Origin of the sequence: Allobosea sp. Leaf344, from assembly GCF_001426225.1 — a bacterium.
Taxonomy (GTDB): Bacteria; Pseudomonadota; Alphaproteobacteria; order Rhizobiales; family Beijerinckiaceae; genus Allobosea.
The window spans coordinates 816,694-865,439 of sequence record NZ_LMRT01000001.1 but is presented as its reverse complement, the minus strand read 5'-3'; the positions used below and the strand labels follow the sequence as shown (position 1 = coordinate 865,439).

Genomic DNA, 48,746 nt, shown 5'->3' with positions numbered 1-48,746 from the left:
TTCTGGATTGCTTCGCTGCGCTCGCAAGGACGGGTGAGGTGGGTGGGGCGCTGTGGCTTTCGTGTCGCTGACATCGCTCTCCGTCATTGCGAACGTAAGCGACGCAACCCAGGGGACGTGGAGCGCGCGGCTCTGGATTGCTTCGCTTACGCTCGCAAGGACGAGGTGAGGTGGGTGGGGCGATGTGGCTTCCGTGTCGCTGACATCGCTCCCCGTCATTGCGAGCGTCAGCGAAGCAACCCAGGGGGACGCAGAGCGCGACGGCTCTGGATTGCTTCGCTCACGCTCGCAAGGACGAGGTGAGGCAACCCAGCGCCCCCCACCATTGGCGGGCCTGACCGCCTCTGCTAAAGCCGCAGCCGGCCGGGTCGCTGCTTGCGTAGCGCCCTCGGCCGAGGCTTCTGGAGATGATCGATGCGTCTTGTGATGGTTGGCTCGGGTTATGTCGGGCTCGTCTCCGGGGTGTGCTTCGCCGATTTCGGCCATGACGTGGTCTGTGTCGACAAGGATCCGGCCAAGATCGCCCGGCTGAAGGCCGGCGAGGTTCCGATCTTCGAGCCCGGTCTCGACGTGATGATGCAGGCCAATATGAAGGCCGGCCGGCTCTCCTTCACCAGCGATCTCGCCGAGGCCGCGGCCGCGGCCGACGCCATCTTCATCGCCGTCGGCACCCCGACGCGGCGCGGCGACGGCCATGCCGACCTCTCCTATGTCTATGACGCCGCCCGCGAGATCGCCACGGTCGCGCCTGAGGCTTGCGTCGTCATCACCAAATCCACCGTCCCGGTCGGCACCGGCGACGAGGTCGAGCGCATCATCGCGGAAACCCGCCCGGGCGCCGCGATCAGCGTCGTCTCCAACCCGGAATTCCTGCGCGAAGGCGCGGCGATCGAGGATTTCAAGCGGCCGGACCGCATCGTCGTCGGCACCGACAGCGAAGCCGCGCGCCGGGTGATGACCGAGATCTACCGCCCGCTCTTCATCAATCAGGGGCCGCTGCTCTTCGTCAGCCGGCGCACCTCCGAACTCATCAAATATGCCGGCAACGCCTTCCTGGCGATGAAGATCACCTTCATCAACGAGATCGCCGATCTCTGCGAACGAGTTGGGGCCGAGGTCCAGGACGTCGCCCGCGGCATCGGGCTCGACAACCGCATCGGCTCGAAATTCCTGCATGCCGGCCCCGGCTATGGCGGCTCCTGTTTTCCCAAGGACACGCTGGCGCTGGTCAAGACGGCGCAGGATGCGCAAAGCCCGATCCGCCTGATCGAGACGGTGGTCGAGGTGAACGACGCCCGCAAGACGCGCATGGCGGAGAAGGTGATCGCGGCCTGCGGCGGCTCGGTCGCCGGCAAGCGCCTCGCCGTGCTCGGGCTCGCCTTCAAGCCCAACACCGACGACATGCGCGATGCGCCCTCGCTCGCGATAATTCCGGCTTTGCAGAAGGCGGGGGCCACCATCATCGCCTATGATCCCGAAAGCATGGAGCAGGCGCGGCCGCTCTTGCCCGGCGTGACCTTCGCCGAGGGGCCCTATCCCTGCGTCGGCGGGGCCGATGCCCTGGTGATCATCACCGAATGGAACGCCTTCCGCGCGCTCGACATGAAGCGGGTGAAGGCCGCGCTGAAGACGCCGGTGGTGGTCGATCTCCGCAACATCTACCGCCCGCAGGAGATGCAGGCGCTGGGCTTCTCCTATCATGGCGTGGGGCGGAAGGGGATGGGCGCGGCATCATGAAGGTCCTGGTCACGGGGGTTGCGGGGTTCATAGGCTTCCATGTCGCGGCAGCCCTGCTGCAGCGCGGCGATACCGTCATCGGGATCGACAACCTCAACGACTATTACGACCCCGCGCTCAAACAGGCGCGCCTCGACCGGCTCGAGGGGCGGGCCGGCTTCACCTTCCAGCGCATCGACATCGCCGATCAGGCGGCGATGCGGTCGCTCTTTCAGAGAAGTGGCGTCGACCGGGTCGTGCATCTCGCCGCCCAGGCCGGCGTGCGCTATTCCATCACCCATCCGGAGGCCTATGCGGCCGCCAATCTCGTCGGCTTCCTGAACATCCTCGAGGGCTGCCGGCATGGCCGCGTAGAGCACCTCGTCTACGCCTCGTCCAGTTCGGTCTATGGGGCGGTGACGCAGCAGCCCTTCTCGACCGCGCAATCGGTGGATCATCCCGTCAGCCTCTATGCGGCCACGAAGAAATCCAACGAGCTGATGGCGCATTGCTACAGCCATCTCTACCGGCTGCCGACGACCGGCCTGCGCTTCTTCACCGTCTATGGCCCCTGGGGCCGGCCCGACATGGCGCCCTATATCTTCACCCGCAAGATCCTGGCGGGCGAGCCGATCGAGGTGTTCAACCAGGGCCGCCACGCCCGCGACTTCACCTATATCGACGATATCGTCGAGGGTGTCGTCCGGACGCTCGATCATGTCGCCGCGCCCGATCCGGCCTGGTCGGGCGACAACCCCGACCCCGCCAGCTCGAATGCGCCCTGGCGGGTCTATAATATCGGGAATTCGAACCCGGTCGGGCTGCTCGATTTCATCGGCGCGATCGAGAAGGCCTGCGGCCGCACCGCCGAGAAAATCCTCCTCCCGATGCAGCCGGGCGATGTCGAGACGACCAGCGCCGATGTCTCGGCGCTCGAAGCTGCGGTGGGATTCAAGCCGGACACGCCGATCCAGGAGGGGATCGATCGCTTCGTCGCCTGGTGCCGCTCCTATCACGGGGTGTGAGCGCCGGCCCTACCCCGCCGCCACCGCGATCGCCATTCCGTCCCGCTGCGGGTCGGCGCCGCCCGTGCACCGCCCGTCATCGATCCTGATCCCGTGCAGCGCGGCGAAGGGGTAGCTCTGCGGCGAGCGCTTCAGGTCATAGCCCATGCCCGTCAGCTCCTCCCCGACGCTGCGCCGGATCCGGTTCGAGATGTCGATGCTGTTGGAGACCGCAACGATGCGCGGCGCCGCGACCGCCTCCAGCATGCCCATGCCGAAATCGATGATGTTCATCACGCCCTGCGCCATCGCCGGCGCGATATAGCTGCCGCCGGGCGCGCCCATCACGGTGAAGGGCTTCTCGTCTTTGAACACGATGGTCGGGGCGGCCGAGGAGGAGCGGCGCTTGCCGGGCGCGATCGATGCCGCCCGTCCCGGACGCGGATCGAAGCGGCTCATCGTGCCGTTATAGATGAAGCCGAGGCCCGGCGTGATCGCGCCGGAGGGCGAGCCCAGCGTATGGGTCAGGGCGACGGCGTTGCCATGCCGGTCGACCACCGAAACATGGGTGGTCTCGCGCGAGGAGGAGCGCTCCAGCCGCTTCACATCGGCGCGCTCGCCGCGGCGGATGCTCTCGGCCTGGGCGGCGGCGTGCTCCTTCGAGATCAGCCGCGCGACCGGCACGTCGACATAGGCGGGGTCGCCCATGAAGGCGTCCTTGTCGATCGTCATGCGCTTCATCGCCTCGGCCAGCAGCCGCACATGTTCGGTGCCGCCATGGGCGAGCTCGCCGATGGCGAAGGGCTCGAGCATGTTCAGGATCTGCAGCATCGACAGGCCGCTCGCCGGCGGCGGGCTGGTCGAGATCGGGAAGCCGCGATAGGAGCCCCAGATCGGCGCGGCCACGGAAAGTGTGTAGCGGGCGAGGTCTTCGCGCGAGATCAGCCCGCCATGCGCCGCGAAATCGGCGGCGATCTCCTCGGCGAGCTCGCCCTGGTAGAACAGATCGGCGCCGCCGCGGGCCAGCCGCTCCAGCGTGGTCGCCATCTCCGGATTGACGACGAGGTCGCCCGGCCGCTTCACGCTGCCGTCGGGGCGGAAATAGAGCCGCCGCCCGGTCTCGCTGTAGCGCAGCTTGTCGGCGGTGTTGACCTGGCCCGTGCCTTTCTGGTCCTGGCTCCAGAACCAGTGCATATGCGGGCGCACCAGCACGCCCTCCCGCGCCTGCCTGATCGCGGGCGCGATCACATCGGCCCAGTCCATCGTGCCGTAGCGCGACAGCGCATGGTCATAGCCCTTGACGCTGCCCGGCGTGCAGACGGCGAGATGGCCGAATTCGCTGATGCCACCCTCGAGCAGGAAGGCGAAACCGTCGCGCGACTGGCCGAGCAGCTTGTCGGTCCACATCTCGGCCGTCGCCGACAGCGAGGCCCTGGCGTAGAACTCGATGATCTCGTGGACGCCGCGGCCCGGCATGTAGAGCTGCATCGAGCCGAAGCCGCCTATGCCCGACATCAGCGGGTCGACCACCCCCTGCATGAAGGCGCAGGCGATCGCCGCATCGACGGCGTTGCCGCCGCGTTCCAGCACGGCGGCCCCGGCCTCGGCGGCCTCCGGCTGCGGACAGACGATCATTCCGTTCTTCATGCTCGACCTCGGCTCAGGCGGGGCGCGGCTCGGCGCCGGAGTCTTGCTCCAGCGCGGGATCGCCCAGCCGCCAGAACAGCCGGACACCGCCATCGGCGGTGCTTTCCAGCGCCGGGACGGCCGAGAGCAGCTTGCGCGTATAGGGATGGGACGGCGCGTCGAAGATCTGGTCGCGCCGGCCTTCCTCGACGATGCGCCCCTCGCTCATCACGATGACCCGGTCGGCGACCTGCTCGACCACGCCGAGATCATGGCTGATGAACAGGCAGGAGAAGCCATGCCTGCGCTGCAGCTCGGCGAAGAGCGCGAGCACCTGCGCCCGCACCGTGACGTCCAGCGCCGAAACCGGCTCGTCGGCGATGACGAAGCTCGGCCGGCGCACCACGGCGCGGGCGATCGCGACGCGCTGGCGCTGCCCACCGGAGAGCTCGTGCGGATAGCGCTCTGCGAAACCCTGGCCCAGCCCGACCTCGGCCAGCACCTCCGCCAGCCGAGCCTGCCGCTCCGCCGGGCCGATGCCGGGGACGAGCCGCAGCGGTTCCGCGACCAGCTGGCCGATCGTCATGCGTGGGTCGAGCGAGGAATACGGGTCCTGGAACACCATCTGGCAGTTCAGCCGGTAGTCCCAATAGGCCCCGTCGCTCTTGAAGATCGGCTTGCCCTCGAACAGGATCTCGCCGCCGCTGGCCGGGACCAGCCCGGCGATCGCCTGGCCGAGCGTGGTCTTGCCGGAGCCCGAGCCGCCGACCACGGCGACGACCTCACCCGGCTGGACGGCGAGCGAAATCCCGTGCAGCGCCCGTTTCGGCGCGCTTTTCCGGAAGAAGCGCTGGCGGCCGGGATAGTCGACGACGAGATCGCGCACCGCGACGATCGGCGTGCCGACCGGCGGCAGATCGCGCGGCTCGCCACGTTTCGGCATCGCGGCCAGCAGCATGCGCGTATAGGGGTGCTGCGGCCGCGCCAGAATGTCGGCGCTCTCCCCCTGCTCGACGACCTCGCCCTGGCTCATCACCACGATGCGGCTGCAATAGCGGGCGACCATGCCGAGATCATGCGAGATCAGCAGCACCGCCGTGCCGTTCTCCCGGGTCAGCTCGACCATCAGCTCCATCACGTCGCGCTGCACCACCGCGTCCAGCGCCGTCGTCGGCTCGTCGGCCAGGAGCAGCGCCGGCTTCAGCAGCATCACCGAGGCCAGCATGATGCGCTGGCGCATGCCGCCGGAGAACTGGTGCGGGAAGGCGTCCAGCGCCCCCTCCGGATCGGACAGGCCGACACGGCGGAGCATGTCCAGGATCAGCGCGCGGCGCCCCTCCGCATCGAGCTCGCGATGCAGGGCGAGACCCTCTTCCAGCTGCCGCCCGATGGTCATGGACGGGTTCAGCGAGGTCATCGGCTCCTGGAAGACCATGCCGACCTTGGAGCCACGCACCGCCCGCAGGCGCCGCGGCGCCATGGTGGTGATCTCCTCGCCATCGAAGCGGATGGAGCCGGCGAGCCGCTTCACCGCCGGCGGCACGAAGCCCATCACCGCCCGTGCGGCGAGCGTCTTGCCCGAGCCGGATTCGCCGACGATGCCGACGATCTCGCCGCGCGAGACGGTGAAGCCCACGGATTTCACCACCTCGCGGCCGGAGGATTTGATGGCGAGGGTCAGGCCGTCGACCGAGAGCAGCGGCGCGCTCATCGCGAACCCCGCATGCGCGGGTCGAGCCGGTCGCGCACCGCATCGCCGAGCAGGTTGATGCCGAGCAGGGTCAGCGAGATGCACAGGCCGGGGAAGATGCCGAGCCACATCGCCTGGCCGATATAGGCGCGCGACCCGGCCAGCATATTGCCCCAGGTCGGCGCCGGGGGCGGCACGCCCAGCCCGAGGAAGGAGAGCGAGCTTTCCGCCAGCAGCACATAGCCGAACATCGAGGTCGCCAGCACGGTCAGCGGCGCGATGCAATTCGGCAGGATATGGCGCGCCATGGTGTAGCCCTCCGAATTGCCCATCACCCGCGAGGCCGCGATGAACTCCTTCTCGCGCAGGGAGAGCACCGTGCCGCGCACGATCCGCGCGACCGACGGGGCGTAGGCGATGCCGAGCGCCAGGATGATCCCGTATTTGTTGGCGCCGACCACGGCGAGCAGCCCGAGCGCCAGGAGAATGCCGGGGAAGGCGAGCAGCGCATCGTTGAAGGCCATCACGATGCGGTCGAACCAGCCGCGGATATAGCCGGAGAACAGCCCGATGAGCGTGCCGAGCAGCACGGCGAGCGTCACGGTCAGGATGCTGATCCAGACCGATGTCGCCGCGCCGGCCATCAGCCGCGACAGCACGTCCCGGCCGAATTCGTCGGTGCCGAGCCAGTGCAGCTGCGAGGGCGGCGCCAGCTTGTGCCGGAAGGAGAGGCGCAGCGGATCATAGGGGGTCCAGACCGCGCCGACGGCAGCGACCACGCAGAGCGTGCCGATCAGCCCGCCGCCGATCAGGGCGTTGAGAGGGGGCAGCCTCATTGCGCCGTCACCCTTGGATCGAAGATCGGATAGCAGAGGTCGATCACAAGATTGACCAGCACATAGGTGAAGGCGACGAGCAGCATGCAGCCCTGGATGACGGGGTAGTCGCGCGCGAAGATCGCATCGACCAGCAGCCGCCCCAGCCCCGGAATGGTGAAGACCGTCTCGACCACGGCGATGCCGCCGAGCAGATTGCCGAGCACCAGGCCGATCAGCGTCCAGGTCGGGCCGAAGGCGTTCTTGAAGGCGTGGCGCCACAGCACCGCCATCTCCGACAGCCCCTTGGCGCGGGCATGGGTGATGTAGTCGAGCCGCAGCACCTCGAGCGTCGAGGCCCGCGCCATGCGCAGCAGAACCCCGATCTCGTGCAGGAACAGCGTCAGGATCGGCATGATCAGGTAGAGCGCCCCGCGCCAGGGATCGTCGCCGAGCGAGACATAGCCGACGACCGGCAGCCAGCCGAGCTTCAGCCCGAAGAACAGCAGCAACAGCAGCCCCAGCCAGAAGGTCGGGATCGAGAGGAGCAGCGTCGCCAGCGCGACCAGAGCGAGGTCGAGCTGCGAATCCTGTCGCCAGGCCGCGATCACCCCCGCCGGCACCGCGACGAGGCTGGCGAGAAACACCGCGACGAGGACGATCTGCGCGCTGATCCAGAAGCGCGACAGCACCAGCGGCAGGATCGGCTGCTGGGTGTTGATCGAGATGCCGAGATCGCCGCGCAGCAGATTGCCGAACCAGATGCCGAACTGCACGGGCAGGCTCTGGTCGAGCCCCAGCCTGGCCCGGAGATCGGCGATCGAGGCCGGCGTGGCGAGGTCGCCCAGCATCAGCGAGGCCGGATCGCCCGGGATCAGCCGGATCAGCACGAAGACCGAGATCGCCACGATCAGTAGCGTCGGCAGGGCCATGGCGACCCGGGTCAGGGCGAAGCGCAGCATGCGCGGCTTTCGGTTGTCGGGATCAGCGGGTGCGGGGCGGGACGCGGGAGGGGGTCACTTGGCGAGGGTGACTTCCCACATCCGCAGCTTGGACTGCCAGGGCTGGAAGCCGGAGAGGCTCTTGCTGTGGGCGATCGCGTCGACGCCGTTATACATGAAGATCAGCGGCACCTCGTCGATCACCGCCTTGTGCAGCTCGTCCACCAGCTTCTGCCGCTCGGCCTTGTCGGCGATCGCCGTCAGCCGGTCGATCTTGGCCTGGGCTTCCGGATTGTCCCAGATCTTGCGCGGCTGCTTGTCCTTGGGCCCGGCGAACTGCTCGAAGGCGAGAGCGGGGTCGAAGCGGGCCGAGAACGAGAAGGACTGCATCTGGTAATTGCCCTTGTTGTAGCGGTCGAGCTGGGTCGCCCAGTCGATCACCTCGATCTCGGCATTGATCCCGGCCGCCTGCAGCATCGCCTGCACCACCACCGCGGCCGGGAAGCTCGGCACGGTCGGGCGCTTATTCGCCAGGATGGTGATCTTCTCGCCCTTGTAGCCGGCCTCGGCCAACAGCTTCTTGGCTGCGGCGGGGTCGTAGCGATGACCCTGCTTCTGAGCCTCGCCGAAATAGGCGGAGCGCGTATAGATCGGCGAGTTGTTCGGCTTGCCGAGCCCGTTCGAGGCGGTCGCGACGATCTCCTCCATGTCGAGCGCCGCGGCGATCGCCTTGCGCAGCTTGAGATTGCCCGTCACCGCGTCGCGGGTCTGGATCAGCAGGACATGGCGGGTCGCGGTCGGCGCCGTGGCCACGGCGAGCGAGGGGATCTTGCGGATCTCCTCGACATCGCTCGCCAGCACTTCGCTCAGCTGGATCGCGCCGGAGGTCAGCCCCGCCTTGACCGTGGCGGGGTCCTTGACGATCAGGAACTTGACCTCCTTGAGCAGCGGCCGCTTGGAGCCGACATAGCCGTCCGGCTTGCCGTCGTTCTTCGGCGAGACATAGCCGTCGAAGGCGGTCATCGTGAAATATTCGGCGCGCTTCCACTCGCCGAACTTGAACGGCCCGGTGCCGATCGGCTTGTCCCAGCTGCCATCGGCCTTGACCGAGTCGCGGTGGGTGACGCCGGCCATGGCGCAATCGGTGCGCGCCAGCGAATCGAGGAACAGCGCATTGGGCTGGTTGATCTTCATCACCACGGTGCGGGCATCGGGCGCCTCGACCGCTTCGACCTTCAGCCCGCCGCGGCCATCGAATTCCGAGAGGCAGCGCCAATCGGTCTTCGGATCCATGTAGCGGTTCCAGCTCCACACGACATCGGCCGCGGTCAGCTCGGCGCCATTGTGGAACTTGACGCCCTCGCGCAGCGTGAAGGTGTAGGTCTTGCCGTCCTGGGACGTCTCGACCTTGGAGGCCAGCAGCGGCTGGACGATGCCGCCCTCATCATATCCGACCAGCCCCTCGACGATCTGCAGCGCGAAATCATCGGTGTTGTCGTCCCGGTTGACGCCGGGATTGATGCTGCGGACATCGGCCGCCACGGCGACGGTGAGCGTCTGCGCCAGCGCCGGGCTGGCCAGCAAGGGCAGGAGGCAGGCGGAAGCGAGAAGCCGGTTCATGATCATTCCCCTGTTGTCTTGTGCTTGTGCGAATCCGGCCTTCAGGCCGCCCGGGCGGCTGCTGCGCGCAAGGCCGTGAGATGCTCGGCGAAGAAATCCTCGACCTTCGGCACGGCGCGCAGCCCGTCATGGGCCATGTTGGCGACGAGATCGAACCGCACAGGGATGCCGGCCTGCTCGAAGGAGGCCTTCAGGCTGGCGAGCCGCTCCGGCCGGGTCCTGCCGGCATGGTTGGCGTCCGGCATCCAGTTGCGCCCGCCGGGCTTATGGGTGATTTCCCAGGTCTCGAGATCGGCCGCACCGACGATCATCTGCACCGCGACCTGCTTCATCGCGGCGATGTCCGGCGCGGCGCCGAACAGCTCGGCCATGTTGCGCGTGCCGACCCACCAGTCGCGCGTCGGGTCGAGCAGCGTCACCGAGCCCGGTGCGCCGATCGAGCAGGCCCAGAGCCGGCGCGGCTGCAGCATCAGGAAACGATGGGCGAAATGCCCGCCGCCGGAATAGCCGAACAGGGCGAAGCGCGGGAAGCTGACGCCGTAGCGGGCCTCCACCTCGGCGACCATGGCGAGCAGCACCATGTCGTAGCGGATCTCGCCCTCGCGCATGTATTTGAAGCCGTCGCGGTTATCGTCACCGAGCACGCCGATCGGGAAGAGCGGCGCCAGCACGATGCAATTGTTCCAGCGCGCGAAATCCTGGAATCCGTCGCGATAGCCGGTGAAGCCGCGCCCCGTGCCGTGCATCGCCACGATCAGCTCGGGCGGCTGAGTCGATTTGCCCAGATGCGGCGGCACATAGAGGCAGTAGCTGAAGCGCGGATCGGCCTTGCAGGCCATGACCGGCGTCGGGCCGAGATCGTAGAGCGCCCGGGCGATCGCCGCCGCATCCTCGCTGGCGGGGTTGCTCGTCGTGGCGAGGCTGCCGTCTCGGTTGGTCATCAGCACGCCCTCACGACTGGCTCAAGAATTGGCGCCAATTTTGTTGCACACCTTCCTAGGGCGTGCAACAGGCTTGTGCGTCTTCCGCGGGGATGGGCTAGAACGCCATCATGCAGCCGAAAACCAGACGCGCTTCCCAGACATCGCCCGCTGCGGAGCCGGCCGCGCCTGCGCCCGCCGGCGCGCGCAATCCGGGCGGCCGGGCGGGCGTCGCCAAACGCGCGCTCGCCAGCGAGATCGCCCAGGCGATCCGGCTGCGCATGTACCGGCCCGGCGAATGGCTGCGGCAGATCGATCTCGAGGAGAAATTCCAGGCCACGCGCTTCGACGTCCGCAGCGCGCTGGAGGAGCTGGCGATCCGCAAGACCATCGAGCACGTGCCCAATCGCGGCTACCGCGTCATGGAGGTCGATCTCGCGACCTATCGGGCGATCCGCGACACCCGCATCATTCTCGAAGCGGGAGCGATGCCGGGCGTGGTCGCCCATATCGGCGATGACGAGATCGCCCGGCTGGCCGCGCTCGCCGCCGCCTTCAGCGAGGCGGTGGTGACGGGAACGCGCACCCAGCAGAGCGAGATCAACAGCGAATTCCACCATCTGATCTACGCCTCCTGCGGCAATCCGGTGATGGACGAGACGATCTGGGCGCTGCGCGACCGCTCGCGCGGCTCCTCCGTCACGGTCTGGGCCTCGCATGAGGCGCTGCTCGCCAGCGCCCGCGACCACCACGCCATGGTCGAGGCGCTGCGCCGGCGCGACGCGGCCGAACTGGCGGCCCTGATCACCCGCCATATCGACAAGGACGCCGGCTGAGCCGACCATCGCCGCGCCGCCTCAGGGCGCGACGGAGACCTCCCACAGCCGGGGCAGCGAGGTCAGCGACGAGACATAGCCGTCGACGCGCTTGGCCGTGCCGCCGGCGACGATGCCGTTATAGAGCATCACCATCGGCATATCGGCGAGGAAGCGGCGGTGCAGCTCGTCGAAAAGCTTCTGCCGCTCGGCCTTGTCCGCGACGACCATCGAGCGCTCCAGCAGCGCCTGCACCTCGGGATTGTCCCAGAGCTTGCGCGGCTGCTTGTCCTTCGGCCCCGTGATCGATTCGAATGACAAGGAAGGGTCGAGCCGGCCAGAATAGGGGAAGGCCTGGATCTGGTAATTGCCCTTGTTGTAGCGATCGAGCTGGGTCGCCCATTCCAGCACCTCGATCTCGACATTGATCCCCGCCGCCTGCAGCATCTGCTGCGCGACGACCGCGGCCTCGAAGCTCTGCGGATAGCGCTTATTGGCGAGCATCACGATCTTCTCGCCCTTGTAGCCGGCTTCCGCGAGCAGCTTGCGCGCCGCGGCGGGATCATGCGCGATATCCTCTTCCTGAACCTTGCCGTGATAGGCCGACAGCGTCGGCACCACCGAGCCATTGGGCTTGCCAAGCCCGTCCGTCACCGCCGAGACCAGCTCCGCCTTGTCGATCGCGGCGGCGATCGCCCGGCGCAGCTTGACGTTGCCGATCACCGGGTCGCGCGTCTGCATGATCAGGCCGACCAGCCCCATATGCGATTTCACCGAGAGCTTGACCGAGGGCGTGGCCTTCAGCTCCGCCACATCGGCATTGGCGAGATCGGGCACCACGTCGATATCCCCGCTCAGCAGCGCGGCCTTGGCCGTGGCGAGATCGGGCACCACCACGAAATCCAGCGTCTCGACCAGCGGGCGCTTGGCGCCGGTCAGCCCGTCGATGGCGCCGGGCAGGGCGGCATAGTCGGCGAAGCGCTGCAGCCGAACCAGCTCGCCGCGCTTCCATTCGCCGAATTTGAAGGGCCCGGTCCCGATCGGCTTGTCGAAGCTGCCATCGGCCTTGACCGAATCCCTGTGCAGGATCCCCGTCATGGCGCAGTCGGTGCGGGCGAGCGAACCCAAAAACAGCGCGCTCGGCCGGTCCAGCGTGAAGACCACCGTCTTCGGATCGGCGGCGGTGACGCTGACCACCTTGACGAGGCCGCGCCCGTCGAATTCCGACAGGCAGCGCCAATCGGTCTTCGGATCCATGTAGCGGTTCCAGCTCCACACCACATCCTCCGCGGTGAGGCTGGCGCCGTTATGGAAGCGCACGCCGTTGCGCAGCGTGAAGCGATAGGTCTTGCCATCCTCGGAGACGCTGACCGTCTCGGCCAGGAGCGGCTTGGGCTCCGAGGTCTCGCCATAGGCGACGAGCCCCTCGACCATATGCAGCACCACGCCGTCGGTATTGTGGTCGCGATTGACGCCGGGATTGATCGAGCGGATGTCGGCGCGCAGCTGCACCTTGAGCGTCGAGGCGCTCACGGCAGCCGGCGCCAGCGCCGCGAGCACGAGCCCGGCGGACAGGAAGGCGGTCTGAAATCCTCGGATCATCGGCCTGTTCCCTCTGTTCTGATTGCTCATCGGTCGCGGCGCCAACCTATTCCGCCGCCTGCGCCAGGGTCTGCGGCTCGCCGGTCAGGCTGTAGCGGGTGAAGACGCGGTTCAGCGCGGGAAGCGGGCAGACCTCCATGATCCCCTCGGCCGGCTGCATGATCACCATGGCCACCGTCGCCGAGAGATTGCCGGTATCGTTGGGGCGCGGCGGCCGGCAGACCGAATGCGGGGTCAGGAAATCGTCGAAGAACGCGGATTTCAGATCATCCACGGTGAGCGCCGGCCCGGCCGCGTCGAGCAGCTTCCGGACGCGCCAGTCGCGATAGACGCTCTCCGGCACGCGCGGCGTGCCGGTGTCGCGCAATTTGCCCAGCGCGACGGGCGAGACCCAGTGATTGGCATGCACGATCAGCCCGTCGCTGGGATAGAGCGCGAAGGCCTCGTCCGGCGCGCATTCGTAGTCGATGCCGAAACCCTTCACCGTCGAGAGCATCATGTTGTTCGAACAGGCCTTCGGCGTCGTCGCCACCGCCTTGATCGCATAGGCGAGATGCTCCTGCTCCAGCACCTTGCGGCGGATCAGCGCCAGCGGCACGCCCGGCTGCGTGAAATCGCGCTCGGATTCCAGGTAATTGGCGGTGATGCTGATGCCGGCCGCGTTCATGCCGCAGCGGGCCAGCCCGCCGGCCTCGACGAAGGTCAGGAAATCCGGCCCGTCCTCACGCCGCACCCGCAGCACGATCGCGGTCTCGGCGCATTCGGCCTTCCAGTCCCAGTTCTGGCCGTGCAGCAGGGCGCCATTGGCGCTGCGCTCGGGCAGGATGATGGCGCCGGTGCAGCCATCGTCCAGCTCCTCCGTCGCCTCCACCTGCCGGTTCTTGACCAGCCGCGCCTTGGCGATCACCTCGGTGCGGGCATTGACCATGATGATGTCTTCGAGCGCGACGCCGGCACCATCGGCGATGCCGCGCATCTCCTCGATGTAGTGCGCGCCGAAGGCCGCGATCTCGCCGGCGAATTCCGCGATCAGCTCGGATTTCTCGGCCGCCCCGTAGCCGAGCTCGCCGAGCTGACCGCCATAGAGTTCGATCGAGCGCTTGACGCGCGCCGGCACCGCCGCTCCATGCTGGACACCGCGCTCATAGGGCGACCCGGAGACGTCCACGAAGGGACAGGGCTGTGTCATCATCATTCTCCCGGCCTCTGGCCCGCTGCTCGGCTATAATGTATTTCATTTGAAACTAAGACAATCAAGGCCCTTCATGTCCCAGCCCTCCCGCCTGCAGCAGGATCTCGCCGAGCGCATCCTCGATCTGGCGCGCGAGGATGGGCTGGTCGCCGGGGCGCATCTCACGGAAAGCGCGATAGCGCGCCGCCTCGGCGTCTCGCGCACGCCGGTTCGCGCCGCCTTTTCCTGGCTCGAGGATCGCGGCCTGGTTCGCCGCCAGCCCAATCGCGGGCTGGAACTGATCAGCATGCCCGGCGCGGCCGATCACGATACGGCCCCGGTCGATGCCGTCGAACGGGCGCTGATCCAGCTGGCGCATGAGCGCGAGGCCGGCAGCCTCGCCGATGAGGTCTCGGAGCAGGAGATCATGCGGCGCTACGCGCTCGCCCGGCCGGAGGCGAAGCGGCTTCTCGCCCATCTCGCGGATCTCGACATGGTGGAACGCAAGCCCGGCTATGGCTGGCGTTTCCTGCAGGAGCCGCGTGATCCGCATTTGCATGACGAGCGCTATCGCTTCCGCCTGCTGATCGAACCCGCCGCGCTGCTCGAACCCGGTTTCGCCCTCGACCCCGCCTGGCTCGCCGAGATGCGCAGCCGCCATCGCGCGACGCTGGCCGCGCCCTGGCGCGATACCTCCGCCATCAGCTTCTTCGAGATGAATGCGGCCTTTCACGAAGGGCTCGCAGCCGCCTCCGGCAACCGCTTCATCCACTCCGCGATCCGCCGCCAGAACCAGCTCCGGCGCCTGTCCAATTATGATTGGGTCTTCGGCTTCGAACGCGTCGAGGTGAATTGCCGCGAGCATCTGCAGATCCTCGATTCGATCGAGGCCGGCGATCTCGACGTGGCGGCGGCGCAGATGCGGCGCCATCTCCAGCGCGCCAGCCGGCTGCGCCGGCCGGATGGGCTGGACTGAAGCTGGTTGTCTTTTGTTATCATAAAAGACATGCTGAGGCAGCTCTTGCCGGAGATGCCCGATGCTCGCTTCCCTCGACACCCCCAGCCTCGACAACCAGCCCGATCCGTTTTGGATGCCCTTCACCCCGATGCGCGGCTTCCGGCAGGCCCCGCTGCTGTTCGAGCGCGCCGAGGGCGTGCACTACGTCACGCAGGATGGGCGGCGCGTGCTGGACGGCATGGCGGGGCTCTGGTGCGTCAATGCCGGCCATGGTCAGCCGCGCATCGTCGAGGCGATCCGCGCCGCGGCCGGACAGCTCGATTTTGTCTCCTCCTTCAGGATGAGCCATCCCGCGGCGCGCCTCTATGCCAGGCGCCTCTGCGATGCCGCGCCGGACGGGATCGACCATGTCTTCTTCGTCAATTCCGGTTCCGAAGCGGTCGACACAGCGCTGAAGATCGCCCGCGCCTATCACCACGCCCGCGGCCAGGGCGGCCGCACCAAGCTGATCGGCCGGGCCAAGGGCTATCACGGCATGGGCTTCGGCGGGCTCTCGGTCAGCGGGATCGGCCGGCACAAGGCCGCCTTCGGCCCGCTCCTGCCCGAGACCGTGCATCTGCCGCTGCCCTATGAGCGTGACGGCATGGCCTTTTCGCAGGGCCAGCCGGCGGGCGGGGAGAGCGCCTCGGCCGCCCTCGAGGTGCTGCTGCAGATCCATGATCCGGCGACCGTGGCGGCGGTGATCGTCGAGCCGGTGACCGGATCGGGCGGGGTCTACCCGCCTCCGCTCGGCTATCTCCAGCGCCTGCGCGCGATCTGCGACCGGCATGGCATCCTGCTGATCTTCGACGAGGTGATCACCGGCTTCGGCCGGATGGGGACGCAGTTCGCCAGCCAGTTCTACGGCGTCACGCCCGATATGATCACCTGCGCCAAGGGCATGACCAATGGCGCGGTGCCGATGGGCGGCGTGCTGCTCTCGGGCGCGGTGTACGACGCCTTCATGGCCGGACCGCCGGAGACGATCGAGCTGCTGCATGGCTATACCTATTCGGCCCATCCCCTGGCCTGCGCCGCGGGGCTGGCGACGCTCGACGTCTTCGCCGAGCAAGCGATTCTGACGCAGGCGACGGAACGGTTCCCTCATTGGCAGGCGGCCGCCTTCACGCTCCGGCGACAGGAGATGGTGATCGATATCCGCGTCGCCGGCTGGCTCTGCGCCATCGATCTCCAGCCCCGCCCCGGCGCCGAGGGACAGCGCGGCACGGTCTGCGCGCGGCACTGCCTGGAGGACGGCCTGCTGCTGCGCAATGTCGGCGACACGCTGATCCTGTCGCCGCCGCTTGTGATGGAGGCAGAGACGGTGTCGCAGCTGTTCGCGATGATCGACGACGCCATCGCCAGGCTGGACTGAGGGCGCAGCTCTCCAGAATGGCCGGGACGAGGACGGGCGCGGCAGCCCTTACCGCTCGCTTTCCGCCAAGGTGGCTGCGACGAGCGCATTGGCATGGCCATGGCCCATGCCGTGCTCCAGCTTGAGGAAGGCGACCAGCTCCATGTGCCGCGCCGGCAGACGCTGCCGGATCAGCGCCTGCCACTCGCCGATCGGCCGGCCATAGCGCTTCTCGATCGCGGGGAAATAGGAGGCGGGTCCTTTGATGGGCGTCTCGGTCATGCAGGCAACTCCTTCGGCACGTGACGCTTCCCAGCATAGGCCACGGCGCCTGCGCCGCCAGCCATCGCTCAGGCCCTGACCGATTCCAGCCCCGCCCAGTCGAAGACGATGCCATGGCCGGGGCGCGAGGGCGCGATGGCGAGGCCGTTCTCGATCCGGAGCGGCTCCGCGATGAAGCGATCCAGGCCGAAGCCATGCGCCTCGAGATAGCTGCCATTGGGGACGGCGGCGAGCAGATGCACCGTCACGTCATGGGCGCCATGGGAGGTCACCGGCAGATTGAACGCCTCGGCCAGATGCGCGATCTTGATGAAGGGGGTGATGCCGCCGCAATTCGTCACGTCCGGCTCCGGAAAGGTCACGGCGCCCGCGGCGATATACTGCTTGAACTCCCAGAGCGTGCGCAGGTTTTCGCCCGCCGCCACCGGCACACCACCCTCCCGCACCAGCCTGGCATAGCCGGCGACGTCATCGGGAATGATCGGCTCCTCCAGCCAGGTCAGGCCATAGGGCTGGAAGGCGCGCGCCGCGCGGATGGCGTCGTCGGCGCTCCATTTCATGTTGGCGTCGGCCATCAGCGGAAACCCCTCGCCGAGATGCCGGCGCATCGCCGCGACCCGCTCGACATCCTCCGCCAGCCGGCTGCGCCCGACCTTCATCTTGATGGCGCGGAAGCCGCGGCCGAGATTGCCGTCGGTCTGGGCGAGCAGAGCCTCCAGCGGCAGATCGAGGTCGATGCCGCCGGCATAGCAGGTGACGCGGTCGTCATGGCCGCCGAGCAGCGACCAGAGCGGCTGCCCGAGCTTGCGTGCCTTGAGGTCCCAGAGGGCGATGTCGAGGGCCGAGAGCGCCAGCACGGTCGGTCCGCCGCGCCCGCCATAATGCTGCGCCCACCAGATCCGGTTCCAGATATGCTCGATCCGGTCCGCCTCCTCGCCCAGCAGCAGATCCGGAAAATCCCGCTGCAGCAGCGCCTCGATGGCGGCGCCGTTGCGCCCGCAGGTATAGGTGTAGCCGACGCCCTCGACGCCGTCCGCATCGCGCAGCACGACCGTGTTCAGCTCGAAGGCGGTCATCGCGCCATGCATGCTGTCGCTGAGCGTGGTCTCCAGCGGGATGCGGTAATAGCCGCTGCTTATCGCGTCGATCCTGGCCATGCCTGCCTCCCGGGGTCCGCGGCGAGGCTAGGGCCGAAGCGCCCGGCCGGGTACCCGCAGCGGCTGCATGCCCGCCTCACGGCTGCCGGTGGTCGCTTCCTGGCACGCACAGGGTATCGCGCGCCCGCGCGCCCTGCACGAAAGGGGCGCGCAGGCCTCTCCGGCTCAAGCCTCAGGCGGCGACACCCACCGCGGCCGGCTTCTCCCACTCCTCGCCCCAGATCATCACGGCATGGCCGGGCGAGACCTCGCGGAACTGGCGCACCGGCGGCACGTAATCGGCCGCGCGGACCGGGCTCTTGATCTCGTCATTGGAGGGCGGGGCCCGCTCGTGGCGGCGCGCCGGATCGGCGATCGGCACGGCCGCCAGCAGCCGCTTGGTATAGGGATGCTGCGGATTGCCGAAGATCGCCTCGCGCGGGCCGATCTCGACGATCTCGCCGAGATACATCACCGCCACACGGTGGCTCACCCGCTCCACCACCGCCATATCGTGCGAGATGAAGAGATAGGCGAGCTTCATCCTCGCCTGCAGCTCCAGCATCAGGTTGATCACCTGCGCCTTGACCGAGACGTCGAGCGCCGACACGGCCTCGTCCGCGACGATCAGCCGGGGCTCCACGGCGAGCGCCCGGGCGATGCAGATGCGCTGGCGCTGGCCGCCGGAGAATTCATGCGGGAAGCGGTTCGACATGTCGGGCGAGAGACCGACGCGGCGCAGCAGCTCCGCCACCTGCTCGCGGGCCTCCGAGCGCGTCGCCAGCTCGTTGATGATCAGCGGCTCGGCGATCGCCGTGCCGATATTCATGCGCGGGTTCAGCGAGGCGAAGGGATCCTGGAAAATCATCTGCATGCGCTTGCGCTGTTCGCGCAGCGCCGCCTGGTCGAGCTTCATCACATCGACGCCGTCGAGCAGCACCGAGCCGGCCAGCGGCTCGATCAGCCGCATCACCGAGCGGCCGGTCGTCGATTTGCCGCAGCCGGATTCGCCGACCAGCGCCAGGGTCTCGCCGCCCTGCACGCTGAAGGAGACGTTCTCCACCGCATGGACGCGGCCGGAGACGCGGCCGAAAATGCCGGAGCGGATGTCGAAGCGCGTGGTCAGACCCGAGACTTCGAGGATCGGCCGCGCGGCCGCCTCGACCGTGTCGGGCACCTCGACCGGCACGTCGGACTCGCCGGTCAGGCGGTCGACCACGGGGAAGCGCATCGGCCGCAGCCGGCCCTCCATCGAGCCGAGCTTCGGCACGGCCGAGAGCAGCGAGCGCGTATAGGGGTGCTTGGCGCGGGTGAAGATGTCGTTGGTCTCCCCGGTCTCCACCGCCTCGCCATTATACATCACCACCGTGCGGTCGGCGATTTCGGCGACGACGCCCATGTCGTGGGTGATGAAGAGCACCGACATGCCCTCCTCCTCCTGCAGCAGCTTGATCAGCTGCAGGATCTGCGCCTGGATCGTTACGTCGAGCGCCGTGGTCGGCTCGTCGGCGATCAGCAGCTTCGGCTTGCAGGCCAGCGCCATCGCGATCATCACGCGCTGGCGCATGCCGCCGGAGAAGCGGTGCGGATATTCGTGGAAGCGCGATTTGGCGGCGGGGATGCGCACCTTCTCGAGCAGGCGCACCGTCTCGGCCTCGGCCTCCGAACGCGACATGCCGCGATGCAGGATCAGCGATTCCGCGATCTGGAAACCGATGGTCAGCACCGGGTTCAGCGAGGTCATCGGCTCCTGGAAGATCATCGCCATTTCATTGCCGCGGATATCCCGGATATCGCGGTCGGGCAGGGTGGTCAGCTCCCTGCCGTTGAGCTTGATCGAGCCCTCGACGCGGCTGTTGCCCTGCGGCGTCAGTCGCATGATCGAGAGCGCGGTGACGCTCTTGCCGGAGCCCGATTCGCCGACGACGGCGACCGTCTCGCGCGGCGCGATGTCGAAGGAGACATTGCGCACCACGGGCTTCCAGACACCCTCGACACGGAAGGCGGTGGTCAGGTTCGAGACCGAAAGGATCGGTTGGGTCATCGCATTCGCCTTCAGAAAGCGGGATCAGATCACGCGGCGCGGGTCGAGCGCGTCGCGCAGTCCGTCGCCGATGAAGTTGATCGAGAGCACGGTCAGGAAGATCGCCGCACCCGGGAAGAGCGCCCAGTGCGGAGCGGAATCGAGATGGTCCTTGGCGTCGAACAGCAGCCGGCCCCAGGTCGGGATGTCCGGCGGGAAGCCGAGGCCGAGGAAGGACAGGGTCGATTCCGAGATGATCGCGGAGGAGACCTCGATCGTCGCAGCGACGATCACCGGGCCGATGGCGTTGGGCAGGATGTGCACGCCCATCTGCCGCAGCTTGGTCGCGCCCTGGGCGCGCGCCGCCTCGACGAATTCCTTCTCGCGCAGCGAGAAGAATTGCGCGCGTACTAGCCGCGCCACCGGCATCCATTTCAGCCCGCCGATGACGATGACGATCAGGATGAAGACGCCGCCCTCGACGCCGAACACCGCCTTGAGCTGCTCGCGGAAGAAATAGATCACCAGCAGCAGCAGCGGCAGCTGCGGCAGCGACAGGAACAGGTCGGTGACCCACATCAGGAAGGAATCGAGATAGCCGCGCGACATGCCGGCGATCGCGCCGATCACCACGCCGAAGAAGGTCGCCACGAACATCGCGGCGAGGCCGACGGCCAGCGAGATGCGCCCGCCATAGATCATCCGCGCCAGCAGGTCCTGGCCGAGATCGTCGGTGCCGAAGGGGTGCGACAGCGAGGGGCCCTGCAGCTGCGCCGAGAAGTCGATCTCGTTGATGGCGACCGGCCAGACCCAGGGGCCGATCACGACGCCCAGGACCAGCATGGTCAGCACGAAGGTGCTGGCCATGGCGAGCTTGTGCCTGCGGAAGCGGCGCCAGGTCTCGCGCGCCGGCGAGATCGGCGGGCGCTCCGGCACGGCCACCAGAGGCTCAGCTGAGGGAGATGCGAGGGTCGAGCCAGCCATAAAGCAGATCCGCGATGAGATTGAACAGGACGACGAGGCAGGCGAAGACGAAAGTCACGGCCATGATCACCGGCGTGTCGTTCGCCAGGATCGCGTCGATGAGGAGCGAGCCGATCCCGGGGATCCGGAAGATCTGCTCGGTGACGATGGCGCCGCCGAAGACGGCGGGCATCTGCAGCGCGACCAGCGTCACCACCGGGATCAGCGCGTTGCGGGTGATGTGGCGCAGGGTCACCGTGCGCTCGCCCAGCCCCTTGGCGCGGGCGGTGGTGACGTAATCGAGCCGGATCACGTCGAGCACGGCCGAGCGGACATAGCGCGTATAGGAGGCGGCCTGGAACAGGCCGAGCACGGTGATCGGCATGATCGCCTGGCGGAACATCTCCCAGTACCAGCGCCAGCCCGTGGCCGCGAGGTCCGAGCGATAGACGAAGGGGAACCAGTCGAGCGTCACCGAGAAGATCAGGATCAGCAGCAGGCCGGTGAAGAAGGTCGGCAGCGAGAAGCCGACGAAGGCCAGGGTGTTGGCGATCTGGTCGAAGATCGAATAGGGCCGCGTCGCGGCGTAGATGCCGACCGGCAGCGCGATCATCAGCGCCAGGATCTGCGAGGAGCCGACGATGAACAGGGTCGTCGGCACGCGCTGCAGGATCAAATCGTCGACATTGATGCGGCTGGCGAAGGAAAAGCCCCAATCGCCCTGCACCATCGAGCCGAGCCAGCGCACATAACGCACCATGATCGGGTCGTTCAGGCCGAAGCTGGCGCGCAGCGCCTCGCGGACCTCGGGCGGGACATTGGGGTTCGTCGCCATCTCCTGGAACGGATCGCCCGGCGCCATCGCCAGAACCGTGAACAGGATCAGGCTGATGCCGAGAAGGCTCGGGATCGCGATGAGCAATCGCCGGAGGAGATAACTGGCCATGTGTGGGTCTCTGTCAGGATACGGCAGGCAGCCGCAGGCCGAAGCGTCGGGTTATGGTCGTCACGCGCAGCCATATCCGGTCGAATCGGGCCGGGACGGGGGCCACCGCCGCGCTGGCGGCGATGGCCCTGTGTCGTTGCGTCAGGTGTTGCGATACCAGGAAGCGACGTTCCAGGTGTCGACGTCCCAGCCGCTGTGATCATGCATGATCGTGTTCGCCGCCGCGGCGATGCGGTTGCGGGACAGAAGCGGCAGCAGGACATGCGCCTCGCAGAAGATCTCGTTGACCTTGATCAGCAGCTCCGCACGCTTGACCGGGTCGAGCTCCTTCTGCGCGGCCTTGTAGGCCTCGTCGGCAGCCGGGTCCGAATAGCGGGAGACGTTGCGGCCGAGCCACTTGTTCTCCTTGCTGGCGATTTCCCAGGAGACGAGCTGGTTCAGGAAACGCTCCGGATCCGGCTGCGGCTGGGTCGTCGTGTACATCTCCATGTCGACATAGAGCTTGGTGTAGGTGTCGGGGTTGGCGACGTCCGACGAGAAGAACACCGAGGCCGTCACCGATTTCAGCTCGAGATCGATGCCGGCGCGCTGGCAGGCCTGCTTGATGATGGCCTGGGTCTTCTGGCGCGGCGCGTTGATCGACGTCTGGAAGACGTATTTCAGCTTCTTGCCGTCCTTTTCGCGGATGCCGTCAGCGCCCTTCTTGTAGCCGGCCTCGTCCAGGATCTTGTTCGCCTTGTCGATGTTGAACTCGTACTTCAACTTCTTCGACTTGAACTGAGCCGGCTCGTTGACGAAGCTCGCCGTGGCGACGCCGCCGCGGCCATAGATGAACTTCTGCACGGAATCGCGGTCGATCAGCAGGTTGATCGCCTCGCGCACCTTCGGGTCGGTCAGCGTCGGATGCTTGGTCTTGACGCTGGAACGCTCGCCATCGACCTCGGTCCACGGATCGGTGGTGTTGAGGATGATGAACTCGATGTCGCCCGACGGCACGGCGCTGACCTTGCCACGGCCGCCCGCTTCCATGCGCTTGAGGATCTCGTCCTCGACCTGCAGGTTCCAGGCATAGTCGAATTCGCCGGTCTGCAGCACGGCGCGCGCCGCGGAGACGGCGTCACCGCCACCCTTCACCTCGATCGTGTCGAAATGCGGCTGGTTCTTGACGTGATAATCGGCGAAGCGCTCGCCGATCAGGATGTCGCCCGGCTTGAAGTCGACATATTTGTACGGGCCGGTGCCGACGGGCTTCAGATTGGCCGGAGCCTCGCGCGACTTGGCGCCCTTGTACTCGCCGAAATGATGCTTCGGCAGGATCTGGCCGACGGTGCCGACGAAGGGATCGGCCCAGAAGGGCTGCGGCTGCGGGAAGATCACCTTGACGGTGTGATCGTCGACCTTCTCGACCTTGATGCCGGTATAGCTGCCGGTGGTGTAGGCGGCGGTCGCCGGATCGGCGGCGTATTCCCAGGTGAAGACGACGTCGTCGGCGGTGAACGGCTTGCCGTCATGCCATTTCACGCCCTGCTTCAGCTTCCAGGTCACGGTCGTGCCGTCGGCGGAGAGGCCGCCATTGGCCTTGGTCGGAACTTCCGCCGCCAGAGCGGGGGTGAGGTTGCCGTCCTTGTCCCAGCCGGCGAGCGGCTCGAAGAAGATGCGCGAGGCGATCTGGTCCTTGGTGCCGCTGGCGAAATGCGGGTTCAGCAGCGTCGGCGCCTGCCAGAGCAGGATCTTGAGCGGTCCGCCGCCACCGGCCTTGGTCGGCTTGTACTTCAGCGTGGCATCGGCCCAGGCGACGTCGTTCCACGCCAGCAGCTGCCCGGCGATCGGGGCCGCGAGGCCGACCGCCGCCATCCTCTTGATGAAGGCGCGGCGCGAGATCGCACCATCCTTCACATCCGCGATCAGTCGTCGCAGGTCCTGCTCGTTCATGAACTCGTCCTCCGGAAAATGGCATACAGAGACAGTCGGCGCTTGAGCACCTTTTTGACTCCCCGTGTTTTCAGCAAGCCACGTGCCAACAAAAGCGTCAAGCCTGTGAACACCTCTGGCAGGATCGTGAGAAGCGGACACCGCAGACGCTCGACCATTGTGTAACACCCCCGGTCGCGCGCAAATTTATGCCGATTGTGGCAGGCATGTGGCGGCGAGAGACAGGTATATACGCCGTCTTACACGCCCGGGCGGCGTTGCCGGAGCGACTTTTACTGCAAGGATCGGTCCGGTGCGGAGAGGGCGCTTCGCCGGCTCAGCGCCCGGGCTGAAGGCGCGACACGACCATCTGCGCGCCGCTCAGGCGTCGATGGTTTCGGGCAGCTCGCGCAGCGCCATGGCGAGTTCCGGCTCGTCGACCAGCAGCGCGGCATCCTCCGGGGAGAGCCAGCGGCTGGTGCGCTGCTCGCGCTCGGCCCATTGCTCCAGCTGGCGTTCCACCTGCAGCAGATAGAGCGTGACGTTGCAGAGCTGGAAATGGTCCGGCATCCGCTTCCAGTAATTATAGCGGCCGAACGGCTTCTTGCGCACCTTGCCGATGACGCCGGCTTCCTCCAGCGCCTCGCGCGCCGCGGCGTCATGGTCCTTGAGCCCCTTGATCGGCCAGCCCTTCGGCACGATCCAGCGCCGCGTGGTACGGGACGTCACCAGCAAGACCTCGATCGCGCCGTCCTCCCGGCGCCGGATCGGCAATGCGGCAACCTGCGCGCGCGCGGTCTCTGGCGCAGGCTTGGTCTTCTTCATCGTGGCTGAGGCCTCCCATGCATGGCGTCCGGCCGGCGGGCGCTGCAGCCCCGCGGATGCAGGAGAGGGCGCGAGCGAGATCGCCGGCTCGCTTCGTCGCCGACGACAATAGACGCCGTGATCGCGCGACGATAGCGCATTCGCCACGGGACCGGCGGCATTTGCGGGCAGGCTCAGGCGGTTTCGGTGTGGCGCGACGCAGGGCTGTCCGGCGGCGACGCCGCGTCCGTCTCGCCCGCGAGCAGGTCGAGATGGGCGAGGGCGGCGCGTTTCGCCTGCTGCAGATCGGCAAGATGCCGGTCCAGAGGCTCGCCGGCCTCCACGCTCTGCTCGACCCGGCGCGCCGCCGCGGCCAGAATGGAGAAGCCCAGCAGCCCGGCCGTGGAGACGATCGCATGCGCATCGGCCTTCAGCAGGGCGGGCGAAGTGTCGCAGAGCCGCTGCGAGAGCTCGTCGCGGAAGCGCCGCAGCAGGTCCTGAACCTTGTCGGTCCCGATCAGCCCCGCCAGCTCCTGCAGGGCGCTCCGGTCCATGACCGCCGGCCGCTCCTGCGCCGCTTCGCTCCGCTCCTCCGGCGGCGCCCCGGCCGTCCAGCGCGCCACCATCTCGAGCAGCGCCTCCTTGTGGAAGGGCTTGCCGATATGGTCGTTCATCCCGGCGCGGCGATAGCTCTCGATTTGCTGGGCGAAGACATTCGCCGTCAGCGCGATGATCGGGACGGCCCTGGCCTCTGCGTCGATCCGGCGCAGATGTCTCGTGGTGTCGAGCCCGTCCATGTCGGGCATCTGCACATCCATCAGGATCAGATCGTGCCGCTGCTCGCGATAGGCGGTGATCGCTTCCGGCCCACTGGTCGCGACCGTGACGCGATGGCCGGCCGAGCTCAGCATGCCCGCGACGATCTCGAGGTTGATCGCGAGATCGTCGACCAGGAGGATGGAGCGCGCGGTTTCCGGGCGCGGCAGGGGTGGCGGCACGGGCTGCGTCCCCTGTTCGGCCGGCGCGCGGCGCAGCGGCAGCAGCACGCGGAAGGTCGACCCCTTGCCTTCGCGGCTCTCGACGCCGATCTCGCCGCCCATCAGCAGGATCAGGCGGCGGGAGATCGAGAGCCCGAGCCCCGTGCCGCCGTACTGCCGGCTGATCGAGCCGTCGACCTGGACGAAATCCTGGAACAGATGCGGGATCCGGTCCTGCGGGATGCCGATGCCGGTATCGGTCACCGCAATGGCCAGCGATGCACCGCCATCCGCGACCGCGACGGAGAGGGTGACCGATCCGCTCGCGGTAAACTTCACCGCATTGTTCAGCAGGTTGAGCAGCACCTGGCGCAGCCGCGCCTCGTCGGCGACGATCCGCTCCGGCAGATCGCTGGCGATCTCGCCGCGCAGCTCCAGCTTCTTCTGCACCGCCAGCGCCCGCATCAGCGAGAGGCAGTCGTCGAGCAGGCCGCGCAGATCGAGCGGGCGCTCTTCCAGCTCCACCCGGCCGGCCTCCACCTTGGCGAGGTCGAGCACGTCGTTGATGATGGTCAGCAGCGCATGGCCGGCCTTCTCGATCAGCGCGACATGGCGGCGCAGCTCCGCATCATGCTCGCGCCCCTCCCGGGCCAGCGCCGCGAAACCGAGGATGGCGTTGAGCGGCGTACGGATCTCATGACTCATCGAGGCCAGAAACTGCGTCTTGTAGCGGCTCGCGCTCTCGGCCGCCTCCTTGGCGCGGCTGAGCTCCAGCGCATGGGCCTGGCGCGTCGAGATGTCGCGGGCGACGACGAAGAGCCGATCGAGCGGCCGGCCGATCTCGTGGACCGGCGTCATGATGAATTCCCACCATTTCGGCACGCCGCCGAGCGTCGGGCACATTCTGGTGAAGCGGTCGGTATGGCCGCTGCGGACCCGGCGCAGCGCGAGCTCGACCCGTTCGCGATGCTCGGGCGGGAAGAGCAGCGTGAACGGCTTGCCGCGGATCGCCTCGAAATCGGTGACCTCGAACAGCTCCTGCCCGAGTTCGCTGATGAAGGTGATGTTGCCGTCGAGATCGAGCAGCTTGATCGCGTCGGGGCTGGAATTGACCAGGGAATTGGCGAAGGCGGTGCTGGCATGCATCTCCGCGATCGCCTTGTGCCGCTGCGAGACGTCGCTGTAGGTCCTGACCAGCCCGCCCTCGGGCAGAAGGGTGGTGCGCACTTCGAGCACGGTCCCGTCGGGCCGCATCCGTTCATAGGTCCCGGCCTGGGGGTCGCTGGCGTCGCGGCTGATGCGTTCCCGCACGGCCGGTTCGGTGAGCGCGAATTCGCCGCGCTCGTCCTGCAGCGCGAGCACCGCGGCGGGGGTCGGTCGCTGCGCCAGCAGCGCCTCGGGCAGCTCCAGCAGATCGACGACGCGGCGGTTATAGACCTCGATATGCCCGCTGGCCCCGACCATCAGCAGCCCCTGGGCCATATGGTCCAACGTGGTGCGCAGATGCAGGTCCGACTGGTCCCGCGATTTGACGAAGCGGATCAGGATCAGCCCGAGCAGCGCCAGCAGGAAGGCGCAGACCCCCGCGAGCACGAAATCGACCGCCAGATCCTCGCGCCAACGGGCCAGCACGTCGCCGACCGACAGCGCCACGACCGTCACCAGCGGCGTGTCGCCGGCACGCTGATAGCTGACGATGCGCGTCACGCCGTCCATGGTCCGGCTCGAGGTGAAGGTGGCGCGCTGGTTCCGCTGCAGCTGCTCGCCGACTTCGACCGGGGGGGCGATGCTCTGCCCGACGAACTGGTCGCCGAGCGGCCGCCGCGCCAGCACCTGCCCGTCGCGCCGCAGCAGGACGAGCGAGCCGCGCGGGCCGATGTCGAGCGCGTCATAGGCATCCTGCAGCTGCGCCAGCGACAGGCTGACCGTGATCACGAGGCTGCGCCCGTCGGCATCGGCCGCGCTGCGCCGCGCGAGCGGCAGGAGCCAGGCGGGGCTCGCGGGATCGCGGATCGCGGCTCCGACCGAGAAGGGCTGGTCCTGCCCCCCGGCCGCATCGATCGTCGCGCGCAAGGCCCGGTCGGGATCGCCGCCGCGCGCATAGGCGTAGAGCAGCGTGCCGCTGCGGCCGTCGACGATGCTGACGGAGTGGAGCTGCGGCATTTCGCCCACCACGGCCGAGAGCCAGGTCTCGAAAGCGTCGCGCCGGCCGCGATCCTCGGCCCCGGCGAAATGGCTTTCGGCGGTCTGCAGGATCAGCCGGACCGGGTCGATCATCCGCAGCATGTGGCGGTCGAGCAGGGTGACCAGATTCTGCGCACTCGATGCCGCCGACATCAGGGCCCGCTGCCCCGATTGCCAGACGAGCCAGCTCGTGGTGCCGATCAGCAGCAGGCTGGCCAGGACGATACCGCCCAGGATCGCCGGTACCAGCAATCGTCCGGCTTGGTTGCGTCCGGCGCGAGCCGCCATGAAACCCCCCATGGGCCCCTGCCTGACCATGCGCCGGGGCCCTTCCGACCAAGAGAAGGCGCATGATTGCCCCGTCCCTGGCAAGTCCTTCCCGCATCCGCAGGGCGCCCGGGACCTGCGCGCCGCATGGTCAGGCCATGGCCAGAGCCCGGTGTTGCGCCGGATTTGCGGGGCGCTGGCGCAACGTCGCGGGGGCGATCCCTTGCAGAATGACACTGGCCATCTTCGATAGGCCGTTTGGTCGTGCTTGCGTCTTGCCCCGTTCCCGTTAGGCAGAGAGGTTCGTGCCCGAAGCGTTTCGCCAGCATCACCGGTTTCAGCGAGCTCAGCCCCATGTCAGCCTCCCGAACCTGCGCCCTGATCGCCGATGACGACGCCTTCTTCCGAATCGCGCTCTCCGCGATCCTGACCCGGCAGCTCGGTTTCGAGACGGTGCTCGAGGCGGGCTCGCTCGATGATGCGCTGGATCTTCTGGGAACGCGGCCGGATATCGGGCTCGCGTTGTTCGATCTGTCGATGCCGGGGATGAAGCAGGCGGCGAGCCTCTCCGCGGTCCGCGAATGCGCCGAGCATGTGACGCTCGCCGTGGTCTCGGGCTCGACCGCGCGCCAGGACATCCTCGGCGCGCTCGCCGCCGGGGTGCATGGCTACATCCCGAAGGCGCTGGGCCCCACCGAGCTGGTCCGGGCGCTGCAGATGATCATCGCCGGGCAGATCTATGTGCCGCCGGTTCTCGCCCATGGCGCCGCGGCCGATCCGGCGACGCCGCCCGCCGGTGGCAGCGGCGATCCCGGCCGCGACGCGCTCGCCCGCCTGACGCAGCGACAGCGCGACGTGCTGCAGGAGCTGATCAGCGGGCGCTCCAACAAGGAGATCGCCCGTCATCTCGGCCTCGGCGAAGGCACGGTGAAGATCCATGTCGCGGCGCTGCTGCGGGCGCTGCAGCTGCCCAACCGCGCCGCGGCGGCGGCCTTCGGCGCCAGGCTCGCCAGCCGCGCCTGAGCGGCGCCGGGCTCAGCGCGAGGGCTGCGGGCTCGATTCGGAGCGGGCGATGCGCAGCAGCACCCAGCCCAGCACGCCGGAGAGTAGCGAGCCGGCGAGGACGCCGATCTTGGTCTGGTCCTGCAGCGCCGCCGAATCCGGATAGGCCAGCATCCCGATGAACAGGCTCATGGTGAAGCCGATGCCGCAGAGCAGGGAGATGCCGTAGAATTGCAGCCAGCTGGCGCGGGCCGGCAGATCGGCCAGGCCGAGCTTGATCGCGGCCCAGCCGAAGCCGAACACGCCGATCTGCTTGCCGACGAACAGGCCGAGCGTCACGCCAAGCGGCACCGGCGCCAGCAGCGCCGAAGGGCCGACGCCGGCGAAGGAGACCCCGGCATTGGCGAAGCCGAAGATCGGGATGATCAGGAAGGCGACATAGGGGTGCAGCGCGTGCTCCAGCCTCAGAAGCGCGCAATCGCCATGTTCCGGCGCGGCCGGCGAGCGCGTCAGCGGGATGGTCAGCGCCAGCGCGACCCCCGCCAACGTCGCATGCACACCCGATTTCAGCACGAAGAACCAGAGCAGCAGCCCGAGCAGCAGATAGGGCAGCAGCCGCGTCACCCCGGCGCGGTTGAGCAGGGCGAGCGCGGCGAGGGTGGCGAAGGCGAGGCCGAGCATCAGCCCGGACAATTCGCTGGTGTAGAAGATCGCGATGATGATCACCGCGCCGAGATCGTCCAGGATGGCGAGCGCGGTCAGGAACACCTTCAGGGATCCCGGCACGCGCTTGCCGAGCAGCGACAGGACACCCAGCGCGAAGGCGATGTCCGTGGCGGCGGGGATCGCCCAGCCGCGCAGCGTCTCCGGCGTGCCGCTGTTCAACGCGACGAAGATCAGCGCCGGCGCGATCATTCCGCCCAGCGCCGCGAAGCCCGGCAGCGCCCGGCGCGACCAGCTCGACAATTGCCCGTCGAGGAATTCGCGCTTGATCTCGAGGCCGACGAGCAGGAAGAACACGGCCATCAGGGCATCGTTGATCCAATGCAGGACCGAGAGGCCGAAGACGTATTGTTTCAGAACACTGAAATACAATCCGGAGGCCGGCGAATTCGCGATGACGATCGCGGCAAGAGCCACGGCCATCAGCACGATGCCGCCAGCAGAGCTGCTGGCGAAGAAGGCGCGCAACACGCTTCGAGGACGAAGAGTTTTCGGCTGCGCGTCCATCGACCGTCCCGTCCCTTCCAGAAAAGCCTCGCGGCGGGCAGATGATCTGCCCGCAATGTCAGGTAAACCTAACGAGACCGGATCACGGATCCAAGCGAAACAGGGCGTCACGATGCCGCGGGGTGATGCGGCGCAGGACTATGCGGTGGCGGGTCGGTCGGACAGGTTCTCGACGCCGCACCATTCCGCGACGAACAGCGCCATGGCGCCGGTGATGCGCTTCACCGAGGCGAGGCTGACCCGCTCGTCGAAGCCGTGGATGTTCTCGGAGATCGGGCCGTAGCACAGCGCCGGGATCTTGTCGTAGAGCGCATAGACCCTGGTATCGAGATAGGCCGGCGTCACGAAGCTCTGCAGAGGCGAGCCGATGGCGGCCTCATGCGCCCGGCCGAGCACCGCTTCCGCCTCGCTGCCCGGCTGCAGCACATAGCCCTCCGCCCAGAAACCGTTGAAGCTCACCTGCGGCGGGTTGTTGGCCAGGAACCGGTCCTGCCGGGAGAAGCGCGAGACGCAATCCTCGATCCGGCGCGACAGCTCCGGCGCGTTCATGCCGGGATACATCGCGATGCGGCAGTCGATCCTGCACCAGCACGGCACGGAGGAGGCCCAGTCGCCGCCCTCGATCTTGCCGATGTTCAGGTTGATCGGATGGTCGAGCTCCTCGAAATACTCCCGCCCCGCCTTCTCCGCGTTCAGCTCGGCCTCGAGCTCGCGCAGCGCCCCGACCACCCGGTAGGCGGCGTCGATGGCATTGGCGCCGGCGCCCATCTCGCGCACATGCACGGGCACGCCGCGCACCATCACCTGGAACCACATCACCCCGCAATTGGCGCGGGCCAGCATCTCCTGCTCCGGCTCGGGGATCAGCACGGCATCGGCGCGGTAGCCGCGCAGATGCGTCATCAGCGCGCCGTTCCCGGTCGATTCCTCCTCCACCACCGATTGCACATAGACCGTCGCCGCCGGCTGCAGGCCGATGCGGCGCAGCGCGTCGAGGCAACCGAACATGGCGGCATGCCCCGCCTTCATATCCGCGCCGCCGCGGCCATAGAGCCAGTCGCCCTCGATGACCGGGTCGAAGGGACGGTGCGTCCATTGCTCGGCCGGCCCCTCCGGCACGACGTCGACATGCGATTGCAGGATCAGCGAGCGGCCCGTTTCCGCGCGGGGATGGTGGATGCCGACGACGATCGGCGCGTCCGAATGCGCCTCCGTGAACGGGGCCCCGCCCGGATGCGCCTTGATCGCCGCCTCGTCCATGGCGAAGCGGTCCATGGTGAAGCCGCGCTGTTTCAGCGCGCGGAAGACGAAATCCTGGCAGGCATGTTCCTGGCCGCGCAGCGAGCCGAAGCGGATCAGCTCCTGGGTGAAGGCGACCTGCTCGGCGAAGCCGGCATCGACGGAGGCGAGAATTCTGTCGCGCAAAGCGGGGTCGAGAGGCATGGCGGCTCCATCGGCAGGGAAGGGTCTGGCGGCTCTACACCATCATGACCGGCGAGAAATACTGGTCGACGGCCGCCAGCAGCGAGCGGCCGACGATCCAGGAGGTCTTGGGATTGGTAGGCGAGGGATTGTTGACGATGCTGAGCCGCATGGTGCCGAGTTCGCTGTCGGCCAGCACGACATGGGTGTTGCCGCCGGCCTCGGGGTCGCAGATGACCTCGACCCCTGTCGCCTCGAAACCCGGCCCCGCCAGCGCCAAAGCCGCGGCGACGTTCAGATTCTGCGGGTAGAGCGCCGCCGCCTGGCGCGCGGTCCCGGCAAACAGCGTCACCGGCTCCGCCAGCGCCGCGGGATCATGGCCCAGCGCCCTGAGCTCGGCCGCCCAGGCGGCCGGCGGCTTGCGTGACTGGTAGCGCAGCGAGAGCGCGCCGGCATGGCGCACCGCCCTGACATAATCGAGGGCGCCGAGCGCCCCTGAGGGCAGCAGCAGCCGGCCGCCATGCTCCCGCGCCAGGCCCACCAGCCGCTCATTCAGCGCATCGTCGTGCAGCGCGCCGATCGACGAGATCAGCACCGGCAGCCCGGCCTCGAGGCAGGCGGGCACGACCTGCCTCACCGCCTCGTGCCCGGCGGCCTCGATCACCAGATCCGGCCCGTCGGCGGCGAGTGCGGCGACATCGGGGACGAGGCCGAGCGTCTCCGGCACGCGCTGGCGCGAGGCCAAGCCCGGCTTCAGCAGCACATCGACCGCATGGCCCCTGGCCAGCAGCGCTTCGGCGAGTTCGGCGGCGATCGCGCCATAGCCGATCAGGACGATCCGCCTGCGCCTCATCAGAGCGCGCCGACCCATTCCGCGACATGGGCGGTGAAGGTGTCGGGGCGCGAGATCGGGAAGAAATGCCCGCCGCTGTCGAACATGGTCTTGCGGGCCCCGGGCAGGGCTGCCGCCAGCTCCTCCTGCAGGAAGCTCGGCACGATCATGTCGTCGCGCGCGCCCAGCACCAGGACCGGCATGGTCAGGGCCGCGATGCCGGCCGAACCGTCGAAGGAGAGCAGCGCGTCGATGCGCTCGGCCACGACCCGGCGCGCCTCCTCGCTCATCGGCGCGGCCGCGACGGCCGCCTCGAACATGCTCCAATTGGCCTCGATCCAGGCCGGGGGATAGGCGGTCAGTGCCGAGAGCGCCGCATAGGCCTGCGGGTTCTGCAGCAGCACGGCGCGGCGCGAGGTGAAGAGCCCGCCCATGTAATGGCTGGGCTTCAGCCAGGTCGCGCTCAGGATCAGCCCGTCCAGCCGCTGCGGCGCGATCCGGGCGAGGGCCTGGCCGATGCAGCCGCCGGTGGAATGGCCGAGCAGCGCCGCGCGTTCCAGCCCGGCCGCGTCCAGCACCGCGAGGCAGTCACGCGCCAGCTGGTCGATGGTGCAGGGCGCGCTGCCGCGGCTGCTGGCGCCGATGCCGCGCTGGTCGAAGCGGATGACGCGGCAGGAGCGGGCGAGCGCCGCGGCGCTGGCATCCCAGAATTTGGCGGTGCCGCCGAGGCCGCTGACCAGCAGCAGGGGCGGGCCCTCGCCCGCGATGCTCGCCTGGAGCACGGCCCCGTCCGGGCTGCGCGCGGACAGGGATTTGACCGGTGCGGAGGCTGCGGCGGTCATTGCAGCGGCGAATAGGCGACGGGGTTGAGGATGCGCGTCGTCTGGATGTCGATCAGCCCGTCGACGCGCCTGAGATAATCCTGCCAGCGCGGGTCGGCCAGCATCGCCTTGCGCTTGCTGCCGCGGGCATCGAGGCTGTCATAGCCCCACAGCGCCACGACATGGTTCAGCTCGCCGATCTCGGTGGTGAAATAGGCGATGAAGCTACCGAGATGCTCCTTCTGCAGCGGCAGCCCGTGCTCGCCATAGAGCGCGACGAATTCGGCCAGCTTGCCGGCCTTGATGCGATAGTCCCGCTCTTCGTAGATCATGCCGATCCCCCTGTTCCGGCCGCCACTCAACCCATGCGTTTGCCGCATCGGGCCGGGCTTCGCGCCGGTGCCGGCGCTTCACTCATGCCGGCAAAGCATGGCGCACTCAACGTCAACCCGCCATGCCCTGAATGGCGGGGCCGGGCCGCAGGCAGCGCAGAGCGGAAGAGGCGGCGCGCGACGCCCGCGCCGCCTATGCGAAAATGGCCGCCGGAGAGGCGGCCATTCCAGGCTCGGGAGATCGTAGTGCCGCGCTCCCTCCCGGCACCGGCCGGGGAGGGAGCGCGATCGCTCAATTGCCCTGGCCGCTGGCCAGGAGCGGCGTGATCCGCCGCAGCGTGACGCGCCGGTTCTCACGCGCCGCATCCTGCGTGTTCACCTTCAGATATTGCTCGCCATAGCCCTGGGTGGTCAGGTTCTCCGGCGGCACCTGGAAGTCGCGGGTCAGGATCTCCGCGACGCTTTCGGCGCGGCGGTCCGAGAGCGAGAGGTTATCGACGTCGGAGCCGACGGCATCGGTGTGGCCCTCGATCAGGAAGACCTCGTTGGGCTGTTTCTGCAACGCCTGCCGGATCGCCGCCGCGATCACCGAGAGCCGCTGCGCCTGGCCGCCGGCGACCTCCCAAGAGCCCGTTTCGAAGGTGATCGAATCGACGTCGACGCTGCGCATCCGCGCCCGCAGATCCGGCGAGTAGCGCACCTCGTCCAGCGTGTAGCGCCGCGGCAGCGGCTCGATCGGCGGGGCGACGATCGTCTCGTAGATCAGCTCCTGATCGGCGCTTTCCGCATCGACGATGTAGCGCTCGCGCGGGATGCGCAGCGCCGGCCGCTCCAGCACGACGATTTCCTCCGAGAAGCGACGATCGGGCCGGTCGCGGCGGGGATTGTCGATGATCACCACCTCCCGGCCCTCGCGCGTCTGGCGCACGCGGCGGATCAGCCGGCCCTCCTCGTCGGTCACCGTGACGATGCGGGTGCCGTCCGGCCGTTCGAAGACGGTGCGGATCTCGCCGTCGCGGCGCTCGGTGCGCCCGTCCAGGCCGAGTTCGCGGAAGCGCTGCGTCTCGTCGCGGCGGATGATGGTGCGGTCATCGTCGCGGATGATGGTGCGTCCGGGCTCGCGGATGATGGTGACGTCGCCCTCGCGCCTCTCCTCGCGGCGGCTGCGCACATCCTCGAAGCTCCGCGCACCCTGCGTCGCCAGGATGCCGCCGACGACACCGGCGCCGAAGCCGATGGCGGCCGCGCCACCCGTGGACAGCCCGTCACGTTGACTACGGCGGTCCGGGCTCGGCGCCGTGGGCGCCGGCGCGGTCGGGGCCGGTGCGGTCACGCCCGGCGCCGTCGGGGCGGGCGCGCTCCGCGTGGTCGGGGCCTGGCTGCCGGGAGCCGGAGCAGGCGCCGGCGTCGGGGCGACGCTGCTCGGCGCGGGGCTGCTGGGCGCAGTCGTGCTCGGCGCGATGGTGCTCGGCGCGGTCGGAGCCGGAGCGGTCTGCGCGGGAGCCGAGCGCGTCGCCGGGGCCGGCGCGCCGGGGGCGGGGGTCGGAGTCGGTGTCGGAGTCGGTGTCGGCGCCGAGCGCGTGGTGGGTGCCGGGCTCGACGGGGCCTGCTGGGTCGAGGGTGCGGCCGGCGGGGTCGGCGCGGATCGTGTCGCCGGAGCGGGCGCGGTCGGCGCGGGTGCGCCAGGCGTGGCGGGGCTGGCCGGCGGCTGCGGCCGGGCGGGCGGCGCGCTACGCTGGGCCGGCGCCGGCTCGGACTGGGTCGCAGGGCGCTCGGAGCGCTCGGGCTGGGTGCGCGGGGCCGGGGCCGGCGCATCGGGGGCGCTACGCCGCGGGGCAGGCTCGGCGCTCGGCGCGGCCGGACGCTGCGGCGCGCTCGGCCGGGTGGTCGGCTCGTCGGAGCGGGAGCGATCGGGACGGCGCTGGCTGTCGTCGGAAGGCGCCTCGCGGGCGGCCGGTGGCGCTGCGCGCGGGGCGGCAGGCGGAGCGGCCGGGGCCGGAGCCGCCTGGGCGGGAGCCGAGGGGACAGGAGCCGCCGGGGCAGGAGTGGCCGGAGCAGGAGCGGCCGGAGCGGGACGCGCGCCGCGCGGTCCCTCGCTGCCGGGGCCGCGCTCCGGGCGCTCGTCGCCCCCGCCGCCACCGCGCGGGCGCTGCTGACGATCCGGCCGTTCATCCGCCTGGGCGAGGCGCAGCCATTCGCCGCCGGAGACGGCGTATCCGGCCTGGCTCAGCACGAGCCCAGGCAGGATGGTTCCCAGAAGGAGCCAGGTCTTGGTGCGCATGATCGTTTCCGTTGCTGTTTCACAAAGCGCGAACAGCGCGCCGCGGCGCTGAATGCGTGGTGAACCAAAAACGGCCGAATGCGGGCTGTGTTCCCTGCCGCTGCGGCAGAGTTCGGGTCAGAGCCCGGCCTGCGCCTTCACATAGGCGGCGATCTCCGCATGGGTCGCGAACCAGACATCGCCCTTCGCCTTGGCATGGCGGATCAGCGCCTCGAGGATCCAGAAGCGCGAGCGATAGGTGATGACATGCGGGTGCATGGTCAGCAGGAACAGCCCGCCTTCCTCATAGGCCCCGTCGAATTCGCGCCGGAAGATGTCGAACACCGTCTCCGGAGCGGTATAGGGGCGCAGCGCCTGGAAGCGGTTCATGTTGAAATAGACGGCGTCGTCGCGGATCCACTCCACCGGCAGCTCGACCATGCCCGTCGCCTGCCCCTTGTCGATCAGCTCATACGGATCGTCATCGGCGAAGAGCGAGGAATCATAGAGCAGGCCGAGCTCGCGCTCGACGGCCAGCGTCACCTCGGAGAAATCCCAGGACGGTGTCCGCATCCCGACCGGACGCACGCCCGTGACCCGCTCCAGCGTCTCGGCCGCGCGCAGATGCAGCTCGCGCTCCTGCGCCGGCGGCACCTGCGTGTTGACCTCGTGGATCCAGCCATGCAGGCCGATCTCATGGCCTTCCGCGATCACCCGGCGCTGCTCCTCGGGATAGAGCAGGGCCGTGACCGCCGGCACGAAGAAGCTGGCGCGGATATCCTCGCGCTTCATCAGCTCGAGGATGCGCGGCATGCCGACGCGGTTGCCATATTGCCCCCAGGACAGCCGCCCGACCGATCTGCCGCCGTCGCGCAGCTCGTTGGTCTCGTGGTCGACATCGAAGGACAGCGCCACCGCGCAGCGCGCCCCGCCGGGCCAGGAGCGCGGCTTGAGATTGCGCCCGGCGCGGACGAGATCGACCTTGGCGCGCCAGATCTCTTCCGGCCATTGCCATGGTTCGAGGGTCGGATCCGTCATCGCAATCTCCTCAGCCCGGGGGGGAAGGGGGCGAAATGGCAGGCGCTCTCGCGCCCGGGCAGCACCGCGCGCAAAGGCGGGCGCTCCTGCCGGCAGATCGGCTGCACCAGCGGGCAGCGCAGGTGGAAATGGCAGCCCGGCGGGGGCGCCAGCGGCGAGGGCAGCTCCCCCGCGATCGGCTTGAACGCCGTCGTCTCGTGATCGTCGAGCATCAGCTTCGGCACGGAATCGAGCAGCGCCCGGGTATAGGGATGCTGGGGCGCGGCATAGACCGCCTGGGTCTCGCCGAGCTCGACGATGCGGCCGAGATACATGATCGCGACGCGGTCGCAGAGATGGCGGACCACGCCGAGATCATGGCTGATGAACAGCATGGTCAGGTTCAGCTCGCGCCGCAGCTTCAGGAACAGGTTGATGATCTGCGCCTGGATCGAGACGTCGAGCGAGGCCACCGGCTCGTCGCAGACCAGCATGTCCGGCTGCATGGCGAGCGCCCGGGCGATCGCGATGCGCTGGCGCTGCCCGCCGGAGAACTGGTGCGGGTAGCGCGCGGCGAAGCCCGGATCCAGCCCCACCGTGGTCAGCCAGCGCCCGACATAGTCGCGGGCCTGCGCCCGCGTCGTCAGCCTATGGGCGATCGGCCCTTCCGCCACGGTGTCGCCGACCTGCATCCGCGGATCCAGCGAGGCGAAGGGATCCTGGAAGATCATTTGGACCCGCGTCGTCGTCTTGTGCCGGCGCGGCCCCTGCGACATCACCGGCTCGCCCGCCACGGCGGTGGTGCCTTCGCTCGGCGGCAAGATGCCGGCGATGACCCGGCCGAGCGTGGATTTGCCGCAGCCGGATTCGCCGACGAGGCCGAGCGCCTCGCCCTTCGCGATGGCGAGCGAAACCCCGTCCACCGCATGGGTCACGCGGGCATCGATCGGCTGGCCGAGCTTGCCGGCGATCCGGTCGCCGAAGGAGAGGCGCGGCGCGAAACGGCGCGAGACGTTGCGGACGTCGAGGAAGGCTTCGGTCATGGCGCGCCTTCCAGGCCGAGCGGGTGGTGGCAGCGGTGCCGGCGCAGCCCGTCGCTCACCAGGGCCGGCATGGCGAGGCAGGTTTCGTCGGCGCGCGGGCAGCGCGGCGCGAAGGCGCAGCCCGGCGGCAGCGCCAGCAGGGAGGGCGTCGTCCCCGGGATCTGCACCAGGTCCCGGCCGGGCTCGGCGCGGGCCGGCAGCGAATCGAGCAGGCCGCGCGTGTAGTGGTGGCGCGGATCGCGCAGGACGGCGGCAGTCGGCCCCGCCTCCACGATGCGCCCGGCATACATGACGGCGATGCTGTCGGCGAGCGAGGAGACCGTCGCCAGATCATGGCTGATCCAGATCAGAGCCATGCCGAGATCGGCGACCAGACCGCGCATCTCGGCCAGGATCTGCGCCTGGATCGAGACGTCGAGCGCCGTCGTCGGCTCGTCCGCGATCAGCAGCGCCGGGTCGTGCAGCAGCGCGATGGCGATGGCGACGCGCTGGCGCATGCCGCCGGAAAATTCATGCGGATAGGCCTTCAGCCGCCGCGCCGCATCGGGGATGCCGACCCGCGTCAGCACCGCGACGCTGCGCTCCCGCGTGCGCTGCTCGCCGCGGACGCCATGCGCCTCCAGCGCCATGCGCATCTGGTCACCGATGGTGACCACCGGGTTGAGCGTCGTCGCCGGATCCTGGAAGACCATGGCGATCTTGCGCCCGCGCAGCCTGCGCAGCTGCGCCGGCGGGAGCGCCACCAGATCCTGCCCGTCGAAGCGCACCGAACCGGAGACGATCCGGCCGGGCGGATCGATCAGCCCGAGCAGCGAGAAGCCGGTGACGCTCTTGCCGGAGCCCGATTCCCCGACGAGCCCCATTACCTCGCCCCGTTTCAGAGAGAAGGAGACGCCGTCGACGGCCCGGATCACGCCGGCCCGGGTGAAGAAATGCGTGGCGAGGTCGTCGACCTCGAGAAGCGGGCCGTTCTGCGACGGGCGCGTCATCGCTTCAGCCTCGGATTGACCTGGTCGCGGATCTGGTCGCCGACGAGGTTGATGGCGACGATCAGCAGGATCAGCGCGATGCCGGGATAGATCGAGATCCAGTAGCGGCCCGAGAGCATGTATTGGAAGCCGTTGGCGATCAGCATGCCGAGCGAGGGCTCGGTCACCGGCAGCCCCACGCCGAGGAAGGACAGGGTCGCCTCCAGCGCGATCGCATTGGCGACCTGCACCGTGGCGACGACGATCAGCGGCGGCAGGCAGTTCGGCAGGATGTGGCGGAACACCACCTGCCAGGCCGGCAGCGGCGTCGAGAGCGCCGCCTCGACATAATCCTTGCCGCGTTCGGCCGAGGCCGCGCCATGGGCGGTGCGGGCGAAATAGGCGTATTGCGCCGCCACCAGCGCGGTGATCAGCTGGGCCTTGCCCTGTCCCAGCATCGCCGACAGCACCAGAGCCAGCAGGATGGCGGGGAAGGCCAGCTGCAGGTCGATGATCCGCATGATGAAGGCTTCCCAGCGCCCGCCGAGATAGGCCGCTCCGAGGCCGAGCGAGACGCCGACGACGAAGGCGACCGAGCCTGCGATCAGTCCCATCTGCAGCGAAATGCGCAGGCCGTAGAGGATCGCCGAGAGCAGGTCGCGGCCCTGCGCATCGGTGCCGAGCCAATGGGTGAAGCCGCCGGATCCGACATAGCCGGGAGGCCGGCGCGCATCCATCAGCGCGAGATTGGCGAGGTCATAGGGGTTCTGCGGCGCGACCAGCGGCGCCAGCACCGCGACGCCGACGATCAGCACCACGACCACGAGCGCCGCCAGCGCGATCCGGCTCTCGCGGAACTCGGCCCAGAAGCGGGAGAGGGGGGAGGCCTGGCCGCTCATGCGCGCGCCTTCCTGAGGCGCGGATCGAGCCCGACATAGGCGAGATCGACCAGGAAATTGATGGTGATGAAGACGAAGGCGACGAGCATGAGATAGGCGACCATCACCGGCCGGTCGAGCGAGGTGATGGAATCGATGATCAGCTTGCCGATGCCCGGCCAGGAGAAGATCGTCTCGGTGACCACGGCGAAGGCCAGGGTCGAGGCGAATTCCAGCCCGAACACCGTGACGATCGGGATCGCGATCAGCCGCAGCACATGGCGGCGCAGCACCGTCCATTCCGACAGCCCGGCGGCCCTGGCGAATTTCACCGTGTCGGTCAGCATCACCTCGCGCGTGCCGGCCCGTGCCAGCCGCGTCATCAGGGCGAGCTTGAAGAAGGCGAGGTTGAGCGCCGGCAGCAGCAGATGGCTGAGCCCGTTCAGCGTCAGGAAACTCCATTCCACCCCGAACAACGTCGCGGTGGTGCCGCGCCCGCCGGCCGGCAGCCATTGCAGCTCGACCGCGAAGGTGATGATCAGCACCAGGCCGATCCAAAAGGTCGGCACGGAAAAGCCGAGGATCGAGACCGCCATGATGATCTTCGCCGGCAGCCCGTCGGGTCGGTAACCGGCATAGATTCCCGCCGGGATGCCGATCAGCGCCGCGCCGCAGACCGCGGCGAGCGTCAGCTCCAGCGTGGCCGGGAGCCGCGACAGGATCAGCTCGAGCACCGGCATCCCGAAGACGAAGGAGCGGCCGAAATCGCCCTGCAGGATGCGCCCGAGAAAGGTGAAATACTGTTCGTAGAGCGGCCGGTCGAGCCCGTAGCGCGCGATCGTGTCGAGGCGGATCTGCTGGGTGACGTCGGGACCGATCAGCACGTCGATCGGGTTGCCGATCGCGTAGACGCCGGTGAAGACCAGCGCCGACATGACGAGCATCACCGCCAGCGCCTGGACCAGCCGCTCGATGACGTGGCCTAGCATGAAGCTTCGCCCCGCCGGCGGCCGCCGCTCAAGGCCAATCCTCCACCATCACCGCGCGGGTCTCGGCCACGCCGACCTCCCACAGCGCCAGCATCTCGCTGTCCGGCCGCTGATAGACCCCGAGGAAATTGCCGTCGCCCAGAATCTCGCGCTTCCGGGCCGGGTTGGCGGCCTGGTAGATTGCGGCGTTGAAGGCCGGCTTGGCCTCGTCGGGCATGGCGACGCCCTCAAGGCGGGTCCACGGGAAATTCTCCATCCAGGAGGCATGGGACGCGGCCGGATCGACAGCCTTGACCGCCTCCTGGAAACGCGGCCCTGCCCACCAATTATGCATCTTCACGCTGGCATCGGGCCGGCGCGCCACCCATTCGGTCGCTGCCGTCATCACCGGCGCGTTGCCGCCATGCCCGTTGACCAGCACGATCCGGCGGAAGCCGGTGCGGTAGCAGCCCTCCAGCAGATCCTCGATCAGGGCGATATAGGTGCTCATCCGCAGCGAGATCGTCCCGGGAAAGGCGGTGAAGCCGGGGGTCATGCCATAGGCCAGCACCGGAAACACCGGGATGCCCAAGGGTTCGGCCGCCTCCGCCGCGACGCGTTCGGCGAGGATCGCATCCGTCGCGAGGCTGAGATAGGCATGTTGCTCGACGCAACCGAGCGGCAGCACGCAGCGATCGTCGCGGCGGGCCTGCTCTTCCACCTGCATCCAGTTCATCTGCGCGATACGCACGGCCCGGTCCTTGCTATGTTCTGGCAATCGGCCATCCTTGACTCTCGTGCTCCACAGCGTCAAGTTCCATTTGGAACTAAAAGGAGGCTCATCTCATGCGCCGCGCTCCGACCGCCCTTTCGCGTCTCGACCATGAACGGGAGGCGGCGCTGCGCGATCTCGATCCGCTGACGCTGACCAAGCTCTGGGACAATCCCTGCTGGCTGTCCTTCCGGCTGAACTTCGTCGCCTTCCGCTTCAACGACCCGGTCTATCGCTGGATCGAGACGCGCTACGGGCTGGTCCGCCCGGAATTCGTGGCGCTCTACGCCGTCGGCCTCAAGGAGGGGGTCGCGGCCAAGAACATCGTCTCCTCTTCCGGCCTGCCCAAGAACACGCTGAGCCGCGCCATCCAGAAGCTGCTGCAGAGGCGGCTGCTGAAGCGCGAGACCGACAGGGACGACCTGCGCAGCTTCGTGCTGCGCCTCACCACCGCCGGCCGCGCCATCTTCGAGGAGACGATGCCGCTGATGCTGCAGCGCCAGTCCACCATGCTCTCGGCCTTGAGCGAGGCCGAGCAGAGGCAGCTCTGCGAACTGATGGACAAGCTCGTCATCGCCTCCTCCACCTGGCCTGCCGATCTCGATTACGACGCCGAACAACAAGAGGGGATATCATCATGACCATGTTGCGCCACACCCGCCTGGCCGCCCTGGCGGGGCTGCTCGCCTTCACCGTTTCCGGCGCCGCCCTGGCCCAGAACCTGACCATCGGCGTCCGCGCCGGGCCGGATTCGATCGACCCGCATTTCACCGCCACCGGCACCCATGCCGAATCGCTCAAGCACGTCTTCGACACGCTGACCTGGTCCGGCGACAAGCTGCAGATCGAGCCGCGCCTGGCGCTGAGCTGGAAGGCGATCGAGCCCTCCGTCTGGGAGTTCAAGCTGCGTCCGGGCGTGAAGTTTCACGACGGCTCCGACTTCACCGCCGAGGATGTGAAATTCTCGATCGAGCGCATCCCGGTCGTCTCCGGCCCGAATCCGACGACGATCTATGTGCGCCGGGTCAAGGAGGTGAAGATCGTCGATCCGCTCACCGTCCATATCGTCACGGACGGGCCGGCGCCCAATCTGCCGAATGATTTCATCCGCCTGTTCATCGTCTCCCACAAGGCGGCCGCCGGGCTGACCAAGGAGAGCGCCAACGAGGCTTTCAATTCCGGCAAGGCGGCGGTCGGCACCGGCCCCTACAAATACGTCTCCTGGACGCCGAAGGACCAGATGGTGCTGGAGCGTTTCGACGGCTATTGGGGCGAGAAGGAGCCCTGGGCCCGCGTCACCCGCAAGGAACTGCCCAATGATGCGGCGCGCGTGGCGCAGCTCAAGGCGGGCCAGGTCGACATCATCGTCCGCGCGCCGGCCTCCGACGTCGCCACGCTGAAGCGCGATCCCAAGCTCAGCGTCGCGACGATCGACACCGTCTATGTCTTCAACATGGAGGTCGATCTGCGGGACAAATCGCCCCAGGTCGCCGCCAAGGACGGCACGCCGCTGGACAAGAATCCGCTCCAGAACCCCAAGGTGCGGGAGGCGATCGACCTCGCCATCGACCGGCCGGCGCTGGTCGAGATCGCGATGGAAGGGCTCGGCGCCCCGGTCAACCAGCTCGTCACCGCCAATATCGCCGGCTTCAACAAATCCCTGCCGGCGCTGAAGCCCGATCTCGCCAAGGCCAAGAAGCTGATGGAGGAGGCCGGCTATCCCAACGGCTTCAAGGTCACCTTCTCCTTCACCAGCGATCGCCTGCCGGGTGACCGCCAGGTCGGCACCTCGATCGCCCAGATGCTGGCGCGCATCGGCATCGACGTCACCGCCAATGCCCAGCCGGGGACGGTGTTCTTCCCCGCCCGCACCCGGGCCGAGTTCTCGCTGGCCATGTCGGGCTGGGGCACGCTGACCGGAGAGGCCAATTACACCCTCTCCTCGGTCGTGCATTCCAACGATCCGGCCAAGAAGCTCGGCGCCTTCAACGTGCTCGGCTACAAGAACGAGAAGCTCGACAAGCTGATCGAGGACGCCTCGGTCGAGCTCGACGAGGCCAAGCGCAACGATCTTCTGTCGCAGGCCAACGCCATCGTCGCCGTCGACAGGCCCCGTATCCCGATCGTCGCCGTCGGCTCGGCCTGGGCGATGCAGAAGGACAAGGTCACGATCGTCCCGCGCGTCGACGAGGACACGCTGGCGATGGACATCAAGCCTGTGAAGAAGTGACGAGGGGGCATTAGGCAGTAGGCATTGGGCAGTGGGCAGTCGAGCGCCCGCTGCCGGCCCTGCCTGCCGACTGCCGACTGCCCACTGCCAGTTGCCGATCGCCCACTGCCGACTGCCATCCCCGGAGCCCCCATGCCTCTCGCCCTCGCCATCCACGGCGGCTGCGGCACCTTGCCCAGAGCCGAACTCACCGAGGCCGAATGGGCCGCCGCCAAGGCCGATCTCGCCGCCGCCCTCAGGGCCGGCTGGGCGATCCTGGCCAAAGGCGGGCCGGCGCTCGATGCCGTCGAGGCGGCGGTGCGGGTGATGGAGGATTCCCCGCATTTCAATGCCGGGCACGGCGCCGCCTTCAACGCCGATGGCGAACACGAGCTCGACGCCTCGATCATGGATGGCGAGACCCTGGCCGCCGGGGCGCTCGCCGGGCTGCGTCGCACCCGCCACCCGGTCAGCGCCGCGCGCAGCCTGCTGCGTCGCGGCGATCCGCTGATGCTGATCGGCGCGGCGGGGGACCGTTTCGCGGCGGAGGAAGGCCATGAGATCGTCGAGAACGGCTTCTTCAGCACGGAGCGCCGCCGCAACAACCTGTCCTCGATGAAGATCCGGGAGCTGGTCGGCACCGCCGCCGGTGCCAGCGAGGCCGAGAAGCACGGCACGGTCGGCGCCGTCGCCTGCGATGCGCAGGGCCATCTCGCCGCCGCCACCTCCACCGGAGGCTACACCAACAAGCCGGTCGGGCGCGTCGGCGATTCCCCGATCATCGGCGCCGGCACCTATGCGCGGGACGGGCGCTGCGCCGTTTCCGGCACGGGCAAGGGCGAGCTCTTCATCCGCTATTGCGTCGGCCACGAGATCGCGTCGCTGATCGCCTATAAGGGCCTCAGCCTGCAGGACGCGACCGCGGCGGCCCTCGCCGAGCTCACCGCCCATGGCATCGGCGCCGGCCTGGTCGCCATCGGCGCCGATGGCGCCATCGTCGCGCCCTACAATACCGACGGCATGTATCGCGGCTGGGTCACGCCGGATGGGCAGGTCCATGTCGCGACCCATGGCGAGGTCGAGCCGGCGGGGCAGGCATGACCGCCCAGGACCGCACCGGCCCGAACGAGCCGATCCTGATCTGGGGCGCCGGGGCGATCGGCGGAACGCTGGGCGCCTATTGGGCCCGCGCCGGCCTGCCCGTGCTGCTCGTCGATATCGAGCCCGCCCATGTCGCGGCCTGCCGCAGCAGCGGGCTGCACATCACCGGGCCGATCGAGGATTTCACGCAGGTGGTCCCGGCCGTCACCCCGGCCGAGCTCACCGGCAGCTATCGCCGCATCGTCCTCGCCGTGAAGGCCGGCGCCACCGAAGCCGCGCTGGCCGCGCTCGCGCCGCATCTCGCCGAAGACGGCTATGTGCTCTCCGCCCAGAACGGGCTCAACGAGATCGCCATCGCCGATGCGGTCGGCGCCGCCCGCACCATGGGCTGCTTCGTCAATTTCGGGGCGGATTGGCATGGGCCGGGCGAGATCCTCTACGGCAATCGCGGGGCCGTGGTGGTCGGCGAGATCGACGGCGCGATCACTCCGCGCGTGCGGGAGATGCACCGGCTCCTCTGCCTCTTCGATGCCGAGTCCATCCTCACCGACAACATCTGGGGCTATCTCTGGGGCAAGCTCGCCTATGGCGCCATGCTGTTCGGCACCGCGCTGACGGATGAGTCGATGTCGGCGAATTTCGCCGATCCCGCCCGCCTGCCGGTCTGGCTGGCTCTCGGCCGCGAGGTCGGGGCGGTGGCCGCGGCGCGCGGGGTGACGCAGCTCGGATTCGGCGCCTTCGATCCGGCCGTCTTCGCGCCCGGCGCGCCGGAGGGGCCGCAGATCGAGACGATCGCTTGGCTCGCCGACTACACCTCGAAGACCGCCAAGACCCATTCCGGCATCTGGCGCGATCTCGCCGTGCGCAAGCGCCGCACCGAGGTCGACCCGCAGATCGGCATCATCGCGAAGCTCGGCCGCGAGGCCGGCGTGAAGACCCCGGCTCTCGAGACGCTGGTCTCGCTGATCCACGAGATCGAGGAGGGCAGGCGCCCGCTTGCCTTCGAAACCCTGAAAGTGCTGATCGACCAATGCAAATCCGCTTCGACGGCCGCGTAGCCCTCGTCACCGGCGCGGCCCAGGGGCTCGGGCGGGCCATCGCCGCGGCCCTGGTCGAATCCGGGGCGCGCGTTCATCTCGCCGATATCGACGCGGCCGGCGTGGCCGCGACGGCGAAATCCATCGGCGCCACGCCCCACACCGCCGATCTCGGATCGCCGGATGCGGCGCAGGCCCTCGTCGCGGCGATCGACGGCGAGGCCGGCGGGCTCGATCTCCTTGTCCATGCCGCCGGCGGCGTGCGGGGGCAGGTCGGCCAGCCGGTCGAGCAGGTCACCGAGCAGCAATGGCGCGTGATCTTCGCCGCCAATGTCGACGCCGCCTTCTTCCTCGCCCAGGCCGCCGCCCCGGTGATGAAGCGGACCGGCTATGGCCGCATCGTCACCATTTCCTCCGGCGCCGGGCTGCGCCCCAGCCTGACCGGGATCCAGGCCTATGCCAGTGCCAAACACGCGCTGGTCGGGCTGACCAGGCAGCTCGCCTGGGAGTTCGGCCCGCATGGGGTGACGGTGAATTCCGTGGCGCCCGGCTTCGTCCGCTCCAACCCGGCGACGGAGCGGCAATGGGACAGCTATGGCCGCGAGGGCCAGGAGCGGCTGATCCAGAGCATCCACACCCGCCGGCTGGGCCAGCCGGCCGACATCGCGGCCGCGACCCTGTTCTTCCTCAGCGAGCAGGCCGGCTGGATCACCGGGCAGGTGCTGTCGGTGGATGGCGGCCGCTCGTGAGCCGCAGCGAAACCGGGGCTTCTCGCGACGAGCTCGATGAGGGAGCCGGACGAGCCGGCCCTGTCATCGCGCCGGCTCGGGCACGCGATAGGCGGTGGTGGATTTGATCCGCTCCATGGCGAAGCGCGAGGTGACGTTCTTGAGCGGGATGGTCTCGATCAGCGTCTTGTAGAAGCGGTCATAGGCCTGCATGTCGGCCACCACGACCCGCAGCATGTAGTCGACGTCGCCGGCCATCCGGTAGAGCTCCATCACCTCCGGCATCGCCGAGACCTGGGTCGCGAATTGCGCCAGCCAGGGCCCGGAATGATCCGAGGTCTCCACCTGCACGAAGACGGTGAGGCCGAGCCCCAGCGCCTCGGGCGAGACCAGCGCGACGCGCTTGACGATGACGCCGCTCTGCTCGAGCTTCTGGATGCGCTTCCAGCACGGCGTCTGCGACAGGCCGACCCGCTCGGCGAGCTCCGCGATCGAGACATCCGCATCCTGCTGCAGGTGGTACAGGATCTTGCGATCGATGGAATCCATGGCAATCCGGCCCAGTCGGAGCTTCGAGAAAAATCTGCTCAGAGGGCAGATGAATTGCCGGATTAGTGGAAGAATATTCCTTGATCGTCAAGCGCCGGCGGCTTCCGCCACCCCAGCCTGAACGCGAGCGAACCTTTCGGTTCATCTCACGTTCTAATGGGATCGGCCATCTTGGCCTATCGAAACGACAGACAGGGAGTTCGTCATGCGAGGATTATGGATCGCCGCCGCCGTGGCGCTGGGGGCGGCGAGTCTGCCGGCCTCCGCGAGCGAGACCTACCCGGGCGCTGCCGCTCTGGACCAGGTCGAAGCCAGCTTCACCCGCCATACGCGCGAGCATCGTATGTGGGAGATCCAGCGCAACACCGAGATGCAGCAGCGTTACGGTGGGCGGGGCTATGGTTATGATCGCGGCTATGGCTATGGCCGCGGCGGCCCGCCGCCCCACGCCCGGGCCTATGGCCGCCGCGACCGCGACCGGTATTATTACCGCTACTGAGCGAAGGCACCGAAGAACCCGGCCGCGAGGCCGGGTTTTTTCATGCAAGGGCGGGTTTATTTCGGACGAACCAAGCCGCCGGATAGGGCGCGGGGGAACCCTCTCCTGTAAGGAGAGGGCAGGGTGAGGTGTCGGCCGTTATCCGTATGGGGCGAGCCCTGACCGCGCTGCGGTTGGCGCGGCGCCTTGCTGGTCCAGCGGCCAACACCTCTCCCCTGCCCCTCTCCTTACAGGAGAGGGGTTCCCCGCGCCTTATTTTCATTCTGGTCGGACCCACCCATCCACCCACCGGAACCTCGCCGGCAGAACCCCTCTCCTGTAAGGAGAGGGGCAGGGGAGAGGTGTCGCCCCCTGAACCAGCAAGCCACACCCCCCACCGCAGAAACCCCGACCCCCAACCCACTCAAACCACAGGATTTCCCGTCCCTGTTCCCACCGCGGCTCTGATCGCGGCGATAACGGCATCGCGGTCGTTCAGCACCGTCTCGTTTCGGAAGCGAATGACCGTGAAGCCGTGGCGCTCGATCTCTCCGGTGCGCGCCGCATCATAGTCGCGCTGGCGATCATGCTGCGTGCCGTCGAGTTCGATGACGAGCTTGCGCTGGAAGCAGAGGAAATCGACGGTGTAATCGAGCAGCGGCACCTGCCGCTTGAATTTGAGCCCGTCGAGACGATGGGCGCGCAGCAGGCTCCAGAGGATGTCCTCGGGCGTGGTGGATTGCCGGCGGAGTTTCCGGGCGAAATCCTGTCGTTCGGTTGCCACGGCGCCTCGCTGGTCGGATGGTCGAAACCTCTCCCCTGCCCCTCTCCTTACAGGAGAGGTGTTCCCCGCGTAAGCTTGTCTTGCGATGGCGAGATGGGTTCAGGCTTCACGCTAAGCACCGGAACCTCGCCGGCAGAACCCTCTCCTGTAAGGAGAGGGCAGGGTGAGGTGTCGGCCATTATTCGTGAAGGGCGAGCCCTGACCGCGCGCTGCAATTGCCGCGGCGCCTTAAAGGTGAGGGCCTACACCTCTCCCCTGCCCCTCTCCTTACAGGAGAGGGGTTCCCCCGCGCCTGCTTCCCAATCGGGTCGTGTGGCTGCACACCCTACGCANCCACCGGAACCTCGCGGGTAGAACCCTCTCCTGTAAGGAGAGGGCAGGGTGAGGTGTCGGCCGTTATTCGTAAACGGCGAGCCCTGACCGCGCGCTGCGGTTGGCGCGGCGCCTCGTTAACCAGCGGCACACACCTCTCCCCTGCCCCTCTCCTTACAGGAGAGGGGTTCCCCGCGTAAGCTTGTCTTGCGATGGCGAGATGGGTTCAGACTTCACAC

At 68.3% G+C, this 48,746-nt stretch carries 43 protein-coding genes; 13 read left to right on the top strand and 30 right to left on the bottom strand.

Annotation, left to right across the window (positions count from 1 at the left end; genetic code table 11):
- Nucleotides 1-414: 414 nt before the first annotated feature.
- Together ASG72_RS03930 and ASG72_RS03925 are read left to right on the top strand one after the other, a co-directional pair.
- Nucleotides 415-1,737, top strand: coding sequence for a UDP-glucose/GDP-mannose dehydrogenase family protein (locus ASG72_RS03930; protein WP_056709228.1), 1,323 nt, complete (start codon nucleotides 415-417; stop codon nucleotides 1,735-1,737).
- Nucleotides 1,734-2,741 carry an NAD-dependent epimerase gene (locus tag ASG72_RS03925; protein ID WP_056709226.1) on the top strand — a complete coding sequence of 336 codons (1,008 nt, stop codon included), beginning with the start codon at nucleotides 1,734-1,736 and terminating at the stop codon, nucleotides 2,739-2,741. The genes ASG72_RS03930 and ASG72_RS03925 overlap by 4 nt, the downstream gene beginning before the upstream one ends.
- A gap of 9 nt (nucleotides 2,742-2,750) precedes the next feature.
- Here ASG72_RS03925 and ggt read toward each other — a convergent pair whose 3' ends face one another.
- From ggt to ASG72_RS03895, 6 genes are read right to left on the bottom strand one after another with little or no spacing between them, the layout of a single operon-like run.
- Nucleotides 2,751-4,367 (bottom strand): gamma-glutamyltransferase, encoded by a 1,617-nt coding sequence (gene ggt, locus ASG72_RS03920; protein ID WP_056709224.1) that lies wholly within the window; start codon nucleotides 4,365-4,367, stop codon nucleotides 2,751-2,753.
- Nucleotides 4,368-4,380: 13 nt separating this feature from the next.
- Nucleotides 4,381-6,057 carry an ABC transporter ATP-binding protein gene (locus ASG72_RS03915; RefSeq protein ID WP_056709222.1) on the bottom strand — a complete coding sequence of 559 codons (1,677 nt, stop codon included), beginning with the start codon at nucleotides 6,055-6,057 and terminating at the stop codon, nucleotides 4,381-4,383.
- Nucleotides 6,054-6,872 (bottom strand): ABC transporter permease, encoded by an 819-nt coding sequence (locus tag ASG72_RS03910; protein ID WP_056709218.1) that lies wholly within the window; start codon nucleotides 6,870-6,872, stop codon nucleotides 6,054-6,056. The genes ASG72_RS03915 and ASG72_RS03910 overlap by 4 nt, the downstream gene beginning before the upstream one ends.
- Complete coding sequence (locus tag ASG72_RS03905; protein ID WP_056709216.1) at nucleotides 6,869-7,813, bottom strand: ABC transporter permease; 945 nt, start codon at nucleotides 7,811-7,813, stop codon at nucleotides 6,869-6,871. Before ASG72_RS03905 ends, ASG72_RS03910 begins: the two co-directional genes overlap by 4 nt.
- 54 nt (nucleotides 7,814-7,867) lie before the next feature.
- Nucleotides 7,868-9,412: an ABC transporter substrate-binding protein gene (locus ASG72_RS03900; RefSeq protein ID WP_056709948.1), complete on the bottom strand. Its 1,545-nt coding sequence runs from the start codon at nucleotides 9,410-9,412 to the stop codon at nucleotides 7,868-7,870.
- A gap of 41 nt (nucleotides 9,413-9,453) precedes the next feature.
- Nucleotides 9,454-10,353, bottom strand: coding sequence for a hypothetical protein (locus tag ASG72_RS03895; protein WP_056709946.1), 900 nt, complete (start codon nucleotides 10,351-10,353; stop codon nucleotides 9,454-9,456).
- A 110-nt stretch (nucleotides 10,354-10,463) separates the two neighbouring features.
- On the opposite strand from ASG72_RS03895, the gene ASG72_RS03890 reads away from it, so the two are divergent.
- Complete coding sequence (locus tag ASG72_RS03890) at nucleotides 10,464-11,168, top strand: GntR family transcriptional regulator (protein WP_056709215.1); 705 nt, start codon at nucleotides 10,464-10,466, stop codon at nucleotides 11,166-11,168.
- A gap of 21 nt (nucleotides 11,169-11,189) precedes the next feature.
- Here ASG72_RS03890 and ASG72_RS03885 read toward each other — a convergent pair whose 3' ends face one another.
- Both ASG72_RS03885 and ASG72_RS03880 read right to left on the bottom strand, forming a co-directional pair.
- Nucleotides 11,190-12,749 (bottom strand): ABC transporter substrate-binding protein, encoded by a 1,560-nt coding sequence (locus ASG72_RS03885; RefSeq protein ID WP_056709213.1) that lies wholly within the window; start codon nucleotides 12,747-12,749, stop codon nucleotides 11,190-11,192.
- A 46-nt stretch (nucleotides 12,750-12,795) separates the two neighbouring features.
- Complete coding sequence (locus ASG72_RS03880; RefSeq protein ID WP_056709944.1) at nucleotides 12,796-13,938, bottom strand: C45 family peptidase; 1,143 nt, start codon at nucleotides 13,936-13,938, stop codon at nucleotides 12,796-12,798.
- Between the two features lie 76 nt (nucleotides 13,939-14,014).
- Between ASG72_RS03880 and ASG72_RS03875 the strand changes: the two genes are divergently transcribed.
- Nucleotides 14,015-14,896: a GntR family transcriptional regulator gene (locus ASG72_RS03875; protein WP_056709211.1), complete on the top strand. Its 882-nt coding sequence runs from the start codon at nucleotides 14,015-14,017 to the stop codon at nucleotides 14,894-14,896.
- Nucleotides 14,897-14,957: 61 nt separating this feature from the next.
- The gene (locus ASG72_RS03870; protein ID WP_056709209.1) at nucleotides 14,958-16,292 is read left to right on the top strand and encodes an aminotransferase class III-fold pyridoxal phosphate-dependent enzyme; all 1,335 of its coding nucleotides are present in this window, start codon (nucleotides 14,958-14,960) and stop codon (nucleotides 16,290-16,292) included.
- Nucleotides 16,293-16,340: 48 nt separating this feature from the next.
- Here ASG72_RS03870 and ASG72_RS03865 read toward each other — a convergent pair whose 3' ends face one another.
- The 8 genes from ASG72_RS03865 to ASG72_RS03830 form a co-directional block, all read right to left on the bottom strand.
- Nucleotides 16,341-16,553: a DUF4287 domain-containing protein gene (locus tag ASG72_RS03865; RefSeq protein ID WP_056709207.1), complete on the bottom strand. Its 213-nt coding sequence runs from the start codon at nucleotides 16,551-16,553 to the stop codon at nucleotides 16,341-16,343.
- A gap of 68 nt (nucleotides 16,554-16,621) precedes the next feature.
- Nucleotides 16,622-17,710, bottom strand: a complete 1,089-nt coding sequence (locus ASG72_RS03860; protein ID WP_056709204.1) for a mandelate racemase/muconate lactonizing enzyme family protein — start codon at nucleotides 17,708-17,710, stop codon at nucleotides 16,622-16,624.
- Between the two features lie 172 nt (nucleotides 17,711-17,882).
- Nucleotides 17,883-19,733 (bottom strand): ABC transporter ATP-binding protein, encoded by a 1,851-nt coding sequence (locus tag ASG72_RS03855; RefSeq protein WP_082540048.1) that lies wholly within the window; start codon nucleotides 19,731-19,733, stop codon nucleotides 17,883-17,885.
- A 24-nt stretch (nucleotides 19,734-19,757) separates the two neighbouring features.
- Nucleotides 19,758-20,696 (bottom strand): ABC transporter permease, encoded by a 939-nt coding sequence (locus ASG72_RS03850; RefSeq protein WP_056709202.1) that lies wholly within the window; start codon nucleotides 20,694-20,696, stop codon nucleotides 19,758-19,760.
- Nucleotides 20,662-21,621: an ABC transporter permease gene (locus ASG72_RS03845; protein ID WP_056709201.1), complete on the bottom strand. Its 960-nt coding sequence runs from the start codon at nucleotides 21,619-21,621 to the stop codon at nucleotides 20,662-20,664. The genes ASG72_RS03850 and ASG72_RS03845 overlap by 35 nt, the downstream gene beginning before the upstream one ends.
- 141 nt (nucleotides 21,622-21,762) lie before the next feature.
- A complete protein-coding gene (locus ASG72_RS03840; protein WP_056709198.1) occupies nucleotides 21,763-23,553 on the bottom strand; it encodes a peptide ABC transporter substrate-binding protein in 1,791 nt (596 codons plus the stop codon).
- Nucleotides 23,554-23,913: 360 nt separating this feature from the next.
- The gene (locus ASG72_RS03835; protein WP_056709197.1) at nucleotides 23,914-24,357 is read right to left on the bottom strand and encodes an NUDIX hydrolase; all 444 of its coding nucleotides are present in this window, start codon (nucleotides 24,355-24,357) and stop codon (nucleotides 23,914-23,916) included.
- A gap of 173 nt (nucleotides 24,358-24,530) precedes the next feature.
- Entirely contained in the window at nucleotides 24,531-27,785 is a 3,255-nt protein-coding gene (locus tag ASG72_RS03830; protein WP_156395772.1) for an ATP-binding protein, read from the bottom strand.
- Between the two features lie 333 nt (nucleotides 27,786-28,118).
- Between ASG72_RS03830 and ASG72_RS03825 the strand changes: the two genes are divergently transcribed.
- Entirely contained in the window at nucleotides 28,119-28,787 is a 669-nt protein-coding gene (locus tag ASG72_RS03825; protein ID WP_056709193.1) for a response regulator transcription factor, read from the top strand.
- A gap of 12 nt (nucleotides 28,788-28,799) precedes the next feature.
- Here the strand turns inward: ASG72_RS03825 and nhaA are convergent, their stop codons facing one another.
- The 6 genes from nhaA to ASG72_RS21230 form a co-directional block, all read right to left on the bottom strand.
- A complete protein-coding gene (gene nhaA, locus ASG72_RS03820; protein WP_056709192.1) occupies nucleotides 28,800-29,996 on the bottom strand; it encodes a Na+/H+ antiporter NhaA in 1,197 nt (398 codons plus the stop codon).
- Nucleotides 29,997-30,134: 138 nt separating this feature from the next.
- On the bottom strand, nucleotides 30,135-31,439 hold the full coding sequence (locus ASG72_RS03815; RefSeq protein ID WP_056709190.1) for an ArgE/DapE family deacylase: 1,305 nt from the start codon (nucleotides 31,437-31,439) through the stop codon (nucleotides 30,135-30,137).
- 34 nt (nucleotides 31,440-31,473) lie between these two features.
- A complete protein-coding gene (locus ASG72_RS03810; RefSeq protein ID WP_056709188.1) occupies nucleotides 31,474-32,271 on the bottom strand; it encodes an aspartate dehydrogenase in 798 nt (265 codons plus the stop codon).
- Entirely contained in the window at nucleotides 32,271-33,032 is a 762-nt protein-coding gene (locus tag ASG72_RS03805; protein WP_244488682.1) for an alpha/beta fold hydrolase, read from the bottom strand. Before ASG72_RS03805 ends, ASG72_RS03810 begins: the two co-directional genes overlap by 1 nt.
- 56 nt (nucleotides 33,033-33,088) lie before the next feature.
- Nucleotides 33,089-33,403 carry an NIPSNAP family protein gene (locus ASG72_RS03800; RefSeq protein WP_056709185.1) on the bottom strand — a complete coding sequence of 105 codons (315 nt, stop codon included), beginning with the start codon at nucleotides 33,401-33,403 and terminating at the stop codon, nucleotides 33,089-33,091.
- A gap of 292 nt (nucleotides 33,404-33,695) precedes the next feature.
- Nucleotides 33,696-34,736 carry an OmpA family protein gene (locus tag ASG72_RS21230; protein WP_244488681.1) on the bottom strand — a complete coding sequence of 347 codons (1,041 nt, stop codon included), beginning with the start codon at nucleotides 34,734-34,736 and terminating at the stop codon, nucleotides 33,696-33,698.
- On the opposite strand from ASG72_RS21230, the gene ASG72_RS21225 reads away from it, so the two are divergent.
- Nucleotides 34,702-35,559: a hypothetical protein gene (locus tag ASG72_RS21225; protein ID WP_244488680.1), complete on the top strand. Its 858-nt coding sequence runs from the start codon at nucleotides 34,702-34,704 to the stop codon at nucleotides 35,557-35,559. The genes ASG72_RS21230 and ASG72_RS21225 overlap by 35 nt on opposite strands.
- Before the next feature lie 242 nt (nucleotides 35,560-35,801).
- Here ASG72_RS21225 and ASG72_RS03790 read toward each other — a convergent pair whose 3' ends face one another.
- From ASG72_RS03790 to ASG72_RS03765, 6 genes are read right to left on the bottom strand one after another with little or no spacing between them, the layout of a single operon-like run.
- Nucleotides 35,802-36,701, bottom strand: a complete 900-nt coding sequence (locus tag ASG72_RS03790) for a polysaccharide deacetylase (RefSeq protein WP_056709180.1) — start codon at nucleotides 36,699-36,701, stop codon at nucleotides 35,802-35,804.
- Entirely contained in the window at nucleotides 36,698-37,723 is a 1,026-nt protein-coding gene (locus ASG72_RS03785) for an ABC transporter ATP-binding protein (protein WP_056709179.1), read from the bottom strand. The genes ASG72_RS03790 and ASG72_RS03785 overlap by 4 nt, the downstream gene beginning before the upstream one ends.
- Nucleotides 37,720-38,712: an ABC transporter ATP-binding protein gene (locus ASG72_RS03780; protein ID WP_056709177.1), complete on the bottom strand. Its 993-nt coding sequence runs from the start codon at nucleotides 38,710-38,712 to the stop codon at nucleotides 37,720-37,722. Before ASG72_RS03780 ends, ASG72_RS03785 begins: the two co-directional genes overlap by 4 nt.
- Nucleotides 38,709-39,590: an ABC transporter permease gene (locus ASG72_RS03775; RefSeq protein WP_056709174.1), complete on the bottom strand. Its 882-nt coding sequence runs from the start codon at nucleotides 39,588-39,590 to the stop codon at nucleotides 38,709-38,711. Before ASG72_RS03775 ends, ASG72_RS03780 begins: the two co-directional genes overlap by 4 nt.
- Nucleotides 39,587-40,558 carry an ABC transporter permease gene (locus tag ASG72_RS03770; RefSeq protein WP_056709173.1) on the bottom strand — a complete coding sequence of 324 codons (972 nt, stop codon included), beginning with the start codon at nucleotides 40,556-40,558 and terminating at the stop codon, nucleotides 39,587-39,589. The genes ASG72_RS03775 and ASG72_RS03770 overlap by 4 nt, the downstream gene beginning before the upstream one ends.
- A gap of 28 nt (nucleotides 40,559-40,586) precedes the next feature.
- A complete protein-coding gene (locus tag ASG72_RS03765; RefSeq protein ID WP_056709171.1) occupies nucleotides 40,587-41,288 on the bottom strand; it encodes a creatininase family protein in 702 nt (233 codons plus the stop codon).
- Nucleotides 41,289-41,383: 95 nt separating this feature from the next.
- Between ASG72_RS03765 and ASG72_RS03760 the strand changes: the two genes are divergently transcribed.
- The 5 genes from ASG72_RS03760 to ASG72_RS03740 all read left to right on the top strand — a co-directional run bounded on the left by ASG72_RS03760 (nucleotide 41,384) and on the right by ASG72_RS03740 (nucleotide 46,405).
- Nucleotides 41,384-41,950, top strand: coding sequence for a MarR family winged helix-turn-helix transcriptional regulator (locus tag ASG72_RS03760; protein WP_056709169.1), 567 nt, complete (start codon nucleotides 41,384-41,386; stop codon nucleotides 41,948-41,950).
- Nucleotides 41,947-43,539: an ABC transporter substrate-binding protein gene (locus ASG72_RS03755; RefSeq protein ID WP_056709166.1), complete on the top strand. Its 1,593-nt coding sequence runs from the start codon at nucleotides 41,947-41,949 to the stop codon at nucleotides 43,537-43,539. Before ASG72_RS03760 ends, ASG72_RS03755 begins: the two co-directional genes overlap by 4 nt.
- A 132-nt stretch (nucleotides 43,540-43,671) precedes the next feature.
- A complete protein-coding gene (locus ASG72_RS03750; RefSeq protein WP_056709164.1) occupies nucleotides 43,672-44,619 on the top strand; it encodes an isoaspartyl peptidase/L-asparaginase in 948 nt (315 codons plus the stop codon).
- Nucleotides 44,616-45,677, top strand: a complete 1,062-nt coding sequence (locus ASG72_RS03745) for a 2-dehydropantoate 2-reductase N-terminal domain-containing protein (RefSeq protein WP_056709162.1) — start codon at nucleotides 44,616-44,618, stop codon at nucleotides 45,675-45,677. The genes ASG72_RS03750 and ASG72_RS03745 overlap by 4 nt, the downstream gene beginning before the upstream one ends.
- The gene (locus ASG72_RS03740; RefSeq protein ID WP_056709158.1) at nucleotides 45,650-46,405 is read left to right on the top strand and encodes an SDR family oxidoreductase; all 756 of its coding nucleotides are present in this window, start codon (nucleotides 45,650-45,652) and stop codon (nucleotides 46,403-46,405) included. The genes ASG72_RS03745 and ASG72_RS03740 overlap by 28 nt, the downstream gene beginning before the upstream one ends.
- Before the next feature lie 63 nt (nucleotides 46,406-46,468).
- Here the strand turns inward: ASG72_RS03740 and ASG72_RS03735 are convergent, their stop codons facing one another.
- Nucleotides 46,469-46,933: an Lrp/AsnC family transcriptional regulator gene (locus tag ASG72_RS03735; protein ID WP_056709155.1), complete on the bottom strand. Its 465-nt coding sequence runs from the start codon at nucleotides 46,931-46,933 to the stop codon at nucleotides 46,469-46,471.
- Nucleotides 46,934-47,138: 205 nt separating this feature from the next.
- Here ASG72_RS03735 and ASG72_RS03730 point away from each other — a divergent pair, with 205 nt between their 5' ends.
- Nucleotides 47,139-47,432, top strand: coding sequence for a hypothetical protein (locus ASG72_RS03730; protein WP_156395771.1), 294 nt, complete (start codon nucleotides 47,139-47,141; stop codon nucleotides 47,430-47,432).
- A gap of 403 nt (nucleotides 47,433-47,835) precedes the next feature.
- On the opposite strand, the gene ASG72_RS03725 is transcribed toward ASG72_RS03730, so the two are convergent.
- A complete protein-coding gene (locus tag ASG72_RS03725; protein WP_056709149.1) occupies nucleotides 47,836-48,195 on the bottom strand; it encodes a DUF559 domain-containing protein in 360 nt (119 codons plus the stop codon).
- Nucleotides 48,196-48,746 lie beyond the last annotated feature (551 nt).

What these genes read in the sequence shown, in the direction of transcription:
- ASG72_RS03930 (WP_056709228.1), top strand. Translation starts at nt 415, where the DNA reads ATGCGTCTTGTGATGGTTGGCTCGGGTTATGTCGGGCTCGTCTCCGGG.
- ASG72_RS03925 (WP_056709226.1), top strand. Translation starts at nt 1,734, where the DNA reads ATGAAGGTCCTGGTCACGGGGGTTGCGGGGTTCATAGGCTTCCATGTC.
- ggt (WP_056709224.1), bottom strand. Translation starts at nt 4,367, where the DNA reads ATGAAGAACGGAATGATCGTCTGTCCGCAGCCGGAGGCCGCCGAGGCC.
- ASG72_RS03915 (WP_056709222.1), bottom strand. Translation starts at nt 6,057, where the DNA reads ATGAGCGCGCCGCTGCTCTCGGTCGACGGCCTGACCCTCGCCATCAAA.
- ASG72_RS03910 (WP_056709218.1), bottom strand. Translation starts at nt 6,872, where the DNA reads ATGAGGCTGCCCCCTCTCAACGCCCTGATCGGCGGCGGGCTGATCGGC.
- ASG72_RS03905 (WP_056709216.1), bottom strand. Translation starts at nt 7,813, where the DNA reads ATGCTGCGCTTCGCCCTGACCCGGGTCGCCATGGCCCTGCCGACGCTA.
- ASG72_RS03900 (WP_056709948.1), bottom strand. Translation starts at nt 9,412, where the DNA reads ATGAACCGGCTTCTCGCTTCCGCCTGCCTCCTGCCCTTGCTGGCCAGC.
- ASG72_RS03895 (WP_056709946.1), bottom strand. Translation starts at nt 10,353, where the DNA reads ATGACCAACCGAGACGGCAGCCTCGCCACGACGAGCAACCCCGCCAGC.
- ASG72_RS03890 (WP_056709215.1), top strand. Translation starts at nt 10,464, where the DNA reads ATGCAGCCGAAAACCAGACGCGCTTCCCAGACATCGCCCGCTGCGGAG.
- ASG72_RS03885 (WP_056709213.1), bottom strand. Translation starts at nt 12,749, where the DNA reads ATGATCCGAGGATTTCAGACCGCCTTCCTGTCCGCCGGGCTCGTGCTC.
- ASG72_RS03880 (WP_056709944.1), bottom strand. Translation starts at nt 13,938, where the DNA reads ATGACACAGCCCTGTCCCTTCGTGGACGTCTCCGGGTCGCCCTATGAG.
- ASG72_RS03875 (WP_056709211.1), top strand. Translation starts at nt 14,015, where the DNA reads ATGTCCCAGCCCTCCCGCCTGCAGCAGGATCTCGCCGAGCGCATCCTC.
- ASG72_RS03870 (WP_056709209.1), top strand. Translation starts at nt 14,958, where the DNA reads ATGCTCGCTTCCCTCGACACCCCCAGCCTCGACAACCAGCCCGATCCG.
- ASG72_RS03865 (WP_056709207.1), bottom strand. Translation starts at nt 16,553, where the DNA reads ATGACCGAGACGCCCATCAAAGGACCCGCCTCCTATTTCCCCGCGATC.
- ASG72_RS03860 (WP_056709204.1), bottom strand. Translation starts at nt 17,710, where the DNA reads ATGGCCAGGATCGACGCGATAAGCAGCGGCTATTACCGCATCCCGCTG.
- ASG72_RS03855 (WP_082540048.1), bottom strand. Translation starts at nt 19,733, where the DNA reads ATGACCCAACCGATCCTTTCGGTCTCGAACCTGACCACCGCCTTCCGT.
- ASG72_RS03850 (WP_056709202.1), bottom strand. Translation starts at nt 20,696, where the DNA reads ATGGCTGGCTCGACCCTCGCATCTCCCTCAGCTGAGCCTCTGGTGGCC.
- ASG72_RS03845 (WP_056709201.1), bottom strand. Translation starts at nt 21,621, where the DNA reads ATGGCCAGTTATCTCCTCCGGCGATTGCTCATCGCGATCCCGAGCCTT.
- ASG72_RS03840 (WP_056709198.1), bottom strand. Translation starts at nt 23,553, where the DNA reads ATGAACGAGCAGGACCTGCGACGACTGATCGCGGATGTGAAGGATGGT.
- ASG72_RS03835 (WP_056709197.1), bottom strand. Translation starts at nt 24,357, where the DNA reads ATGAAGAAGACCAAGCCTGCGCCAGAGACCGCGCGCGCGCAGGTTGCC.
- ASG72_RS03830 (WP_156395772.1), bottom strand. Translation starts at nt 27,785, where the DNA reads ATGGCGGCTCGCGCCGGACGCAACCAAGCCGGACGATTGCTGGTACCG.
- ASG72_RS03825 (WP_056709193.1), top strand. Translation starts at nt 28,119, where the DNA reads ATGTCAGCCTCCCGAACCTGCGCCCTGATCGCCGATGACGACGCCTTC.
- nhaA (WP_056709192.1), bottom strand. Translation starts at nt 29,996, where the DNA reads ATGGACGCGCAGCCGAAAACTCTTCGTCCTCGAAGCGTGTTGCGCGCC.
- ASG72_RS03815 (WP_056709190.1), bottom strand. Translation starts at nt 31,439, where the DNA reads ATGCCTCTCGACCCCGCTTTGCGCGACAGAATTCTCGCCTCCGTCGAT.
- ASG72_RS03810 (WP_056709188.1), bottom strand. Translation starts at nt 32,271, where the DNA reads ATGAGGCGCAGGCGGATCGTCCTGATCGGCTATGGCGCGATCGCCGCC.
- ASG72_RS03800 (WP_056709185.1), bottom strand. Translation starts at nt 33,403, where the DNA reads ATGATCTACGAAGAGCGGGACTATCGCATCAAGGCCGGCAAGCTGGCC.
- ASG72_RS03790 (WP_056709180.1), bottom strand. Translation starts at nt 36,701, where the DNA reads ATGACGGATCCGACCCTCGAACCATGGCAATGGCCGGAAGAGATCTGG.
- ASG72_RS03785 (WP_056709179.1), bottom strand. Translation starts at nt 37,723, where the DNA reads ATGACCGAAGCCTTCCTCGACGTCCGCAACGTCTCGCGCCGTTTCGCG.
- ASG72_RS03780 (WP_056709177.1), bottom strand. Translation starts at nt 38,712, where the DNA reads ATGACGCGCCCGTCGCAGAACGGCCCGCTTCTCGAGGTCGACGACCTC.
- ASG72_RS03775 (WP_056709174.1), bottom strand. Translation starts at nt 39,590, where the DNA reads ATGAGCGGCCAGGCCTCCCCCCTCTCCCGCTTCTGGGCCGAGTTCCGC.
- ASG72_RS03770 (WP_056709173.1), bottom strand. Translation starts at nt 40,558, where the DNA reads ATGCTAGGCCACGTCATCGAGCGGCTGGTCCAGGCGCTGGCGGTGATG.
- ASG72_RS03760 (WP_056709169.1), top strand. Translation starts at nt 41,384, where the DNA reads ATGCGCCGCGCTCCGACCGCCCTTTCGCGTCTCGACCATGAACGGGAG.
- ASG72_RS03755 (WP_056709166.1), top strand. Translation starts at nt 41,947, where the DNA reads ATGACCATGTTGCGCCACACCCGCCTGGCCGCCCTGGCGGGGCTGCTC.
- ASG72_RS03750 (WP_056709164.1), top strand. Translation starts at nt 43,672, where the DNA reads ATGCCTCTCGCCCTCGCCATCCACGGCGGCTGCGGCACCTTGCCCAGA.
- ASG72_RS03745 (WP_056709162.1), top strand. Translation starts at nt 44,616, where the DNA reads ATGACCGCCCAGGACCGCACCGGCCCGAACGAGCCGATCCTGATCTGG.
- ASG72_RS03740 (WP_056709158.1), top strand. Translation starts at nt 45,650, where the DNA reads ATGCAAATCCGCTTCGACGGCCGCGTAGCCCTCGTCACCGGCGCGGCC.
- ASG72_RS03735 (WP_056709155.1), bottom strand. Translation starts at nt 46,933, where the DNA reads ATGGATTCCATCGATCGCAAGATCCTGTACCACCTGCAGCAGGATGCG.
- ASG72_RS03730 (WP_156395771.1), top strand. Translation starts at nt 47,139, where the DNA reads ATGCGAGGATTATGGATCGCCGCCGCCGTGGCGCTGGGGGCGGCGAGT.